This window comes from Neisseria perflava (genome assembly GCF_002863305.2).
Taxonomy (GTDB): Bacteria; Pseudomonadota; Gammaproteobacteria; order Burkholderiales; family Neisseriaceae; genus Neisseria; species Neisseria perflava_A.
Genome location: NZ_CP136962.1, coordinates 403,700 through 461,370, shown reverse-complemented (window position 1 = coordinate 461,370; position 57,671 = coordinate 403,700). Strand labels below are relative to the sequence as shown.

The following is a 57,671-nucleotide window of genomic DNA, read 5'->3' as shown; positions in this document are numbered from 1 at the left end:
CCAGAGCCAAGCATTGAGATTTCAAAGGCAGCTTTTCCCCATCAAACCAAGAGCTTAATCCCCACAAAGATTTAGGGTTGAACCCCGTCAAAATCAACCTGCCTTCAGGTTTTAATATCCTAAACGCCTCTTGCAACACCAAATCTGCAGATGAAACTTCCAAAAGATGAGGCATCAATAACACATCCACGGAATGCGTTTCAAATGCCAACATTTCAGCATTCATCCGCACATCGCGAGGCACCACAATCATATTTTCAGACGGCCTCTGCCATATACCGCCCAATTGAACCGCCACTTGCCTATTCAAATACTGCAAATGCCGTCTGAAAAAATCCGCCTCTTTTTGAGCAAGATATTGTCCCATTGGCGTTTGCATAAAAAAAGTTTCCATTAAAGGCTCCCCTATGCATCCCGACTTGTGTGACAGAATTTTAACACCACGGCCACATCACACAAACAAATTCCCTGCTCGACTTGACGTTTAAATGCTGAAACGATACTATCAAAAAGACGAAATTTTATTATATATTTGATAACTTTATTTACTATGGCAAAACTAAAAACCATCGCTCTGACCATTTCAAGCCTGTCGGCGGTTTCCGCCACAGCCTATGCGCAAAACGCTACGCCCAACCAAGTCGGCATGGCCATGATGCGCCTCAACTCCGCCCTGCTTGACCAAGCCAAAGCACAAACCTTCGGCTCCGGCAGCTTATGGGCATCGTTGCGTAAAGACTTCCGCATCAACGAAGTCAACACAGAACTGGTTCGCCGCCATGAAAACAAATTTGCTGCAAACAGTGCATATTTCGACCGCACCATCTCCCGCAGCAAACCTTATATGTACCATATTGCCAATGAAGTTAAAAAACGCAATATGCCCGCCGAAATTGCTTTGTTGCCTTTCATTGAAAGCGCATTCGTAACCAAAGCCAAATCACACGTCGGCGCATCCGGCCTGTGGCAATTTATGCCGGCTACCGGCCGCCACTTCGGCTTGGAAAAAACGCCTTTGTATGACGGCCGCCACGATATTTACGCCGCTACCGATGCCGCATTGAACTACCTGCAATACCTGCACGGTATGTTCGGCGACTGGTCTTTGGCGCTTGCCGCTTACAACTGGGGCGAAGGTAATGTCGGACGCGCTGTCAACCGCGCCCGCGCGCAAGGTTTGGAACCGACATACGAAAATCTGCGTATGCCGAACGAAACACGCAATTACGTTCCAAAACTCTTGGCCGTCCGTAATATCGTTGCCAATCCGCAAACTTTTGGCATGAATATCAGCGAAATCAGCAATCAGCCGTATTTCAAATCTGTCAGCATCGACAAACCTATTGATAACAGCACAATTGCTCGTTTTGCAAACATCAGCGAAAGCGAACTGTTGGCACTCAACCCAGGTTTCAATGCTCCGGTATTCATCCCTAAAAACAACCGTCGTCTGTTGTTGCCGGTTTCTGCGGTTTCTGCATTTGAGAAGAACTACCGCAATGCAAATCCAGATACCCTGATGTCTTGGGATATTTATACTTCTTTGGGTAACAAAAAGCTTAATGCCATCGCCAACGATACCGGCATGAGCGTAGCCGAACTCAAGCGCCTCAACGGCCTGAGCGGTAGCGCCATTTCTGAAGGCCGCAGCATTTTGGTGGCTAAAAACTCAGCTACCCAAAGTCAAGACATTATTAACTTTATCGACAAAGACAATACTCCGGATACTTACCAATCCAATATGCCGGCTATGTCTCCGATTATTGCTTCCAGCGTAGCAGAACCGGTTAAAGTTGCTCAAACTACTGTGACCAATATTGTTGCTCCTGTTGTTCCACAGTCCAGCAAACCGGTTGACTTTATTGCACGCAGCAAAACTGAAAACGTTACTTCCGTAGTGGTAACAGAAACCAAAGCCCAAACTCAAGTTGCAAATGCGGAAGTGCCTGCTCCAGTTGCAGCCATGACCCATGCGACTACCGAGACCATTGCTAAAAATGTTACAGAAGCGCCCAAATCAGCCATCCCTGCAGACTTGACCGCGCCGACTGTTGCCGCAAACGATGTAGCCCCTACTCCAGCAGTTGAATCTGTTGCTGTTGCTCCGGTTCAAGAAGAGCGTGATGACCTGATGGCTTTGGTACAAAGCCAACCTGCGGAGGAACCTGCAGCAACTGTTGCTGAAGCGACTTCTGAAGCCAAACAAGTTCAAACTGTTGTTACTGCTGAAAGCGCTCGTGCCGCACGTATCGCAGCCAATACCGCTAAACAACAACAACGCATCAATGCACGTCTTGCACGTGTAAATGGCCAACAAAACACACAAACCGCAGCACTTGCAGTGGATACCCACCGTGTGGCAGATGGCGATACATTGTTTAATATCTCCAAACGCTATAACCTGAGCGTAGCCGATTTGATTATTGCCAACAACATCAAAGGCAACAATATCAAAAAAGGCCAAATCCTCCGTGTTACAGCTGCTCCGGCAAAAGTCCGCAGCAACCCGGTTCAAAACGTTTCCTACACTGTACGTAAAGGCGATACCCTGAACACCATCGCCAGCCGTTTCAATGTTGATATTAACGATATCCGCCGTTGGAACCGCAATACCCGTACCGTATCTCCCGGTCAACGTTTGAAACTGATTGGTAGCTAATATTATCTTTAAAACAAAGGCCGTCTGAAAGATTCAGACGGCCTTTTTCTTGATGATAGATAATCAAGTTAATGTTTGATAACAAACAGAATAGTCTTTACTTAAAGATAAAAATATTTTTTGAAAATTACTGTATAAAAAAAGAGTGTGCAAAAACACACTCTCTTCTTCAAACGAATTGTCGTCAAACCCTATGCTAAATACCCTTATCCAAACATATGAATTCCGTAAAATATATTCCTATGCCGGTGAAAAAGCATCACAGAAGAAGGCATCTTCCGGTAAAGCGCAATTTTGAGTCAGCAAACTTTGCGCATTCTCCGTCATGGCTGGTGACCCGCAAGCATAAACTTCATATTGCCCCATATCAGGATAATTTTGTGCGGCAACATTTTGCACGTATCCATTCTCCCCTTTCCAATCGGAATTAGGCTTAGAAAGAACAGGCGAAAATTTTGCATTTTTCAGACGGCCTATTAATGCTTCTGCTTCTTCCAATGCGTACAAATCCTCCTGCTGACGTGCTCCCCAGTAAAAATGAACCGGACGTTCGCTATTCTGATGAATCAAATCAAGCAAGATACTGCGGATAGGTGCGTAACCTGTACCCGTTGCCAACAAAACAATCGGTTTATCGCTGCCTTTTTGCAAAGTAAACGTACCCAATGGACCTTTAACGCGGACAATGCCTTTTTCTTTGATTTTAGGCTCGGCACCAAAAATCATTTCTGAGCATACGCCGTTTTCACGTTTGCGGATATGCAGGTCCAAAACACCTTCTTGGTCAGGAGAATTGGCAATTGAATAGCTGCGACTGATATTGCCGGGAAGCAGCAAATCAATATATTGTCCGGCATAAAATGCAAATGACGGCGCTTTAGGCAAAGCCAATCGCAACAAAGCAACATCATGTTTGATTTCAATCGTTTCAATGCGTACAGGCAAAGTGCGCACCGGCAAAGCATTTTGATTAAAACCTGGCACATTGATTTTGAGGTCGCTCTTCGCAGTGGTACAACACAATAACACTTTGCCCTGTGCTTTTTCTTCTTCACTGATGGCTTTATCAATATGCTTGCCCATTTCAAATTCGCCACTAATCAACTCGGCCTTACATTGTCTGCAGGCGCCATTTTTACAAGAATGGGGCAGATTTAAATTCTGACGGGTCGCAGCGGCAAGAACGGTCTCATCCTCGTTTGCCGTAAATGTAGTTTGATCTGGTAAAGTAATAGTATGTGTCATGGTATTTAGAATAATTTTAGAATCAAAATAAAGGCCGTCTGAAAAATAAGACCTATTTTTCAGACGGCCTGTCCTATCTATCAAGCTAATTTAGCTTTAATCAGCTCTTGAACCTGAGCCGGATTGGCCTTGCCTTTACTTGCTTTCATCACTTGACCGACAATCGCATTCAAGGCTTTCTCATTACCGGAACGGAATTGCTCAACGGCTTTCGCATTGTTTGCCAGCACTTCATCCACCATAGCTTCAATTGCGCCAGTATCGGTAATCTGTTGCAAACCATGTTTTTCGATGATTTCAGCAATACCTGCTTCAGGCTCAGCCCACATTGCTTCAAAAGCTTTTTTCGCCAGTTTGCTGCTTAATGTTCCATCTGCAACTTTAGCAACCAACTCGGCAAGACGTGAAGCTGTAATCGGGCTTTCAGCCAATTCCAAACCTTCTTTGTTCAAGGTAGCGGCAAGCTCACCGTTCATCCAGTTCGCCGTCAATTTACCTTGGCCGCAGGCTTTGGCTGCTTCTTCAAAATAGGCAGCTTGAACGCGGCTGGCAGTCAACAGGCGCGCATCATAGTCAGACACGCCGTAATCGGCAACAAAACGCGCTGCCATTTCATGTGGCAATTCAGGCATTTGCTCTTTGGCTTTTTGCAATTGGCCGTCTGAAATAATGACCGGCAGCAAATCCGGGTCAGGGAAATAGCGGTAATCGTGCGCATCTTCTTTCAAACGCATCACACGGGTTTCACCTTTTTCAGGGTCAAACAACATGGTTGCCTGCTGTACTTTACCACCATCTTCCAAAATTTCGATTTGCGCTTCCACTTCATAATTGATGGCTTGTTCCAAGAAGCGGAAAGAGTTGAGGTTTTTGATTTCACGGCGTGTACCGAACTCGGCCTGACCTTTTGGACGTACAGAAACGTTGGCATCAACACGGAACGAACCTTCCGCCATATTACCGTCGCAAATATCCAGCCAAGTCACTAAACCATGCAACGCTTTAGCATATGCCACAGCTTCGGCTGCGGAACGCATTTCAGGCTCGGAGACAACTTCCAACAAAGGCGTACCGGCACGGTTCAAGTCGATACCGGTAGCACCGTTCAAACCTTCATGTACGGATTTACCCGCATCTTCTTCCATGTGCGCACGGGTAACATTGATGGTTTTAACCTCATCGCCCACTACGATTTCCAGTTTGCCGTGTTCAACAATCGGCAAATCCAACTGGCTGATTTGATAGCCTTTTGGTAAATCAGGATAAAAATAGTTTTTACGGTCGAACACGTTTTTCTGATTGATTTTCGCATCCAAAGCCAACCCGAGTTTGATGGCTTTTTCGACGACTTCGCGGTTCATTACCGGCAATACGCCCGGCAACGCACACTCAACCACGCTGGCGTGGGCATTAGGTTCAGCACCGAATGCAGTGGATGCGCCGCTGAAGATTTTGGATTGGGTGTTGAGTTGGACGTGGATTTCCAGTCCGATTACGGTTTCCCAAGTCATAAGGGTCTTTCTGTCGAAAAAAAGTTAATCGGTTAAATGAGTGATTCGTTTTTCAGACGGCCTAAATAAGAAACCATAACAGGCCGTCTGTAAGATAAGTTTATTTCCTGCGACGTTGGAAACCAGGCAGTTGCCAATGGAAACGGTATGCAGTCAGGCGAAACAACAATCCGCCGGCAAAAAGCAGGTTTAACGTAAAAATATTAATCCAGCCCAAATGTCCGAACAGATAAATCAGCCCACCAATCAAAATGGCTACGCTGCCGTAAAGGTCGGTGCGCAAAATCATCGGCACATCATTGACCAAAATATCGCGCGCAATACCGCCGCCAACGGCAGTCACAAAAGCCAAAGAAATAACGCCGAACAAATTAAGCTGCAAAGCCATACCGATTTGTGCACCGGTAATACTGAACGCTGCCAAACCGATGGCATCGGCAATAATAAAAGCAGCGGCCAAATAGGTGCTGCGATAACGTTGCACCCTTATCAACCATGCAATGGCAAGCGTGGCAAACACGACTATCAGCGCATCGGTTTGCAAAAACACTTGCGGAATCCGGCCGACCAAACCATCGCGTATCATGCCGCCGCCAACAGCCGTCAGTAACGCAGTAATGACGACACCGAGTACATCCAACCGCTTGTTGTAGCCGACCAAATAGCCGGAAATGGCAAACGCAGCTGTCCCAATGATTTGAATGAAGTCGGTGGCTGTCATGATTTTTAAATATCTACAATATGCAGCACCTCAATACATTCAGGCACTTTTATATGGTTTATTTTCAGACGGCCTTGAATCATCAAGGCCCTAAAACATTATTCCGGCGCTTTAGTGTGCCAATCGCTATTCAGTTGAACTTGATGTGCGGCACCCAAAATTTTGGCTTCGGAGAAATAGTTGCCGATAAATTGCACACCAATCGGCAGGCCGTTTGCGCTGAAACCGGCAGGCAGAGTCAGTGCAGGCAAACCGGCAAGGTTCACGGCGATGGTGTAAATATCGGACAAGTACATTTGGACAGGGTCGTGAATGTCGCTGCCGAGTTTTGGCGCGGCAGTCGGCGCAGTCGGCGCAAGAATGAAATCACATTGACCAAAGGCCGTCTGAAAATCATTGGCAACCAGACGACGCAGTTTTTGCGCTTTCAGATAATAAGCATCGTAGTAACCATGGCTCAATACATAAGTACCGATCATGATACGGCGTTTGACCTCGCTGCCGAAACCTTCGGCACGAGTATTGCTGTACATTTCTTCCAAATCGCCGAATTGCGCCGCACGATGGCCATAACGTACGCCGTCGAAGCGGGATAAGTTAGTACTTGCTTCAGCAGAGGCGAGAACGTAATAAGCAGGAATCGACAATGATGTTTGCGGCAGGGAAACTTCAACAGTCTCCGCGCCTTGGACTTTGAGCAAATCGATAACGCTTTGTAAGGCCGTCTGAACATCGGCATCTGCGCCTTCGCCGAAATATTCTTTAGGCAAACCGATTTTCAAACCTTTGAGCGGCTTGTCCAAATCACGGGTGTAATCTTCTTTGTCGCGCTCCAAACTGGTGGAATCGCGCTCGTCAAAGCTGGCCATGGCGTTCAACAAAATCGCACAGTCTTCGGCCGTTTGCGCCATAGGGCCGGCTTGGTCGAAGCTGGAAGCATAAGCAACCATACCGAAACGTGAAACCGTACCGTAAGTCGGCTTGATACCGGTAATACCGCAATGCGATGCAGGCTGACGGATAGAACCGCCGGTATCCGAACCCAACGCAGCAGGTGCCAAACGCGCCGCAATCACGGCAGCCGAACCTCCTGACGAACCGCCGGGAACATGTTCAAGATTCCATGGGTTTTTGGTTGCGCCGTAGAACGAAGTCTCATTGGTCGAACCCATGGCAAATTCGTCCATATTGGTACGGCCAAGAGTAACCATGCCGGCATCCAACAAGTTTTGCACCACAGTGGCAGTATAAGGAGAAACAAAGTTATCCAACATTTTGGAGCTGCATGCACTGCGCCAACCTGTTTGGCAGAAAATATCTTTGTAAGCAACCGGCACACCGGTCAAAGCCGTTGCATTGCCGGCTGCGATACGCGCATCGGCTGCTTTGGCTTCAGCAAGGGTCTTATCTTGATCGATGGTAACGTAGCCGTTGATGGCAGGGTTTTTCGCAGCAATAGCGGTCAAATATTCGGTCGCCAATTCGACTGCGGAAATTTGTTTGGATTGCAGCAGGCTGCTGGCTTGTTTGAGCGTGTAAGCGGTCATTGTGCCGTACTTTCTATAAAACAGTTTTTGCTTTCAAAACAGATATTGAAAACATCCGTTTAAATCAATAAATCGGGCCGTCTGAACAAAGTATCCTTTCAGACGGCCTTGCAATAGGGGCTTGCCGATAAGCAAAGGCCGTCTGAAACCTTATTCTTCAATCACTTGAGGAACGATATACAGGCGGTTGCGCACTTCTGGGGCAACAGCCTGATATTCTGCAGCGTGGTCAGTTTCAGTCACTTTATCTTCGCGCAGACGCAAAGCGGCTTCGTGCGGATGCGCCATGGGTTCGATGCAGTCGGTATTGACGCTTTGCATGTTTTCAACCATGGCAAAAATGTCGTTCAACTCGGCAAGCGTTTTGTTTTTTTCTTCGTCCGTTAAAGTGAGGCGCGAGAGTTTTGCGATTTTTTCCACATCATTTAAGCTTAAAGCCATAAAAAATCCTTGTCTGATAGCAATGCACCTTGGGTTTGGGGTATCATTGCATTTCGTCTTCTATGAAGCGAAGAATTATAACCGAAAACCAAACAGGTTGGCATGGTGTTTTAATTCAGACGGCCTTTAAAGGGTGCATTTATCCGTCTAAAACCGTGTACCTGTTTTTCTTATTTTAAATAATGCTAAACACATCCGGGCTGGGCCGGAATTTCAGGAATCCTAATGTTTCGTCTTTTATCTCGTTTCCTCTCCAATGATATTGCCATCGACTTGGGCACGGCCAACACGCTGATTTTTGTACGCGGCAAAGGGATTGTTTTGGATGAGCCGTCCATGGTTGCGATTCAATCCGGCACAGGCAATAAAAGTAAAATTATGGCAGTGGGCACGGAAGCCAAAAAAATGCAGGGCCGCGCGCCGCGCAATATCGAAATCGTCCGCCCGATGAGAGACGGTGTAATTGCCGATTTTGTGATTACCGAGCGTATGCTGGGTATGTTGATTAAAAAAGCCACTGAAGGACGGTCTTTGGTTCCGCCCCGTGTGGTTATCTGTGTTCCGGGCGGCTCTACCCAAGTAGAACGTAAAGCGATTTTGGATTCGGCGTTTGCCGCCGGCGCGGCAAGCGTGCATTTGATTGAAGAACCGATGGCCGCCGCTTTGGGCGCAGGCTTGCCGATTGAAGATGCGGCAGGTTCGATGATTGTCGATATTGGTGGCGGTACGACTGAAATCGGCATTCTTTCACTGGGCGGTATGGCCTATTCTGCTTCTGTCCGCGCAGCCGGCGATGAATTCGATAAAAGCATCATCCATTACCTGCGTCGCCATCGCGGTGTCTTGATTGGCGAAGCTACAGCCGAAGAATTGAAGAAACAAATCGGCTCTGCCTCGGGCTTTGAAACCGAAACAGCCATGCGCATTAAAGGCCGTGATCTGGCTGAAGGCACGCCTAAATCCTTGGCAGTTACTTCAGATGAAATCCGTGAAGCATTGAGTGAAACGGTGAATCAAATCATCCGTGCCGTCCGTCTGGCTTTGGAACAGGCTCCGCCCGAACTGGCCGGCGACATCGCCGACCGCGGTATTATGCTGACCGGCGGCGGCGCGCTTCTGCACGGTATCGATACCGTCTTGGCCGACGCAACCGGCCTGCCCGTCGGTATTGCCGACCAGCCTCTGAACTGCGTCGCCTATGGTGCCGGTAAGGCTTTGGACTATATTGGCAAATGGGATACCGTGTTTACGGAAAACCCATAAGGTAGATGGTTATGGAACGCTCTTCTTTGCGCTTTGACGAGGCAAAAGGCTCTAAGCTGTTGCCTCGTTTTGTCGTTTATATCGCTCTGGCTGCCGGCCTGATGGTGGCAGATTACCGCTTTTCATTGATGCAGCCTGTACGTGCTGCAGTAATGCCCATGCTCTATCCTGTTCAATGGCTGGCAAATCAACCTGTTCAACTTTATCAATATTTTGCCGACCTCTCCCAGTCCAAATCCGAGCTCTTGGAACAAAATCGCCAACTTCTGGAAGAAAATGGCCGTCTGAAAATCGATTTGCAGCGGGATAAAGTCAATACCGATGAATTGCGCGAATTAAAAAAACTGTACGGTTTGCAACAAAAAGGTATTCACAACGTTATCGGTGCGGAAGTCATTTCCAATGGCAAAGATCCGCTTTCCGAAAGACTGATTATCGGCAAGGGCAGTCAAGACGGCTTGAAAGTTGGCGATGCGGTCATCGATCAAAGCGGTTTGATCGGCCTGTTGACACAAGTTCACACACAAAGTGCAGAAATTGGGCTGATTTCAGGCGGACAAAGCATTGTCCCCATAGCCGTCAGCCGCACCGGCGAACGCAACTTGGCATACGGCAATGGCAACGGTTTGGATTTGCGCTATTTCCCAACCGGCTCAGACTTGAAACCCGGCGATATTCTGCTGACTTCCGGTTTGGACGGTACTTATCCGGCGGGGATTCCCGTTGCAACCGTCAGCAAGGTTGTCCGCGCATCGGGAACACCTTATTACGATACGCAACTGACGCCTTTGGCCGCTTTACGCAGCAGCCGTTTTGTCTTGGTACTTTCTTCCGGCCCTTCTTCCCCACGCTGATTTCATGAACGATTTTGACGATTCTTACCGTGCAGTACCGCTGCACATCATGGCGGCCAGTCTCATTGTGATGATGATACTGGACTTTATGCCATTTTCCTTTGACGGATTCTTTTGGCTGCCTGAAATGACGGCACTGATGTTGCTGTATTGGACATTGCACCAACCGCAACGTGCAGGCATGGGACTGGCTTTTGCCATCGGTCTGATTGTCGATGCCGCAACCGCCGCAACTTTGGGCTTGCACGCCCTGTCTTACGTCGTGATGACTTATTTCATTTTAAACCGCCGCCGCCAAATCATGCTTTACGGCCACATTATGCAATTAGCCGCTGTATTGGCTGCCCTGCTTCTCAATCAGGCCGTCTTAACTGTTGCCCGTTTGTTCCTTAATCATCAGGTCATCACTTTGCAAGGCTTTGTTGCTCCATTTGTCGGCGCCCTGCTTTGGCCGATACTCAGCCAGTTGATGCTGATTGTGACCCGTATTTACCGCTCCCACTGAAAAGATGAAACCGATTCTTCCACGCCGTCTTTCCGGTGGTCAACATACCAAAAAACCTTCTGCTCAGGCAGCACAAGCCGATGCTTTGTTGCGCCTGCTCGTTGCCTTTATCCTGATTGTCATCTTCTTTTCCATCTTACTGGCGCGGTTCTTCTACCTGCAAGTAACTCAACACAATGAGTTTTCCGGTCAAGCATCAAGCAACCGTATCACCCTGATTCCAACGCCGCCCGTACGCGGCGAAATCGTCGATATCAACGGCGTTCCTTTGGCCAAAAACTATCCCGTCTTTTCGCTTGAAGTTATTCCTAGCCGCATCGAAGGCAAGATGGAAGATGTCATTGAAGCATTGAAAAAATACGTCGATATTACGCCGACAGATTTAAAACGCTTCAAAAAATACCGCGAAAGCTATCGAAAATTTGAAAATATCCCGCTCAAGCTCAGGCTGACCGATGAAGAGACTGCACGCTTGTCCGTACATCTGCGCGAATTCAAAGGCGTAGAGGTCAACTCACGCACATTCCGCGAATATCCTTACGGCAAGCTGACTTCCCATTTCTTAGGCTATATCGGCCGTATTAGCGATAAAGACAAAGAAATGCTGGAAGAAGAAGGCCTGACTGCCCTCTATCGCGGCAGTACACATATCGGTAAATCCGGCTTGGAAAAATATTACGAACACCAGCTTCATGGTATTCCAGGCTATCAGGAAGTCGAAAAAGACGCTTACGGCAACATCGTCCGTGTATTGAAAAATGTCCCGTCCAAAATGGGGCAAACCTTGCGCCTAGGCATGGATATCCGTATGCAGCAGGAAGCCGACCGAATTTTGGGCGACCGCCGTGGCGCATTGGTGGCCATCAATCCGCAAGACGGTACTGTCTTGGCATTTGTTTCCAAGCCTTCTTTCGATCCCAACCTCTTTATTGACGGCATCGACAGCGACACTTGGAAAATGCTGAATAACGATTGGAAAAAGCCTTTGATCAACCGCGTTACCCAAGGCCTTTATCCGCCAGGTTCTACATTCAAACCCTTTATGGGCATGGCCTTGTTGGAAAGCGGCAAAATCACTCAGAACACCATCGTCCCAGCCCCCGGCGCATGGAGCATACCCGGCAGCCGCCATATTTTCCGCGACTCCGTCCGCAGCGGTCACGGCTCGGCCAACTTGAGCAAAGCCATTCAAGTATCCTCAGATACTTTCTTCTACCGTTTGGGTTACGAAATGGGTATCGATAAAGCCTCTCCGTATCTGGCGCAATTCGGTTTCGGCCAGAAAACCGGCATTGATCTGCCCAGCGAATACACAGGCGTTTTGCCCAGCCGCGAATGGAAATCCAAACGCTTTGCCAAATCTTCCGACCCGACTGCCAAAGAATGGCGCGCCGGAGAAATGGTTTCCGTCAGTATCGGCCAAGGCTACAATGCCTACACGCCTTTGCAAATGGCACATGCGACAGCATCTCTGGCCAATAACGGTGTTGTCCATCAGCCGCATTTGGTCAAAGAAATATTGGATTTCGGCGCGCGCAAAATTACCCGTATCAATCCTAATCCTGAGCGTCAAATTCCGTTCAAAGCCGATAACTTCGAATACGTCAAACACGCAATGGAAAAGGTATTGAAACCGGGCGGTACGGCGCACCGTATCGGTGGCGGACTCGCTTACACAATGGGCGGTAAAACCGGTACGGCCCAAGTCGTACAAATTAAACAGGGCGGCCGCTACAATGCCGCAGCCCTGCGTGAACAACACCGCGACCACGCATGGTTTATCTCGTTTGCGCCATTGGAAAAACCTGAAATCGCTATTGCCGTTATTTTGGAAAACGGCGGTTGGGGTGCGTATGCCGCGCCATTGGCTCGTGAAATGACTGATTTTTATATGCTTCACGTCAAGCCGCAACAGTTTTCAGACGGCCTTGAGTCAGATTCGGCCAAAACTGAAACAACGGACAAGCATCAGCCTATTACCAGCATTTTCCAATCTGCCTACGGACTGACTCCGACAAGCCCTGCCTCACAGCCGGAGGTTCATCATGAATAACACATCAGCGTGGAAAAATTTCAAATCCACCATTGCAGCCCCGATTGACCCTTGGCTGTTTTTTGCCATGCTTGCCATCTACATCATGAGCCTATTCCTGCTCTATTCTGCAGACGGGCAAGAGTTCGGCCAATTGGAAAACAAAACCATCCATACCGTTTTGGGCTTTGCCCTGTTATGGATTATCGCCGTATTCAAGCCGCAAACGGCTGCCAAAGTTGCCCTGCCTGTTTACATTGTCGGCGTATTACTGCTGATTGGCGTTGAAGTCGCTGGCGTTACCGTCAACGGCTCAACCCGTTGGCTGAGTCTCGGCTTTACCCGTATCCAACCTTCCGAAATCATGAAAATCGGCATTCCCATGACTGTCGCGTGGTATTTCCAACGCTATGAAGGCCGTCTGAAATGGATACATTATATTGTCGCCCTCGTGCTGATTCTTGTTCCTGTCGCCCTGATTTTGAAACAGCCCGACCTCGGTACGGCAGCACTGATTATGGCTTCGGGTATTTTTGTCATCTTCTTTGCCGGACTGCCTTGGAAGGCCATTTTTGCTGCTATTATTGCCTTTGTGGCCGCTTTGCCGCTCTTGTGGAACTACGGCATGCACGACTATCAGAAAACCCGCGTCCTCACCCTGCTCGACCCAACCAAAGACCCGTTGGGCGCAGGCTACCACATTATCCAATCCATGATTGCCATCGGCTCGGGTGGCGTATGGGGTAAAGGCTGGCTCAACGGCACGCAAACCCACTTGGACTATATTCCCGAATCAACGACTGACTTTATTTTTGCGGTATTCGGCGAAGAGTTCGGCCTGATCGGCAATATCCTTTTGCTGCTGGTTTACCTTATCATTTTGGCACGCGGATTGTGGATTGCCGCGCAAGCTCAATCCCTTTACAGCCGTACTCTGGCAGGCGCGTTGACCATGACCTTTTTCTGCTATGCCTTTGTAAACATGGGCATGGTCAGCGGTATTTTGCCCGTTGTCGGCGTCCCCCTCCCCTTGGTCAGCTACGGCGGTACGGCTACGCTTTCCATCATGGTGGTGCTCGCCCTGTTGATGGGTATTGCCAACGAACACAAAAACCTCCGCCGTCGTAATATGGACAACGACGACCTGACTGCAAGCAAGGAATAATATGGAATTAGGTGTAGAAATCGGCAAACTTCTCGTTGCACTTCTTGTACTGATCAACCCCTTCAGCGCACTCTCGATTTATCTTGACCTGACGCAAGACCACAGCACCAAAGAAAAACGCAGAATTGCGCGTACTGCCGCACTAGCCGTTTTCATCGTGATTGTCGTCTTTGCGCTGGGCGGCGGTATCTTGTTGAAAGTACTCGGTATCAGCGTGGGCTCTTTCCAAGTCGGCGGCGGTATTCTGGTTTTGCTGATTGCCATCTCCTTAATGAACGGCAACGATAATCCTGCTAAACCCAAAATTGATCCCCATTCAGAAGAACATCAAAGTGCGCAACAAGTCCGCCGCAATGAAAAAGCCATTGCCGTCGTACCCATTGCCATTCCGATTACCATCGGCCCCGGCGGTATCTCTACCGTCATCATTTACTCCTCTGCCGCCAAAAATTACAGCGATATTGCCCTAATTATCATCTCCGGCTTTCTGGTCAGCCTGATTTGCTATCTCATCCTGATCGTTGCCGGACGCATCAGCAAACGCTTGGGCACGACCGGTCTGACCATCCTCAACCGCATCATGGGCATGATGCTTGCCGCCATTTCCGTAGAGATTATTGTTGCCGGCTTAAAATCTATTTTTCCCCAACTGGTCGCTTGAAGTACAATTATCACAATAAAAGGCCGTCTGAAACATTTTCAGACGGCCTCATAAAAACATAAAAACAAAGGAGCCAACTATGTTTCACAGCACCCACGTTTTCACCGGAGAAACCATTTACTGCCGACCGGCGCAAAGCTATACCGAGTTCACCGACGAATTAAACCGCCTCCAAACCCTTCAGCAAACCTTCGCGCAATCAAGCATTACCGAGCGCACCGCCCTCTTACAGCAATTTGCCGACAGCCTTACCCAAAACCAAGAACGCCTTGCCGAAATGGTTTGCGAAGAAGTCGGACGCTGCCTGCACGAATGCCGTGCCGAAATCAGCAAATCCATCGAGCTTATCCGCTACTACGTCCGCCTTGCCCCCGAACTGCTTGCCCATAAAACCATCGCCACCCAAGCCAGTCTCAGCCAAGTCCGTTTCGAGCCTTTGGGCGTTGTTTTGGCGGTCATGCCGTGGAATTATCCTATTTGGCAGATTTTACGATTTGCCATCCCTGCCCTGTGCGCCGGCAATGCCTGCGCGGTCAAACCTGCGCCCAGTGTCGCCCGCGTCAGCGAAACCCTCTTCAGCCTCGTCCCCAAAGGTTTGCCGCTTATCGGCGCATGGTTAAGTCATGAAGACACGCTTAAAGCCATTGAAGATACCGATGCCATGGCATTTACCGGTTCAACCCATACCGGCCGCCTGCTGGCCGCCCATGCAGGCAAACATCTGAAAAAAACCGTCCTTGAACTGGGCGGCAGCAATCCGTTTATCATCCTGCCCGACGCCGATCTGCAACGTGCAGCCATCGATGCCTGCTATTCGCGTTTCCGTGATGCCGGACAATCCTGCAATGCCGCCAAACGCATCATTGTTACCCAAGATATTGCCGATCAATTTATCCCGCTCTTCCTTGCCGAGTGCGCCAAACTGCAAACTGGCAATCCCAAAGACTCGAACACCACCCTTGCCCCACTTCACCGCCAAGACCTGCGTCAAACCGTACACGAGCAGGTTCAAGATGCGGTTGCACACGGTGCGCAATGCTTGAGCGGCGGCTATATCCCTGAGGGAGAAAGCTGGTTTTACCCTGCCACGGTATTGGATCAAGTCAATCCAAACTGCCGCGTTTGGCACGAAGAAGTCTTCGGCCCGGTTGCCATGATCTTACGCGCCGACAATCCGGATCACGCCGTTGCGCTTGCCAATGACACACCTTTCGGCCTCGGCGCCTGCATCTACACAGCCGACACGGCAAATGCATGGAAATACGCCGAAAAAATCCAAGCAGGCTCTGTCTTTATCAACCGCCATACCAGCAGCGACTTGCGCCTCCCCTTTGGCGGCGTCAAAGCTTCAGGCTACGGACGGGAGCTATCCGAATTCGGACTGTACGAATTCGTCAACGTCAAAACCTATTGGCAAAAATAAACCGTTTCATTCACTCAGGCCGTCTGAAAACCCAATTTCAGACGGCCTGATGTTGTTTAAAAAAGCTGGCAAAAATATTGTATTTAATCCCGTACAAACCCTGCAAAATCAAAGCCGCTCAAAAATAGAAACCTATCTTAAAAAGCAATCCATATTCCCACGTCTCCGTTGAATCAGCAGCTTATCGTGTTTTTCATTCCAATTACTGCATTAAGCTATTTCTAAAATACCCAATAAACAAAAATGCCGTCTGAAATACAACTTTCAGACGGCATTTTCAATCAAATACTACTTACCGGATTACAATTTCAAACCGGCCAGTTTAGCAGCATACGCATCCAAATCAGCGATTGGACGGGTAGCCACGCCGCTTTCCATAGCTGCTTTAGCGGTAGCAGAAGCAACACGAGGCAACAGGCGGGAATCGAATGGGGTAGGAATCAGGTATTCCGCACCGAATTCAAATTTCTTACCGTAAGCGGCAACTACTTCTTCAGTTACCTCTTCCATCGCCAAATCAGCCAAAGCATACACGCAGGCGCGTTTCATTTCTTCGTTGATGGTGGTCGCGCCGACATCCAATGCGCCACGGAAGATGAATGGGAAGCACAATACGTTATTCACTTGGTTCGGGAAGTCTGAGCGGCCGGTACCGATCACCACATCCGGACGGGTTTCTTTTGCCAAAGGAGGCAGAATTTCCGGATTTGGGTTTGCCATAGCAAACACAATTGGTTTTTCGTTCATGGTTTTCAGCATTTCAGGCGTCAGCAGGTTTGCGCCGGACAGACCCAAGAAGATGTCTTTACCTTTAACGGCATCGGCCAATACGCGTTGGCCGTTATCTTCAATGGCGTAGAACTGTTTGGACTCGTCCATACGGTCTTTGTCTTCGCGGGTTTTGTAAATCACGCCCTTGGAGTCGCAAACGGTCACGTTTTCGCGTTTCAAACCCAAATCCAGCAATTGGTTCAAGCAGGCAATCGCGGCCGCACCTGCGCCGGAGCACACCAAAGTCGCTTCTTCAATTTTGCGACCGGTATAACGCAAAGCGTTCAGTACAGCGGCAGCGGTAATGATGGCGGTACCGTGTTGGTCGTCGTGGAATACAGGGATTTTGCAACGTTTGCGCAATTCGCGTTCGATATAGAAGCACTCAGGCGCTTTGATGTCTTCGAGGTTGATACCGCCGAAAGTCGGTTCCAAAGAAGCGATGATATCCACCAATTTTTGTGGGTCTTTTTCATCGATTTCGATATCGAATACGTCAACGCCGGCGAATTTTTTGAACAATACGCCTTTGCCTTCCATTACAGGTTTACCGGCCAATGCGCCGATGTTGCCCAAACCCAACACTGCGGTACCGTTGGAAATCACGGCAACCAAATTGCCTTTGGCAGTGTATTTGTAGGCAGTTTGCGGATCGGCATGGATTTCCATACAAGGAGCGGCTACGCCCGGAGAGTACGCCAGCGCCAAATCTTTAGAAGTGGCCAGAGATTTGGTTGGGGTAACGGAGATTTTGCCCGGCACGGGGAATTCGTGGAACTGCAGGGCGGCTTCTTTTAATGAATTTTCCATTTATCGATCCTGTTTGCGAGAGAGATTTTACAGCGAACAAGTCTGAAACAGGCTGCTTCAGACGTTTAAAATTTCTAAAGTCGGGTTGTTAACAGACCGGCTTTGTAAGGGACCGTAATTTTATCATGTTCTTTTGGTGGCGCATACCGATATTTATTACATTTGTTTTGATATTTCGTTTTATTTGGTTTTATGTCTAAAAACTTCTGTAATAATATTTCTTCGCCACACTACCCTTCTTTCAGACGGCATTTTATTTAAACTTAAACATTCAATCCAAAATGACTGTCCAGCGCGGTTTCAATCTGATTTTTTACCGCGTCCAGACTTTGGCTGCTGTCGATGACGGCATAGCGTTCCGGCTGTTCGTTAGCACGTTGCAGATACACTTCGCGCACCCGATTGAAAAACTCGGCTTCTTCTTGCTCGAAGCGGTCTTTCTCGCGCGTTTGGTTGATGCGTGCCATTGACACTTCCAAAGGCACGTCCAACAGCAAGGTTAAATCTGGGCGGAAATCGCCCTGTACCCAATGCTCAAGCGTGGCAATATCTTGCAAGGGAACGCCTCGTCCACCGCCTTGATAGGCAAACGTTGCATCGGTAAAGCGGTCGGAAACGACATGCGTGTCGTTTTTCAGGGCAGGCAGAATGACTGTTTCCAAGTGTTGCTGTCTGGCTGCAAACATCAGCAGGGTTTCGGTACGCAGGCTGACTTGGGTGGCAGGGTTGAGCAGGATTTCACGCAATGCTTCTCCGGCCGGAGTACCTCCCGGTTCGCGCGTAAACAATACGGGCAATTGGTGTTTCTCAAACCATGCTTTCATTACGGCGAGGTTGGTGGACTTACCTGCACCGTCTATACCGTCAAGGGTAATAAATCTGGGTTTCATATAGATATCGTCAATTTAAAGGCCGTCTGAAACTGGGATTATAAATGTTTCAGACGGCCTATTCGGTTTATTTCTTCAAAATATATTTGCGTACGGCAGCGTTGTGTTCAGAAAGATTGTGGCTGAACTCGCTCAAGCCCGTACCATCCATTTTTGAGACGAAATACAGATATTTTTCATCAGACGGATGACCCGCCGCTTCAAGCGCGGCCTTGCCGGGAAGCGCAATCGGCGTCGGCGTCAAACCGCTGCGCGTATAAGTATTGTAAGGCGTATCGCGTTGCAGGTCGGCTTTGCGGATTCTGCCTTTATACGCATCGCCCATGCCATAAATAACGGTCGGGTCGGTTTGCAGGCGCATGCCGATATTCAGGCGGTTGACGAATACGGCGGCCACATGGGCGCGGTCGTCTTCGTGCGCGGTTTCTTTTTCAATCAGACTCGCCATAATCAGCATTTCGTACGGATTTTTATAAGGCAGGCCGCTTTGACGGTCGTCCCATGCTTCTTGCAGGTTTTCCCGCATTTTACGGTAGGCGATTTTGTAAATTTGAAGATCGCTGCCGCCGGCATCAATTTCGTAACTATCCGGGAAAAACTGTCCTTCGGGATTGCTGCTCAAGGCGTCGGGTGCCACTTCGGCCATCAGTTTTTCATCGCTCCAACCACGTGTGTCATGGGCAATGTCGGCAGTATTGTCGATAATACGGCGCATTTGGGCAAAACGCGCGCCTTCCAAAATTTGCACGCTGACCGAATCAGGACGGCCTTTCTTAATGCGTTTTAAAATGTCCCAAGCCGATACTTTGGCAGACAGGCGGTAAGAACCGGCATTAAGTTGGTTGTGTACGCCCATCACATATGAGGTGGCTACTAAAACATAACGGTTATAAACGATGCCGTCTTGAGCCAGCTTACGGCTGACGGAAGAGATACCTTGGTTTTTGGTAATGGTAATACGGTATGGTTTGCCGTTGTCTTTCGGAACAAACAACAATGCGGCAACCACGGCGGCAAATGCCGTCAAAAATACGGCCAGCCATTTCAACAATTTTTTCAGCATGGTAGGATTCTTGGTTTGTGAACGTGTCGGGCGACAGTATAACCGAAAACAAGTCCACCAAGCCTGCCACCTTCCCCAACGTATGTTTTCCTACCCCGAAAGGCCGTCTGAAACCATGAATTCCCCTTCAAAAAACACTTGGCAAAACGGCCGTTGGCTGAATGCACGTCAAACTCATTCGCCCAATTTCAGCCCGCGAGAACCGGATGAAGACATCTCATTGGTTGTCCTCCATAATATTTCCCTCCCTCCTTTTGAGTACAACACGGGAGCAGTGGAAAAATTGTTTACCAACCAAATCAACCCTGACGAGCATCCTTTCTTCAGCATCATCCACACCCTGCGCGTCTCCAGCCATTTTTTCATCAGCCGTAAAGGCGAAACTGTCCAATTCGTTTCCTGCGACGACATGGCCTATCATGCCGGCGTATCATCGTTTCAAGGCAGAGAAAAATGCAATGCCTTTTCCATCGGTATCGAATTGGAAGGCTGCGATTTCGAGCCTTTTACCGAAGCACAATACACCAGCCTGCAAGCCTTGCTGACCGCTATTTCCGAGCATTACCCGATTCAGGCCGTTACCGGCCATCAGGACATCGCGCCGGACAGGAAAACCGATCCCGGACATTTCTTCGATTGGCCTCGCCTTCAAAAAGCAGGTTTCCCCATCCGGCGCGGATAACTTTCAGACGGCCTGAACAATGATTGGCAGACATAATGCTGTCACAACCGTTTATTTTCGTTATAATTCAGCTATTCATTCGGACGCATAAAGTCCGGCTCCAACGAACTTCCCACGCAGCAAGATTCCGCACCCTGAAAAAGACGGAATGCTGCCTTTTTAAAAAGTGATTACTCCATGATTTTCATCGTCTTAGCCCTCGCCGCTCTTTTGGCGGTCATCGGTTACAACATGTACCAGGAAAACCAATACCGCAAACAAGTGCGCGAACAATTCGGCCATTCCGATAAAGATGCACTTTTGACCAGCAAAACCAAGCACGTCCGCGACAGCAAAGAAACCGGCGGCCAAGGTTTGTTTATCAAGAAAAATAAAAAAACCGAAGAGGCATTGCGCAACCTGCAGGAACAAGATGAAATCTACGCGGCAAAAGCCAAACTGGCTCACCCTGCCCAGCTTAAAACCGATGTCGAGCTGACTGTGGAAGACGACTTTTCCGCAGAAGAAAAAGTCCAACACACCGTTATCGGTTTAAACAACGAAATTACCATAAATCCTTCCGAAGCCGCTTCTGCTCCGGTTGAAACCGTAGCCGAGCCTGTGGCACAAGTACCATTGATCAGCTTGGATGAATTGTCTCAAGTCGAGTTACCTTGGTTTGACCCGCGCTTCGACTACATGGCCTACATATCCCTGAAACAAGCCCAAGAATTGCACGCCCTGCCGCGCCTTTCCGTTACACACCGCTTCCAAATCATCGGTTGCACTATGGACGACCATTTCCGCGTTGCCGAGCCGATTCCGGGCGTTTACTACCAAGGCTTCGTTATGGGCCTTCAGGCTGTCAGCCGCAACGGTTTGGCCGCGCGTGAAGAGCTGCAACACTTTGACCAACAGGTTGATGCTTTTGCCCAGCTGATGGACGGCAAAGTTTTGCATACCGACTTGGACGCGTTCACCGAAGTCGCGCAAGCCCTCGACCAATTCTGTGCGCGTGTTGACCAAACCATCGCCATTCACTTGGTTTCCCATTCCAATATCAGCGGCGTAGAGTTGCGTGCCGCCGTGGAAGATACAGGCTTCAAACTCGGTGAAGACGGCGCGTTCCACTTCGGCGACAACAACAACCCTCAATTGTTCTCCATCCATACTTTGGACAACAAACCGTTTACCAATCCTCTGTTGGATAACCAAGCCTACCGCGGTTTCAGTATGCTTTTGGATATTCCGCATGTTCCGGCCGGCGAAAAAACTTTCGACAAATTTATGGACTTGGCAGTCAAACTCTCCGGCCAACTCAGCTTGGATTTGGTTAACGACCAAATGGAAGAAGTTTCCACCCAATGGCTCAAAGACGTACGCAACTACGTTTTGGCCCGTCAGGAAGAAATGCTTAAAGTCGGCATCAAACCCGGCAGCAAACAAGCCCTGCGCCTGTTCTCTTAAAATTCCCCAATTAAAAAGCGGATATGCAATGACGGCATATCCGCTTTTTTTCAGGTAAAATCCCTTCATCTTCAATATTCATCGATTTTCAGACGGCCTCTCTATCATCAGGCCGTCTGAAAACTCTATTTCGATTACTCATGAATCCGACCGCACAACGTATCAAATACCTGACCGACCTCCTCAACCGCTACGCCTACGAATACTACACCCTAGATGCGCCCAGCGTACCCGACGCCGAATACGACAAATTGTTCCGCGAGCTCGAGGCATTGGAGCGAAACTACCCCGAGTTCAAACTGCCCGACAGCCCGACCCAACGTGTCGGTGGCAAACCTTTGGCAGGCTTTGCCGAAGTGCGCCACGAAGTACCGATGCTGTCACTGACCAACGCCTTTTCGCCACAAGACGAAAACGGCATGTTTGACCATGCCGAAATGTACGCTTTTGATGAACGCGTTCGTGGCGGATTAAACGGAGAAAAACCAGAATACGTTATCGAACCTAAATTTGACGGTCTGGCCATCAGCCTGCTGTACCGCGACGGCGTATTGACTCAAGCAGCAACCCGTGGCGACGGCACCACAGGCGAAGACGTTACCCAAAACGTCAAAACCGTATCCAACATCCCCCTGCGTCTGCATGGAGAAAACATTCCCGAGCTTATCGAGATACGTGGCGAAGTACTGATGCTTAAAGCCGATTTTGCCGCCTTAAACGCACGACAGGCTGAAAACGGACAAAAACCTTTCGCCAATCCGCGCAATGCCGCCGCCGGCAGTCTGCGTCAACTCGATTCACGCATTACGGCACAGCGCAAACTGCATTTCTTCCCCTATTCCATCGCCCGACAACAAGGCGGTTTTATCGCGGAAGAACACCTGCAAGAGTTGAGCTACTGTAAAGAGCTTGGCTTCAGCCTGCCCGATGGTAATTTCGGCTGTTTCCCAAATATCAATGAAGTATTAGCGTTTTACGAGAAAATGCAGCAAAAACGCCCTACTTTGCCTTATGAAATCGACGGCATGGTGGTCAAAGTCAACAGCTTGGCACAACAAGAAAAACTGGGTTTCATCTCCCGTGCGCCGCGCTGGGCCATTGCCCACAAATTCCCTGCCGAAGAAGCATTGACCATTGTCGAAGCCATTGATGTACAAATCGGGCGCACCGGCGCCGTTACCCCCGTCGCCCGCCTGCAACCTGTATTCGTCGGCGGCGTTACCGTTACCAACGCCACCCTGCACAATCAGGACGAAGTATCGCGCAAAGACGTGCGCGTTGGCGACACAGTTGTCGTACGCCGCGCCGGAGACGTGATTCCCGAAGTGGTGCGCGTGATTTTTGAACGCCGCCCAATGCGGGAGACCAACATTGCTGTTTCAGACGGCCTGCAAGATGATTTATTTACCGAAACACCTTCTGAAACCCGATCCGAACCGCTTCACAAACCTTACCGCCTGCCCACCCATTGCCCTATCTGCCACAGCGAAATCGAACGTGAAGAAGGTGAAGCGGTTGCCCGATGCAGCGGCGGTATGCTTTGCCAAGCACAACGCGCGCAAGGTTTGATCCACTTCGCCTCACGCAAAGCCATGGACATCGACGGACTTGGTCAAAAACAAATCGAGCAGCTGGTAGCGCAAGATTTGGTTCGTCATTTCGCCGACCTCTACCGCCTCGATATCCCAACCCTGCAAAAAATGAAGGAAACGGCGGATAAAGCGTCAGCTAGTGAAGAAGAACCATCAAACAGTGAAATTGGAGACTTTGAAAGCGAGAGCGGCAATGCCCTGCTTAGCAAGACCAGTAAAAAACAGCCAACCAAATGGGCGGAAAACATCCTCGCAGGCATAGAAGCCAGCAAAACGCCTGAACTTGCGCGCTTCCTTTTTGCCCTCGGCATCCGTCACGTCGGCGAACGCACCGCCAAAACGTTGGCGCAGGCATTCGGTACGCTCGAACATGTCCGCCATGCACCCGAACCCATCCTCGCCTGCCTGCCCGATATCGGCACGGTGGTTGCCCGCTCCATTGCCCACTTTTTTGACCAAGAAGCACAACAGGCGATGATAGACGAGCTGCTGGCTGTAGGTGTTTCCCCGCAAAACCAGGTTGTCACTACCCCGCCGTTGCGTCATGCTGAGCCGCAACGCTGGATTGCCCGCCTGCCCGATTTTAAAATCAGCGAAACCAAAGCACTGGCATTGTGGGAGCTTGCCGGACAAAGCATAGAAGGTTTGCAAACTGACAAAGCGTTGCCTGCCGATTGGCAGACATGGCGCAGTAAACCGCAAAACGCAGCCCTGCTTGAAAATATGAAAACTTTCTTTGCTCAAACGCTGTCTAAGCTTCAAGATGAAACTATTTCGGACGGCATTAACGAGGCCATAGCAGGTAAAACCTTTGTATTAACAGGGACTTTACCCACACTCAAACGCGACCAAGCCCAAGCCATGATTGAGGCTGCAGGCGGTAAAGTTTCCGGCAGCGTATCCAAAAAAACCGACTACGTTGTCGCCGGAGAAGCCGCAGGCAATAAATTGGAAAAAGCCCAAGCTTTGGGCGTGGCCATATTAACCGAAGAAGAATTACTGGCGTTGCTGGGATAAGACAGTATCTATGACCAATTCTCCTTTTCAAACCGCCTGATACTTTATCATGTGGTATTATTGTTACATACGACTACATCTTTACACTTTTTGGGGTATAAACCCATAGTTAAAATAGGATAATAATATGAAACCCATTAAAAAATGCGTCTTCCCCGTTGCCGGTATGGGCACCCGTTTCTTGCCTGCAACCAAAGCCAGCCCCAAAGAAATGCTGCCTATTGTGGACAAACCTCTGATTCAATATGCAGTTGAAGAAGCGGTTGAAGCCGGCTGTACCGAAATGGTGTTTATCACCGGCCGTAACAAACGCAGCATCGAAGATCACTTCGACAAAGCATACGAGTTGGAAACCGAATTGGAATTGCGTCAAAAAGACAAACTGTTGGCGCACGTTCGCGATATCCTGCCTTCCAACATTACCTGCATGTACATCCGTCAAACCGAAGCATTGGGTTTGGGTCATGCCGTATTGTGCGCGCAGGCTGCCGTTGGTAACGAGCCTTTCGCCGTTATTTTGGCAGACGATTTGATTGATGCGCCTAAAGGTGCATTGAAACAGATGGTTGATGTGTACAACCAAAGCGGTAACAGTGTTTTGGGCGTTGAAACCGTTGATCCTTCCCAAACAGGCTCTTACGGTATCGTTGAAGTTGAAAAGCTGAAAAGCTATCAACGTGTAGTCAATATTGTTGAAAAACCAAAACCGGAAGAAGCGCCTTCCAACCTCGCTGTTGTCGGCCGCTACATCCTGACCCCGCGTATTTTTGACTTGTTGACCAACCTGCCCCGCGGCGCCGGTAACGAAATCCAACTGACAGACGGTATCGCCCGCCTGCTCGACCATGAGTTTGTGTTGGCTCATGCGTTTGATGGCAAACGCTACGACTGCGGCAGCAAATTGGGTTACCTTGAAGCAACCGTGGCTTACGGTTTGAAACACCATGAAACCGGCGAACAATTCAAAGAATTGATCAAACAATACGCTTAAGCCCAGCCATTATGAAAAGGCCGTCTGAAATTTCAGACGGCCTTTTTCTCAAACTTATTTCTTCCAATATGCCGGAGTAAGCAAAATCAGAACGGTAAAAATCTCCAAGCGTCCCAACAACATCACCGCTGTACACAGCCATTTCTGCACATCGCTCAACGCAGCATAATTATGCGACGGACCAACTGCCCCCAAACCCGGTCCTGCATTGGTAATACAGGCAATGACTGCCGTAAAGGCGGATAAAAAGTCCAAGCCTGCCGCCATCAGCAAAAAGCTGAATACGATAACCGTCATAAAGTAAATAAAGATGAACGACATGACAGTCAGCGCCATGCGATCCGGAATGGAGCGGTTGTTGACCTTTACCGTACGAACCGCACGCGGATGCAGCAAAATCAACATTTCGCGCAAGCTGAATTTGAACAATACCAACGCACGCACGTTTTTAATACCGCCCCCCATAGAGCCTGAACTTGCCAATACGTTCGACAGAAAAAACATCCACAACGACACAATCAGCGGCCATTGGGCAAAGTCTGCATTAGAGAAACCGCTGGCCAATCCGATGGACACAAAGTTGAAGCTGACAAAGCGCAAAGCTTCGCCAAGGCTTTGGTACACGTCCTGCTGCCACAGATACAATGCCGAAATCAAAATACTGCCCGACAAAACCAGCAGCATGGTGCGGCATTCTTCATCTTTCCAATACACCCACCAAGAGCGGTTGCCCAGCGCAGTAAAGTGGCTGGCAAAATTGATACCGCCCCAGACAGTAAAAAACATCAACGTCCATTCGACTGCCACAGAATCAAAATAGGCAACGCTATCATCATGTGTTGAAAAACCGCCCAAGGCCACTGCCGACATCGCATGGCACAAGGCATCAAACCAACCCATACCGGCAATATGTAAGGATACAAAAGCCGCAGCAGTTGTCAGCGCATAGGCAAACCACAGCCGTTTGGCCACTTGCGAAATACGGGGAGCCATCTTGCTTTCCTTATCCATACCCGGAATTTCTGCTTTGAAGAGCTGCGTCCCCCCCACGCCCAACATCGGCAAAATCGCCACAGCCAGCACGATAATACCCATACCGCCAAGCCAGTTGAGCATGTGCCGCCAAAAATTCACCGACGGATCCAGCGTATCCAAACCGGAAATCACTGTTGCCCCCGTTGTCGTCAGCCCCGACATCGCTTCAAAAAACGCATCGGTGAAACTCATGGACGGCATATAGAAATAAATCGGCATCGCCGCCACGACGGCAAAGGCCAGCCACAGCATCAATACCAAGGTAAATCCGTCACGCGGCCGCAATTCACGGTTGAAACGCAAAGTCAGCACCCAAGTAACGCACGACACCAACAATACCGTCAAAGCCGTATAGGCAAACACGATAAACGCGCTGTCGTGATAAAAATACGACATCAGTGTCGGCACTGCCAACAGCAGTGAAAACAACAGCCCCAGCTTGGACAATACATGGATAATCGGCATAACCTTGCTTACCGCACCGCCCAATCTGAAACCCTTATACAAATACATCATATCCCTATCATCAGAAAACAAAATATTCAGACGGCCTCATGAAAAAAAGCCGTCTGAAACAGCATATTTTATCAAAATGCCGCAACCCCGTGATAAAGAAAAACCAAAAAACACTTGCCTGCTCATTTTCTAAGAGTATAATGTTATACCATAACATTTACTGGAGAAAGAAATGAAACCTGATATCCACCCAGACAACTATCGTACCGTCCTGTTTTACGACAGCGGCGCAGACCAAGGATGGCTCATCCGTTCATGTGCCAATACCCACGGAAAAACCATGGTTTGGAAAGACGGAGTAGAGTATCCCCTCTTCTCTCTTGATACCTCTTCCGCGTCCCACCCCGTATACACAGGCAAACAACGCAACGTCAATATCGAAGGCCGCGCCAGCAAGTTCAACCAACGTTACCAATCCATGATGTCTTCTTTCAGAAAGGATAAATAATGCAAGTCCTCTCATCCCTGAAAACTGCAAAAAAACGACACCGCGACTGCCAAATTGTCCGCCGAAAAGGCAAAGTGTACGTCATTTGCAAGAGCAACCCCCGCTTTAAAGCACGCCAGCGTTAAGCGGCCCAACCTATATTTCAATGTAACTCTCTGAATTTTCCGCACTTTCGTTTACCTCTAGCGCAAGTGCGGCTTTTTTTCAAACGGCATTAATCATTCATATCAAAACTACAAAGAATCCTGCCATACTCCCAAAAACAGGAAGAAAAAGTAAATAATGGTTATCCCTATTGTGAAGCCATAAAGATATTTATAACATGCCGCTACATTCTTCCTTCAACACTGACCATAGGAGTCAAAAATGAAAGTAAAAGCCCTGCTTGCAATTGCCGCCGCCATGAGCCTCGCTGCCTGTGCCGCACCTGAAGCCCATCGCCATGACCATGGTCAACGTCATGAGCACAATCATGCACACGAACATGGCCACCAACATCATGACATGCACAACCATGGCCGTGTTCAATCATTCAACTGCGAAAACGGCCTGTCTGTACAAGTCCGCAACCTGAGCACCAACCAAGTTGAACTGCGTCTGGATGACAAAGTTGCTACCCTGTCTTCTGCCGTTGCAGGTTCAGGCGAACGCTATGTTGCCAACCAAGGTCTGTTCGGCAAAGGCGCTGAATGGCATCAAAAAGGCAGCGAAGCATTCTTCGGCTTCACTGACCCATACGGCAACAAAGTAGAAACTTCTTGCTCTGCCCGCTAATTTTTACTTAGCAATAGAATAGCTGAAGGCCGTCTGAAAACTTGTTTCAGACGGCCTTTTATATTGGATAAAACGAAAGAGAAATATAGTTTCCGTTTAATGAGAAAATGCAAATATGAGGCTATTTGAAGGTTCAAAATACGTCCATACTCCACGGATAAGTAAGACCCTTTGAAAAGTGCTTTCTACGAGAATATATTTCTCAATATACGTCAAATCCACTATACCTATACTGACTATCTCTATTTATCAAAACTACAAATCCCAATTACCCTTCAAAATCTATTCGCTATACGAAAACAAAGGCCGTCTGAAAACCTATTTTCAAAGTTTTCAGACGGCCTTTATCTTAGACCAAACAATTAAGCGTAATGCCTGTCTTCGCCTTTACCGTCAACGTTATCGGCACAACGTTTACAGATGGTTTCATGGCCTGCAACTGTGCCCACATCGTGGGTGTAGTGCCAGCAGCGTTCGCATTTTTCACCATCGCTGGCTTTGGCGGTTACAGCAAGTTCATCACCTACTTTCACTTCTGCTTTAGACACCAGCAAAGCAAAACGCAATTCTTCGCCCAAAGTGTTCAGATAATCGGCAATTTCTTCCGGAGCCGTAATTTCGGTTTCGGCTTGCAATGAAGAACCGACGGTTTTATCCGTACGCAGAGGCTCGATGGCGGCGGTTACTGCTTCGCGGGCTTCTCGGATTGCCGTCCATTTTTTCACCAATTCGGCTTCGGCTTTTTCATTGATAGATGGAAACTCATGCCATGTGTGGAAGAGGACGCTGTCTTCTTCGCCGCCGCCGATAATGTCCCATGCTTCCTCGCCGGTAAAGCACAAAATCGGAGCAATCAGCAGAACCAAACTGCGTGTGATGTGATACAGGGCAGTTTGCGCGCTGCGGCGAGCATGGCTGTCTGCTTTGGTGGTGTAGAGGCGATCTTTCAGGATATCGAGGTAGAACGCGCCCAAGTCTTCCGAGCAGAAAGAAACAATGTCTTTTACGGCAAAGTGGAAGGCATAACGCGGATAGTAATCTCCTGCCAGACGCTCTTGCAGCTGACGTGCCAATACCACGGCGTAGCGGTCAATTTCCACCATGTCTGCCTGTTGCACGGCATCTTCAATAGGATTGAAGTCGCTGAGGTTGGCAAACAGGAAGCTCAGGGTATTGCGGATACGGCGGTAGCTTTCAGTTACGCGCTTAAGAATTTCTTTAGAAATCGCCAATTCGCCGCTGTAATCGGTGGATGCTGCCCACAGACGCAGGATGTCTGCGCCGAACTCGTTATAGACTTCTTGCGGTGCGACGACGTTGCCGATGGATTTCGACATTTTGCGGCCGTTTTGGTCAACCACAAAACCGTGGGTCAGCAGCTGTTTGTATGGTGCACGACCCATTGATGAGGCGCAACCGGTCAGCATGGACGATTGGAACCAGCCGCGGTGTTGGTCGCTGCCTTCGAGGTACAAGTCAGCCGGCCATTCCAATTCTTCGCGTTGTTTCAAGACGGAATAATGGGTCGAGCCGGAGTCGAACCATACGTCCATGGTATCGGAAAGTTTGTCGTAATTTTCGCAATCTTCCGCGCTCAAGAGTTCGCTCTTATCCAAAGAGAACCATGCTTCGATGCCTTTTTCTTCGATTTTTTGGGCAACTTTTTCCAACAACTCAGCAGAGTTTGGATGCAGCTCACCGGTTTCTTTGTGAACAAAGAAAGTCATCGGCGTGCCCCAATAGCGTTGGCGTGAAACCACCCAGTCAGGACGGCCTTCAATCATGGCTTCCAAACGCGCACGACCCCATGACGGGAAGAATTCGGTGTCATCAACGGCTTTGATGGCTTTGTCGCGCAAGGTTTTACCGTCTGTACCGGCTTTGTCCATACCGACAAACCATTGGCCGGTCGCACGGTAAATCAACGGCGTTTTGTGACGCCAGCAGTGTGCGTAGCTGTGTTCGATTTTGCTGCTTGCCAAGAGGTTTCCGGTTTCTTCCAACCATTGCAGGATGACGGGATTCGCTTCCCAAACGCGCATACCAGCAACACGAGGTATTTCGCTGATGTATTTGCCTTCGGCGTTGACAGGGTTGTAAAGCTCGATGCCGTATTTATTGCAGACAGCGTAGTCTTCCAAACCGTGTGCGGGGGCGGTGTGTACCAAACCCGTACCGGCATCGGTGGTCACATGGTCGCCGTTGAGCATGGGAATATCGCGTTCGAGGAACGGATGATTCATGTGCAGGTTTTCCAGCTTGTCGCCTGTGGTTTCTGCCAATACTTTCAGGTCGTCTGAAGCAAAGCCGTAACGTTTGAGCGCATCTTCTGCCAAATCTTTAGCCAATACCAATTTGCCTTTAGGCGTATCAATCAGTTGATACACCACGTCTGCGCCAGCTGAAACAGCTTGGCTCGCAGGCAAAGTCCAAGGCGTGGTTGTCCAGATGACGGCAAACGCTTTGCCTTCGATGCCGGACAAACTAAATGCGGCGGCAAGCGCGGCGGTGTCTTTAAACGGATAGGCAACGTCAATCGCAGGTGATACTTTGTCTTTATATTCCACTTCCGCTTCGGCCAATGAAGAGCCGCAGTCCAAGCAGAATTGAACAGGTTTCGCGCCACGGTAGAGATAGCCGGATTTGTAGATTTCGCCGAGCATACGCACGGTATCGGCTTCGGTTTTGAAATCCATGGTCAGGTAAGGATTGTCCCAGTCGCCCAGCACGCCCAAGCGAATAAAGTCTTTTTTCTGACGGGCAATCTGTTCGGCGGCGTATTCGCGGCACAATTCGCGGAAACGGGCTTTAGGCATGTCTTTGCCGTGCAGTTTTTCTACCATCACTTCGATAGGCAAACCGTGGCAGTCCCAACCCGGTACATAAGGCGCATCAAAACCGGCTTGGGTTTTGCTGCGGATAATGATGTCTTTGAGAATTTTATTGACGGCATGACCAATGTGGATGTCGCCGTTGGCATACGGAGGACCGTCGTGCAGAATGAATTTCGGACGGCCTTTGGCGATTTCGCGCAGTTTTTGGTAGCGTTTTTGCTCGTACCAGCTTTTCAGCCATGCAGGCTCGCGCTTGGCAAGATTGCCACGCATTGGAAACGGGCTCTCGAGCAGGTTTACGGTTTTACTGTAATCGGTCATTTTTTGATCTCTATTGTTGCGGTATTTCGGTTTCAGACGGCCTGATTGCTCATTTTGAAAAGAACAGGCCGTCTGAAAAAATTCAAAGGACTTATTGTAGCCCAATTGTCTTGATTTTATAAGCTTCTAGAAGCGTTTCTATGCTTCCCAAACCCTCGCATCTTCCATATCTTGCAAAATTTGGGTTTTCAATGCCTCGATACTCTCAAATTTTTTCTCATCACGCAGTTTGTGCAGGAAGCGGACGAAGATGCGTTGTCCGTACAAATCGCCGTTGAAATCGAACAGGTGGACTTCCAACTTTTGCGAACGATTGTTGCTGACAGTGGGGTTAAAACCAAAGCTGGCCACGCCTCGGCGCGAGCCGAATGTGCCGTCTGCTTCAACGACAAATACGCCGCTTAGCGCATAATGATACGGAGGAAGCTGGACATTGGCGGTAGGCGCGTTGATGGTGCGGCCGAGTTTTTGTCCGTGTTTGACCTTGCCGCTTAAAACGTAATCATGGCCCAACAGTCTTTTGGCGTATTCCAACTTGCCGTCTGAAAGGGCTTGGCGGACGGCAGTACTGCTGGTGCGGATGTCTTCAACGATAACGGACGGCGTGCGCTCGGTTTGCATATCGGGCTGTTGTGCCAAGAGTTCAAAACAACCTTCACGGCCGGCACCGAAACGGAAATCGTCGCCAATCAACAAATAACGCGTGTTGAGCGTTTGGCGCAAAAGCTGGTCAATAAACGCTTGTGCGCTCATATCGGAGAAAGCTTGGTTAAAACGCAAGACCCAAACGGCATCCACGCAGCCGGTTTCACGCAAAAGGCGCAATTTGGTACGCAGCGGACTGATGCGGTAAGGCAGCTTTTTCCCGGCTTTGCGCGCAAAAAATTCTTTGGGCTGAGGCTCAAAAACAACAACGACAACAGGCAGACCGCGCTGGTCTGCCTCTCGTTTGAGTTTTTGCAGGATATGTTTGTGCCCGAGGTGTACGCCGTCGAAGTTGCCGATGGTTACGGCGGCTCCTTGCGGAAATTGGGGCGGATGTCGCTGTCCAAGCCAGATGTTCATGGGTGGTGGGTAGTGTGTTTGAATAGGCGGCTATTGTAAACGTTATTGCCGTTTCAATAAACCTTAGGCCGTCTGAAACCAATAAATATATGCTTTCAGACGGCCCTAAAGTTTGTTAATGCTTTACCACCACCAAGGATAACGGCCAAACGGATAGCCCCAATCATCGTAATAGCGATAGTAGCGGGCTTCGCGCAGCTGCTCTTGGGAAATATAGTTTTGCCATGCCATTTTGTAGCAGGCTTGGAACATCGGATCGGAAACTTTGTCGATATATTTGAGGCGGAAGACTTTTTGCTCCGCAGTTACAGCACCGGGTTTGCCTTCTTCGTCAAATTTGCGGCGGATCAGCGCGGCAGTTTCCTGATCGCATTGGCCGGCAAGATGTACTTGAAGATCTTGCTCATAGCGTTTCTGCGCTTGGGCGCGTGCGGCTTTTTGCTCGGGCGTGGTGGCGCAGGCGGCCAGCAATGCAACGGCGCCAAACAATAAGGTCAGATGGAGAGGATTCATCGGATGTTTCCTTATGTTTATATCTTTCTATTAATGTACGCCCTCATTGTGTAATGGGCAAGTGTGGCAACTTGGGAACACTTTAGATTATTTGTTCTTATCGGCAGACAGTTGCATATAAAATACACCCTGTATGAATGTTTAACTCCAAACCCACTCAATGAACGCTGACAAACCGCCCCACTCCTACCGATTGCGCCACCATAGGCAACACACGCCGCCGTTTTGGCAGGCTGACCGCCCGTACCTGCACGAACACAATATTTCCGATGCCCGTTTCAGACGGCTGGGCTACATCATGGCCTTTCTTGCCGGAGCGATTAATGCCGGCGGTTACTTCGCATTCTCACGTTATACCTCCCACGTTACCGGCTCAATGTCGCTGTTGGCAGATGTTTTGTATCTTCAAGAGTGGAGTGTGGCCATTATTGCCACAATCAGCGTGTTGTGTTTTGTTGCCGGTGCCGCGCATTCGGGCTGGGTGATTTTATGGACGCAGCAGATGCGTTTCCGTGGCAGCTTTGGATTTTCCATGTGGCTGGAAGCAGTTTATCTGTTGATATTCGGTTGGTTCGGTATTGCCGCGATGGAATGGGATTTTGGCGGCTCTGATTTTATTATGCCGTCTTTGGCATTGTTTTTATTGTGTTTTATTATGGGCATGCACAATACGGTTATCACGCTTCTTTCCGGCGGCGCCATCCGCTCCACCCACATGACCGGTACGGCGACCGACTTGGGCATTGAAATTTCACGCGCGCTTTATTACTCCAAACAACATCATCCGCGCCTGCCGCACGTCCGCGTCAACAAACCGAAAATGTGGCTTTTAAGTGGTTTGATGCTGTCGTTTTTACTGGGCGGCGTGGTTGGCGCATGGGGTTATCATCTAGTCGGCCATCATTTCGCCCTGCCCGTTTCCGCCGTTTTGCTCATACTGGGTGCAGGTTCAGTGGGATACGATGTCAAGGTCAGATTGAAATGGGCATTCGTCAACTGGTACCGCCGTAAAAAGAAAAAACGGAAGAAATCGTAAAGAAACCTGCTTTTTATCGGGCGGCAAAACGGCTAAATAGTCAGAAAAATGCAGAAATGTTTCAGTATTATGTTAACTGGCAAATATTTGCGTAATATCGGGTTAAACCCGTTCTTTTGCGTTTCAGATATTGGGTATCATAAATCCGTAATGACCCACGCGGTTTTTATTCATTTTTTCAGACGGCCCGTGCCGTCATCTAAAAAGAGGATACGACATGAAATTCTTGAAACCCCTGACCGTTATTGCCACTGCAATTCCTTTGGCGCTCACCGGCTGTGTAACTGATCCTGTTACCGGCCAACAATCCGCCAGCAAAACCGCTATGTACGGTTTGGGCGGTGCGGCTGTTTGCGGCATTGTTGGTGCGCTGACCCACGGCGGTAAAGGCGCGCGTAACTCCGCATTGGCTTGTGGTGCAGTAGGTGCCGGTATCGGCGGTTACATGGACTACCAAGAGAAAAAACTGCGTCAAAGCTTGGCCAATACCAACATCGAAGTTGAACGTCAAGGCAACCAAATTAAACTGGTTATGCCTGAAAACGTAACCTTCGCTACCGGCAGCGCTGCCTTGAGCGGCCAAGCTCAAAGCGCCCTGTCTGCCGCTGCGCAAACTTTGGTTCAATATCCTGACACCACTTTGACCATCAATGGCCACACCGACAATACCGGTAACGACGCCATCAACGAACCATTGTCTCGCAACCGCGCCGAATCTGTTGCCACCTTCCTGCAATCACGTGGCGTAAGCAGCACCCGTTTGAGCACTTTCGGTTACGGCTCCCGTCAACCAATCGCCTCCAACGCTACTGTTGAAGGCCGTGCACAAAACCGCCGCGTTGAAATCTTGATCAACCCTGACCAACGCGCCATTGATGCCGCTAAAAAACAAATGTAATCCGACATCTGTCTGATTCCCATACTTAAGGCCGTCTGAAATTTCAGACGGCCTTTTTCTTTGTAGATTTTGTTTGCAATTTTCCCCCTCAATCCAACCCATCATAAAATTTATTCCTTTATTAACAAGACTTTTCAATTTTTCCTTCAAAAAAACTGTATTAATACTCTAATTTTTACACTAACTTAGAGTATAATTCCTAAAATTTTAAAAACACGCCTCATGCCGTCTGAAAAACGGTGGCGAAAAACACACTTATTGATATACACATCAGTCCGTTATCCAATCCATTTCATAGGATTTCAGACGGCACCATCCAGAATCTATGAAGGAGCATCCATGCAAAACAACTTTGACCCATTGATTATCCGTGGCAAATCACTGATTCCCGTTGTACAAGGCGGTATGGGTGTAGGCGTTTCCGCATCAAAACTCTCCAGCGCGGTTGCGCGCGAAAACGGCGTAGGTACCATCGCCAGCGTCGATTTGCGCCACTTGCACGAAGATTTGCTGGCCGAATCAAAAATCGATTCCAGCGAAGAAAAATACACCCGCCTGAACTGCATCGCGCTTGACCGTGAAATCAAAAAAGCCAAAGCCGATTCAGAAGGCAAAGGCATGATTGCCGTCAACGTCATGAAAGCCGTAAAAGACCATGCCGCCTACGTCCGTCAGGCCTGTGAATCCGGCGCAGACGCGATTGTGATGGGTGCAGGTTTGCCTTTGGATCTGCCTGAAATGGCCGAGGGCTACCACAAAGATGTTGCCCTTTTCCCTATTTTGTCAGAGTCACGCGGTATCAATATCGTTTTGAAACGTTGGATGAAAAAAGGCGTTTTGCCCGATGCCATCGTTATCGAACACCCAGCCCACGCAGCCGGCCACTTGGGTGCGGCAACCGTTGACGGCGTGAACGATGCCAAATTCGAGTTCAAACGCGTTATTGAAGAAACATTTGAAGTATTCAAAAACTTGGGCTTGGAAAGCGAAAAAATCCCGTTGGTACTCGCCGGCGGCATGGCAAACTTTGAAAAAGTCAAAACAGCCTTGAAAAACTGGGGCGCGTCCGCCGTTCAAATCGGTACCGCGTTTGCCGTGACCGAAGAAGGCGATGCCCACATCAACTTCAAGAAAACGCTGGCCGGTGCGGAAACCGAAAAAGTGGTTGAATTCATGTCTGTTGCCGGTTTGCCTGCTCGCGGCGTGCGCACCAAATTCCTCGACAACTACATCAAACGCGAAGCCAAATTGCAAGCCAATGCCAAAAACGATCCGCGCCGTTGCACACAAGGCCTGAACTGCCTGACCAGCTGCGGTTTGCGTGACGGTTTGGCCAAAGCCGGTCAATTCTGTATCGACATCCAACTTTCCGCGGCATTCCGCGGTGAAGTCGATAAAGGCCTGTTTTTCCGCGGCAAAGACCCATTGCCGTTTGGCAACGCCATCCGTACGGTTCAAGAAACCATTCATTATCTCTTGAACGGTTCCCTGCCCGTCATCCCTGCCAAATAAACGCATCAATATTCAAAAGGCCGTCTGAAAAACATTTAAACCCTGTTTTCAGACGGCCTTTTTGTCCCAATCCATCTAAAAAATGCTAAGATTATTGCCTGAATTTATCGGCAGAAACATCATGAACCCATTATTGAACCATCTCAAACCCTATCCTTTCGCCCGCCTGCGTGAAGCCATGCAAGGCATTGATGCACCCGAAGGCGTAACGCCCATTCATCTGCAAATCGGCGAGCCGAAACATCCGACACCCAAAGTCATCACCGACGCGCTGACCGCCTCCCTGCACGAACTGGAAAAATATCCGCTGACCGCAGGCCTGCCCGAACTGCGCCAAGCCTGCGCCGAATGGGTGGCCCGCCGTTATGATGGTTTGAGCCTCAATCCCGACAATGAAATCCTGCCCGTATTGGGCAGCCGGGAAGCTTTGTTCTCTTTTATCCAAACCGTTTTAAATCCAGCTTCAGACGCCCCAAAACCGGTCGTTATCAGCCCCAATCCGTTCTATCAAATTTACGAAGGCGCAACTATTTTGGGCGGCGGCGAAATCCATTTTGCCAACTGTCCTGCGCCCAGTTTCAACCCCGATTGGAGCAGCCTGCCCGAAGACGTATGGCAGCGCACCAAAGTCCTGATCGTCTGCTCGCCAAATAATCCGAGCGGCAGCGTCCTGCAATTAGAAGACTGGAAAGAAATTTTTGATTTGCAAGACAAATACGGCTTCGTTATTGCCTCTGACGAATGCTATTCCGAAATCTATTTTGACGGCAACAAGCCGATCGGCGGCCTGCAGGCTGCGGCCCAATTAGGTCGCGGCACGCACAACATCGTGATGTTTACCAGCCTGTCCAAACGCTCCAACGTCCCCGGTTTGCGTTCCGGCTTTGTCGCAGGCGATGCCGAGTTGCTCAAAAACTTCCTGCTCTACCGCACCTACCACGGCAGCGCGATGAGCATTCCCGTCCAACGCGCCAGCATTGCCGCTTGGAACGATGAAGAACACGTCATTGCCAACCGCCGCCTCTACCAAGAAAAATTCGACCGCGTCATTCCGATTTTGCAACAGGCATTCGATGTCAAACTGCCAGACGCATCGTTCTACATTTGGCTGAAAGTTCCCGACGGCGACGACTTGGCATTTACGCGCAACCTGTGGCAGAAAGCCGCTATCCAAGTGTTGCCCGGCCGCTTCCTCGCCCGCGATACCGAACAAGGTAATCCGGGAGAAGGCTACGTCCGCATCGCTTTGGTTGCCGACGTGGAAAGCTGTGTCAAAGCGGCTGAAACCATTGTTTCGCTCTACTGCTGACGATTAAGCAAACAAAGGCCGCCTGAAACTTCAGACGGCCTTTTTATTAAATAATCGGATAATTTATATGGTGAAGTCCAGAAGGTAGAAATCTTCTTTACCTACGCCGCATTCAGGGCATTTCCAGTCGTCGGGGATGTCTTCGAACTTGGTACCTGCCGGCAGGCCGTGTTCGGGGTCGCCGACATCTTCATCGTAAATCCAGCCGCAAGGGCCGCACATATATTGAGCCATTTGGTGTTCCTTCCATTTTGAAAGGCCATCTGAAACCGTATTTCAGACGGCCTTTCGTGTGTCTTATTGTTGATATTTTGAATTTATTGCGCTGCTTCCAAAGCGGCGATTTCTTTACGCAGGTGTTTGATGGCCGGTGTTACGATGGCGACAAACATGGCCTCGCGGACGCGGCGTTGCGCCGGACTGCGCATCAGATAGCCTTTCGCGCCTGCATGCAATGCGGCAGATTGAGTGGCGTTCAGTGCCAATACGGCAGCCGCTTCACGCAGTTTCAAGGTTGCCAGCGTATCGGGTTTATTGTTCCACGCATCATCGGCAAGACGTTCGGTTTCCGCCCATGCGCCGTCCAAAGCGGCTTTCAATTCATCGTAGCTGTGGTCGAGGTATGAGTTTACTTCTGCGTTCACCACATTGGCCATGCGGATAATGCCGAGCGCACCGTCAATTACACCGGCGCCGATACCCATTTGCAGCAGAATGAAACCGGCTTTAATGGTCGGGATATAAGACTGGAACTGCCCAGGCGTAGCAATCACATCCTCATCGGGAATAAACACGTCTTTAAAATTCAGGCTGTAAGTGCGCGTACCTTCCAAACCGCAGAACTCAGGACAGTTTTGCAGGGTAACGCCTTCCCATTGGCCGCCGGTGATAAACATCACATAGCTGTCGCCGATTTGGGCGGTATTTGCCCAAATATGGTCTTCGCCGATATTGGATACCCAAGGCAAAGCGCCGTTGATTTTGTAGCCGCCTTCGACACGCTCGGCTTGCAGGTTGTGTTTTTCGATACCGGCAAGGTGTTTGACGGTATTGGACATGCCCGTACCGGCCAAAACTTTGCCCTGCAGAATATCGGCCAAATATTTGTCTTTAACCGCTTGGTTGGGGGATTGGTGCAGATACCACGCGCAAGCCGCCTGACACCATGCACTGAACGAAGTCGCGCCGCATTCTTTACCGATTTCGCGCAATACGGCGATTTGCGTTGCCAAACCCAAACCGTTGCCGCCTTCTTCAACCGTACCGGTCGCGGCAAAACCGCCGATTTTGCCCAATTCCAGCATAAATTCTTTCGGGTACAGGCCTTTGCGGTCGATGTCGTCCACCAATGGTTTTAATTTGCTTTTAACGAGTTCGGCAACATTGTTCAGTAAAGCTTCGCGTGTCATTTTTTTTCCTCTGGATATTTTGGCGATATTGAGTTCTTTTAAGAAAGGCCGTCTGAATTTTCAGACGGCCTTTGATGGGATTAGGCAAATGCCTGCAATTCAGGGTTGATTTCGGTTTTGGCAAGGTTGTTGACGTAGTTGCACAAGGTTGCCAAAGCAACGCCCATAACGACTTCAACGGCTTGCTGTTGGTTGTAACCGGCATCAAAGAATGCTTTCAGCTCGTCGTCGGATACCGCGCCTTTTTTCGCCATAACGGCTTGGGTGAATGTCGCCAAAGCACTCAGTTTGGCATCGTCAAACTCACCTGCAGCCAACGCGCGCGCAGCTTTAATGGATTGTTCGGAAAGCAGTTTTTTCAAGGTTGCCAGTTTGGTGTGGCCGGCAACGCAGAAGCCGCATTCATTGGTGCGCGCGGCAATGATTTGAATAACTTCGACTTCGCCGGCAGTCAGGCTGTTGGCACCATTCATTTTGCCGACTTCTTGATAAAACGCCAAAGCCTCCGGCGCATTGGCCAAAACGCCGATCAGGTTAGGAATAAAGCCGTTGTTTTTCAATACAGCTTCAACGCGTGGTTTGGCGGCTTCAGGAGCGGTTTCGACTGTGTGTATGGTTAAACGTGACATCTTTATGACCTTTTTTGTAATAAAACGAAGTGGGCATGATAAGCCATTCGTTTTTGTTAGAAAAAGATTAATTGGTTATTTACCGTAAACCAAAAGTTATAAGGCCGTCCGAACGGATTCAGACGGCCTTATCATAACAATTCAACTCATTATTTTATAAAGTTTTTCAGCAGCATAGAAGCGATGTCGTCCAATCCGAAGCCATCCGCATCTTGAGCCGTGCCGTTAGGTGTGGCTTTATCGACCAAGTCAGGCAATACTTTTGCCAACAAATCGCCTGCTTGGCCGGCATCCACGCCGAATTTTTGCGCGATTTGGTTTACCGTATCGCTACCCAAAGCATTTTGCAGGTCGCTGCCGGACACAGGCAGGTTGCTGGATTGGTTGGAAATCCAGCTGCTCAGGGCATCGCCCAAACCGCCTTGTTGCAGTTGGTTGATCAGGTTGCCCACGCCGCCTTGCTGTTTCACCAAATCCATCGCCATATCGGTCAGAGAACCTTGTGCGCCGTTTTCGCTGTTGCCACCCAACATTTGAGTAGCCGCATTCAAAAGATTGTCCATGAGTGCCATAACTTTTTCCTTGTATTTGTGTCTAAAAAAGAAAACGGAGTGTAGCAAAATTTGTGCTGAAAAAATTAGGCTTAACCAAACTAAACCTCTTTTATCCCAAAGCCGTAACAAAACAAAGGCCGTCTGAAACCCATTTTCAGACGGCCTTTATGATAAATAACGCTATTCTTCGCGGCCATTGAAAAACTCGGCCGCGCCACCTTCAAAAAAGCCTTGCAAAATCGCCTGTGCGGCTACTTGGTCAAGCACGGATTTTTGTTTTCGACCAAAAACTCGGGCTTCAGCAAGCAGGCTTTCCGCGTATAGGGAAGACATCCTTTCGTCCACCCAATAAACCGGCAAATTAAAACGTCCGTGCAAACGGCGGCCAAACTTGCGGCTCAAACGGGTCAGCTCATGCTCCGTGCCGTCGGTATGCGTCGGCAGGCCGACCACAAAATACTTGGGTTGCCATTCTTTGACCAGCTTGGCAATGGCCTCGAATTTTTCATCATTGCTGTTGCCGGTTACCGTTGCCAGCGGATGGGTCATACCCAACTCGGCATCGCCCTGCGCCACGCCGATACGCGCCTCGCCGAAGTCAAAGGCCAAAACCGTACCTTTTGGTGCATCAGGCATGGCCGACTCCTGAAACCAAGGCGTTCGGATTAACGCCCAATTTTTCAAAAGCGGCGGCATAACGAAGTTCGTATGGCACATCAAAAAGAATATGCTCGTCCGCAGGGACGGTCAACCAAACATTTTCTGCCAGCTCGCGCTCCAACTGCCCTTTGCCCCATTTTGAATAACCAATACTGATCAAAGCCTTGTCCACCGCACCTTCTTTAGACAAGTTTTCAATTACATCGCGCGAAGAAGTCAACGCCACATTATCAGTTACCACCATGCTGTTTTGCCAGCGACCGATCGGCGTATGCACGACATAGCCACGCTCAATCTGAACCGGCCCGCCCATCATCACGTTTTCATGTTGCAGACGCAACGGGATATTGCGGTCGGCGGCGGCAAAAATCATGTCCATGGTAATCGGCGAAGGCTTGTTGATGATGATGCCCAGCGCACCTTCTTCATCGTGTTCGCACACATAAATGACCGTATCCGTAAAAAACGGATCGTCCATATTAGGCATGGCAATCAGGAAATGGTTGGCTAAATTCATATTCTTTTAATCTATAAGCTGATTTTATTATTTTTGTCCGTCATTAACCGGCGCGTCCACCACGCATGCACCGTAAACCGCGCCGCCTGCCGGTACCGGCGTATCGGTTTTCGCATGGGCAAAACACGATACCGCGCTCAAAGAGTTTTTAGGCGAGCCTTGAACGATTTTATCGCTGTACACCAAATAAGCGAAAGACTTACGTTTCGGATCGTAGTAGCGGATAATCTGTTGGCTCTTAAATGCTATGCTGGCACTGCGTTTGAACACTTGTCGCGGTTTCAAAACCGCAGCCTCGTTATAACGGATGACTTCCGCACTTTGCACGCAGGAAACTGATGCGTCGCTGGCATCTTCTTCCAGATTGACCGTTTCTTTCAAACCACCTTTTTTCGCGTACGAAATATAACAGGCAACCCCTTGCACATCAGGATCGTCAAAACCTTCCACTTCGATACGGTCGTTTTTACCCAGCATATGAAACACCGTACTGGCGCGTCCGATTTTATCGGTATCGTTACCGCAAGCCGCCAAAACCATGGCGCCCAACACTACTAATAAATATTTTTTCATAATATCCCGTCGATGCAGACTGTCAGTTTCCAGGCAAGCAGAATCATATCCGCCTACTCCATCATTACTATATAAGACCGTTCGTCCATATTGCAACCCAATATTATTTTCAGACGGCCTGACAGACAGTATAATCCGTCCTATTGTTCCTACTTTGATAGCAAGATCGAACCATGCGTTACAAACCCCTCATTCTCGCCCTGTTGCTCAGCTTCTCCCTGCCAACCTATGCCGCCAAAGACGCGCCGAAAGAAAAAGCGGCCGCCGTCAGAAAAGCTGCGCCCGTGAAAAAAGAGAAAGAAGCCGCTAAGGCGGATGTCAAAAAAGAAACCCCAAAAAAACAAGCCGTAAAAGAAAAAGAGGAAGATAAAAAAGCGGTTAAAGCCAAAGCATCCAAAGAGAAGGAAACCGCCGACAAAAACGAACGCGCTTCAGCCAAAAACAAACCGGCTAAAGCCGCCGAATCCGCTGCCGACAATAAAAAGGCCAACCGTAAAGCCGAAGAGCCTAAAGAAACAGCAAAAGACAAAAAAGCCGCAGCTGCAAAATCCGGCAAAGCCAAAGAACAAGACAAAAAAACTGCTGAAGATAAAAAAGACAGCAAAGCCAAAGAACCCGTAAAAAAAGAAGAACCTAAGGAAACTAAAGCCAAAGAACCTGCTAAAAAAGTGGCCGAGGATAAAAAAGACGGCAAAAAAAACAAAGAGCCAGTAAAAAAAGCAGCCGAAGACAAAAAGGCCGAAGCTAAAGAGCCTGCAAAAAAAGCTGTTGACGACAAAAAAGACACAAAAGCCAAAGAGCAAAACAAAAAAGCCGAGCCTAAAGTTGAGCCTAAAGCCACTTCTTCAGCCGACAACGATTTCAAAGCAGCCGTAACTGCCGCCGCCAACGATATGGAAACCAAAAAATCCTTTGCCAAACGCAACGAGGGTTTCATTATCCATGTCAATGCCACGCTCAAACAGCTGCAACAAACACGCAACAACCTCTCCGGCATCAACCGCAAACAACGCGATGCATGGGAAAAATTCCAAAAACTCAATGCCGATGCCAACCAGTTAAAAGCCGAAGTTTCCAACACGCGCGCCCAAATTTCGCGCTTTGTGTCCGGCAACTATAAAAACAGCCAGCCCAACGCGGTTGCCCTCTTCCTGAAAAACGCCGATGCCGGTCAAAAAACCCGCTTCCTGCGTTACACGCGTTATATCAACAACGCCAACGACCAAGTCATGAGAGACTTGGAAAAACAACAAAAAGAGCTGGCAGCGCAAGAGCAAAAAATCAACAATGAATTGGCTTACCTGAAAAAACTGCAAGCCAATATCCAAGCTTCATTGCGCCAACAAGGCGTGACCAATACCGCCGAACAAGCCGAAAGCCGCCGTCAAAACGCGCAAATGGCCAAAGAAGCACAAAAGAAAATCAACCACAGAGAAAACGAGCAGCGCCTCAACAATCTCTTGAAAGATTTGGAAAAACGCAAAGCCGAGCAACGCAAAGCCGAAGCCGAAGCGCGTAAAAAAGCCGCCGAAGCGCGTTTGGCCGCCGCTGAAAAAGCCCGCAAAGAGCAGGCTGCCGCCCAACAAAAAGCCGAAGCCGAACGCGCCGCCATGTCCACGCTGACTGACGAAGACATGAAACTGCAAGCCCCAAATACCCAAGGCTTGACCGTCAGCAACGCCAACAGCTTCAGCCGTATGCAAGGCCGTCTGAAAAAACCGGTTAACGGCACACTGGCAGGCCTGTTTGGTCAAGACCGCGGCGATGGCGAAGTTTGGAAAGGCGTGTTCTACAATACCGTTCCGGCTCCGGTCAGCAGCATTGCCTCAGGCACAGTTACTTTTGCCGGCGAGCTTGAAGGCTACGGCAAAGTAGTCGTCCTCGACCACGGCGACGGCTATGTCAGCATTTACTCCGGTCTGAACGAAATCGACACCGCCCAAAACTACGCCGTCAATGCCGGCAGCAAGATTGGTACCAGCGGCACTTTGCCGTCGGGCGAAACCGGCCTTTACCTTGAAGTCCGCTACAACGGACAAGTCATGAATCCGCTTTCATGGATTAACTGATGTTTCAGACGGCCTGAGTGAGTTTTCCCCTTTTAGGCCGTCTGAATTTCATCATAAACTACAATAAAACACGATTTTCACGCCTGTTCAGCACATTAAACAACAAACTTTTACCTTAAACTTATTGTTCCAAGCGTTTAAATCACATAAAGTCAACGGGTTCAGAGAAAACAAAAACCACTTTGCTTACCGTACACAAAAAGAAAGTCAAACGAATGTCAACAAAATCTACTTTGAAAAAAGTTGCAATCTACACTCTCGGCGCATTTAGCGGCATCGCCCTCAGTCTGAGTGTACAAAGTTTTGCCGCCGAAAAAGACAAAAAAGACAACGAGGCCCTGCCCGTGCAAACCATCCGCACCATGGCAGAAGTGTACGGCCAAATCAAAGCCAACTATTACCAAGACAAACCCGACGCCGAGCTCTTTGAAGGCGCAATGAAAGGCATGGTGTCCGATCTCGATCCGCATTCCGAGTATATGGACAAAAAAGGCTATGCCGAAATGAAAGAGTCCACCAGCGGCGAATTCGGCGGCTTGGGCATGGAAATCGGACAAGAAGACGGCTTCGTCAAAGTCGTTGCCCCGATTGAAGACACTCCGGCAGAACGCGCAGGCGTGAAAAGCGGCGACTTCATCGTCAAAATCGACAATACCTCTACCCGCGGCCTGACCGTCAGCGAAGCCGTCAAAAAAATGCGCGGCAAACCGGGTACCAAAATCACCCTGACCCTTTCACGCAAAAATGCCGACAAACCCATCGTCGTCAACCTGACCCGCGCCATCATCAAAGTCAAAAGCGTGCGCCATCACCTGCTTGAAAAAGACTACGGCTACATCCGCGTTTCCCAATTCCAAGAGCGCACCGTTGCCGCGCTCAACGAAGCCGCACAAGCCCTCGTCAAAGAAAACAAAGGCCCGCTCAAAGGCATCATCCTCGACTTGCGCGATGACCCGGGCGGCCTGCTCAACGGTGCAGTCGGCGTATCCGCAGCCTTCCTGCAGCCTGACGTAACCGTTGTCAGCACCAAAGGCCGCAACAAAAAAGAAGGCATGGTTCTCAAAGCAACTGCCGAAGACTACATCACCACCAGCGGCAAAGACCCGTTGGCCGGATTGCCTGCCGAGCTGAAAACCATTCCTATGACCGTCCTGATTAACGCAGGCTCGGCCTCCGCTTCCGAAATCGTTGCCGGCGCATTGCAAGACCACAAACGTGCCGTCGTCGTCGGCACACAAAGTTTCGGCAAAGGCTCAGTGCAAACCCTGATTCCGCTTTCCGGCGGCAGCGCAGTCAAACTGACCACTGCCCTTTATTACACACCAAACGACCGCTCGATTCAGGCACAAGGCATTGTTCCTGACGTTGAAGTCAAAGATAAAGACCGTGCCTTTGAAAGCCGTGAAGCCGATTTGGTCGGCCATATCGGCAATCCGTTGGGTGGCCAAGACGTCAACAGCAGCAACGAGACGCCTGCCAACGCAGAAACCAAAGCCGATAAAGACAAGTCCAAAAAAGACAAAGACGAAGACATCTCCAGCCGCCGCATTCCAAATCCGGCCAAAGACGATCAACTCCGTAAAGCCTTGGACTTGGTGAAAAATCCAGCCGAATGGCAAAAATCTTTAGGCTTGGCAGCGAAAAAACCTGCGCCGAAAAAAGATGCAGATAAAGACAGCGAAAAATAAACCTGTTCTTTCTCAATAAAAAAGGCCGTCTGAAAACTTTCCTGTTTTCAGACGGCCTTTTCTATGTTATTTCACTCCCCAATACACCAGTCCCTTATATGGCAACTTAATATTAGGCAACCAAAAATTTTCGCCCTGCCAACCTTTATCTTTATTTCCTACTACTTGATAAAGTGTAAGGAATAAATCATTGGGATATCTTTCTCCTAATTTGCGGTCTTCTTCCGAGAGCATTGTGCCTGTTGATCGAGAAAGATTACGTCCTGTTTTAACCAAAACATAGATTTTAAAAGTTGGACGTTGCGTTTTTAATGCTTCTATGCCGGCAATAAATTTTTCCTTATCCCAGTCATCAGGTACATAATTACCAAGCTTATCTAAAATCAAGAATAGATCTTCTATGTCTATTTGATACAAATCAGATTGCACCTTATCTATCAAAACAGATGGAAGAATACCGTTTATAGCCAACAAGTTATTCTCATTCGGACGAAGTGGAAAGTAATTTACACCACCAACCATTTGATTGATACTATCAGCTTTTAATACATTCTTTCTGGTCGGATTGATGTTTTTCGGGTAAATAACCTGAATATTGCCATCTGATTTTTTTGCCTGCTCAATAATCAGATTGTTGGCCTGATTGAGTTGAACAAAGAAATGATAGACATCAGACGGAATATAAAGCCGTAACAATGATTTATCTCGGTCATATCCAAAAATGCGCGAATGCTGCCAAAAAGTATCTGCATTAGGTTTTTTAGCTGTACGACTGTAATAAACTGTTTGCAGTTTTGGAATAGTCAAGCCACGACCAATCACATTACCACCAATAATGATGTTGAAACCTTTTTCCAAGTCAAAATCTGCTTCTGTCTGCGAATTAACGACAAGGGTACAGATTTGCCTTTTCTCCAAAAGTGTAGTCAATTTTTCGTATATTTCATCAAAGTGATGAATATCGGGCTTGGTCTTTTGCAAATCCAAATAACTTTCTTTAAAGCTGCCTGAAAGATCTTCCCCGTTATTAATTGCTTGCACCAAATCATTCAAAAAGGCTCTGATTTTCTGTGAAAAAGCTTGATGGTCTTGAATTTTATAGCTTGGATGTAGTGCAAAATTGCAGTTAGTTTTATCACATAGCGCGAATTCTGCACAGGTTATTAGAAAACTAAGCAATGCCTGTTTTACCCCTTCAGCAATTTCACCACTCTTGTCTTTCATATCATCCAATTCACTATCAATAAAACGAACGATATAGCTAGGTGGGTCAGAAAAGACAAAGTTGCCACCGATGTATTTTTCGCCTGCTTCAAAGAAGTGGATAAATTCAGGTTGCCAATCGGATGCTTCGTGTTGCAACAAAAGCGATTGAGGTGTGGCAGTCAACTGGATAAACAGGCTTTGACAGCAGGAATTTTTGATGTCATTTAATAGTTTATTGATGGTGCTAGCATCTTTATCGGGCTTATCTGCATTGGTATTTAAACTAGCTGCGTCTGCTTCATCATCCACAATGACCAAAGGATAGCCTTTCAGGCTACTTTGACTGGCAAACAGATTGCGCCAACGTCTCAATACACGGGCATTCTTTTTAATAACGACCAAGATGGGATTTTTTGCTTTCATTACTTCCATAAAACTTCGGTCGTCAACTTCAGACAATACGATAAAGTTTTTCAGATTGGCTTTGGCTCGTTTGACTGTTTGATCCTGTAAATCTACGCTATCGGTGGTGAGGTACAGAAAAACTTTATGATCGCCATCGTCAGCCAACGCGCTTAATACGCCCAAAACCTGCGCCGTTTTGCCACTTTGAACATTGCCTAACAATAAAACATTTTGGGCGATTTTCCGCTCAGTTTGTTTAAATTTTTCCATAAAACCATCAACGGTTTTTCTTACGGAATCAGCCAATTCAGGCGGGGTTAATTGATTCAAGTAGGTTTTTAGCATTTAGTATTTTCCCTTAAATGAGAGTAGCCAGACATTAGGGTTGTCAGTTGAACGAAATTCAAAATGATCGTTGCCGTATTGGTGTAAGGTTTCATGCGTAATTTTCTCGTTATTTTGCAGGCAGCCACGACTTTCCAAGCGACCTTTAATCCATTTGCCAAGTGTCTTCAAATCATTTTCTGAGCGAAAATTTTTAGAATAGTCACCCGATGTCCTACATTGAAATTGCCAACCATCATCGGTAATAACTGTAAAAGACTTCAGAATCGGATAACCTTCTTTTGAAGTGATGTTTTTGGATACAATCAACTCTACTTCATACCAAGGTCTTGGTTTAATAAAACCCCGTTTATCTCGCCTCCCCTCTCCAAAAAATACATTCAAATTACTTTTTTCTTCGGTTTTAGCTGGAATAGAGAAATTATATTTTGACGTTTGGGCAAATAATTGCCGAATCTTTTCTGGTGCAATTTTTTGCACACCCAAACAATTTTCTAAATGGCTGTTATGTTCAATAAATTTACTCGGTCTCTCAACTTCTTGGATATTTTTGCCTAGCTTATGAATGGTGCTTTGAATATTTGCCTGCAAAATCTGTGCAGGCTCACCGTTCAAATGTAACATAGTTTCATAAGTACGTTCCGTGCTATCCCAAAAACACGTTAAGTTCGCAGAGCCAATTAATCCATTAATTTGTTGTTGATTTTTGAAGGCATACATTTTGCCGTGAAATTTTACAAAGGGAGAAATATAGACCGCTCCTCTGTTTTCATGCAGCAAAAATTGGTTCAGTCTACACAAGCTGTCGTATTGCAAACGGCTAAAACCTTCCAAATAATGCATTCCGACCAATAAATCTATTTTTTGAATATGATCATTTAGCTCCAAGATTTTATGTAACTCAACCACTGCGTCATTAGATACATAACCAGTCGCCATCAACACTTCATCCGCTGATTTAAATAAATCCATCCAAACCGCATTAAGTGATTTTTCAGTGATTTTGGCATTGGCGATATTGGAAAAAACTGTATTCATTGTTTTCCCCCTCGAATTTTGCTTAATCGGTCATGAAACAAAATTTCTTTTTCTGCGACCAATTTCTCATGCAAATCTACTTTCTCATAGTTGCCTGAAAAAATCGGTAAAATGCTTTTTGCCAGTTCAACCACTCCTTGAGGCGGGACAGCATTACCAATCTGACGGCGTACTTCGGTTGTTGAGCCGACAAATTCAAAATCATCAGGAAAGCTTTGCAACCTTGCGCGTTCACGGTTAGTAAAGGCACGCGGTTCAGGAAAATGGTAGCCCCAAGTGCCACCACCACCTGCTGCAATAATTGTTTTTGACGGCTCGTCTCGATGCATACGACGATAAACGTGGCTAATCATACCTTTTACATATAAAGGATGATCTTTGGGAATATCGGTAAAATTGCCACCTTCAGGAATTAAGTCCAACATACGGCGTGTTTTATCGCTGATTTTCAGCAATTCATTATTACTGGCATTCTGTGGAATATTAGATATCGCTTGACCAGCAGTTACATATGGTTTTAAACCATTTTCGCCAGTTTCATTATGCGTTGGTTCTGGATGGCGAAAATCAAATCCTGTATCTAAACGTACTCCTACAATCAGCACACGTTCACGAAATTGAGGTACGCCAAATTCTGCAAAGTTATATAGCTTCGCCTGAACGTAATAACCGCAATTTTCAAAATCGGTAATAATTTGCTGGATGGCTTTTTTCTTGTTGGCAGTCAACAAACCTTTTACGTTCTCAGCAACAAAGACTTTTGGTTTTTTTGCATTTACAAAACGTAAAAAGCTTTTATAAAGATTGCCACGCTCACCCTCTAGGCCCGGCTGTTTCCAAATCATGGAAAAATCTTGGCAAGGGAATCCGCCTAAAATGATGTCGCAATCGGGAATAGTTGGATCGTTAGGATCTATTTGTTCAATATCGCCTTCTACAATGACATCGCCAATATTTTTACGGAAACTTTCGCAAGCCCAATGGGAAAAATCGTTCGCCCAAACAGTTTCATAACCAGCTTGGTGAAAACCCAAATCTAAACCTCCACATCCTGAAAATAGAGATAGAATTCTGGGTTTCTTGTCAGATGAATTAAACTTTGAGATTTTTTTAGATGACATAGGATTTCACTCCTATGTATACATTTGATAAAAACCCTTGAAGGGATTTTAATAGAGAACTAGGCAAGGCAAACTTACCATCGTTATTTTGAAATAAAATCATTTTTCTAAAACTTCCATGTAAATTTTTCCTATTATGCCGCAAAAAACAGCAAATGCCGCTGCATTAAACCAGTCATGAATACTTGAAATTATAAATAAAGTATTCATAATCCCAAGGTCGTCTGAAAACGATATCAGTTTTCAGACGACCTTTTCACACTTCAAAAATCCCATAGGGAAAACATCATGGCAAAAGCCCCCAAAACCATCTACCAATGTTCCGAATGCGGCGGCACTTCCCCGAAATGGCAAGGCAAATGCCCGCATTGCGGCGAGTGGAACACGCTTCAGGAAAGCCTTGCCGCGCCCGAGCCGAAAAACGCCCGTTTCCAATCTTGGGCGGCGGACACTTCAACCGTCCAATCCCTCTCCGCCGTTACCGCCACCGAAGTGCCGCGCAACCCGACCGGCATGGGCGAGCTTGACCGCGTATTGGGCGGCGGTTTGGTCGATGGTGCGGTCATCCTGCTTGGTGGCGACCCCGGCATCGGCAAATCCACATTACTGTTGCAAACCATCGCCAAAATGGCGCAAAGCCGCAAAGTGCTGTACGTTTCCGGTGAAGAATCCGCCCAACAAGTCGCCCTGCGCGCGCAGCGTTTGGAACTGCCCACCGAAGGCGTGAACCTGCTTGCCGAAATCCGCATGGAAGCGATTCAGACAGCCTTGAAACAACACCAGCCCGAAGTCGTCGTCATCGACTCCATCCAAACCATGTATTCCGACCAAATCACTTCCGCCCCCGGCTCCGTGTCGCAGGTACGCGAATGTGCCGCCCAACTGACGCGTATGGCGAAACAAATGGGCATCGCCATGATACTGGTCGGACACGTGACCAAAGACGGTGCGATTGCCGGCCCACGCGTGCTGGAACATATGGTCGATACCGTGCTGTATTTCGAGGGCGACCAGCATTCCAACTACCGTATGATACGCGCCATCAAAAACCGTTTCGGCGCGGCAAACGAATTGGGCGTGTTCGCCATGACCGAAAACGGTTTGAAAGGCGTATCCAACCCGTCCGCCATCTTCCTTGCCAGCTACCGCGACGACACACCCGGCTCATGTGTTTTGGTCACGCAGGAAGGCAGTCGCCCGCTTTTAGTCGAAATTCAGGCATTGGTCGATGACGCACACGGTTTTACCCCTAAACGCCTCACCGTCGGCCTCGAACAAAACCGCCTCTCCATGTTGCTCGCCGTCCTCAACCGCCACGGCGGCATTGCCTGCTTCGACCAAGACGTCTTCCTCAACGCCGTCGGCGGCGTCAAAATCGGCGAACCTGCTGCCGACCTCGCCGTTATCCTCGCCATGCTCTCCAGCTTCCGCAACCGCCCTATGCCCGAAAAAACCGTCGTATTCGGCGAAATCGGCTTAAGCGGCGAAGTCCGCCCTGTCGCACGCGGACAAGAGCGGCTCAAAGAAGCGGAAAAACTCGGCTTCAAACGCGCCATCGTTCCTAAAGCCAATATGCCACGCAATGCCAAAGAATTTCCAAACCTGAAAATCTACGGCGTCAGCAGTTTGCAGGAAGCGATTGACGTTTGTCGTGACGGGGATTAAACCGTTTCGATAATCTGATTCAAAAAAACAATCATCTAAAAGGCCGTCTGAAAACTTTCAGACGGCCTCTCTTTAAATTTAAATAATTTTGTTATATTATAACGAACCATTTTATTCTATCTTTTCTACACATCGAAAATCGGAGAGAAATCTTGAAAAAAACTGCTTTGCTTATCGCATCCGCCTTCCTGTTCAGCACTGCCGCACACGCCCATCGCGTTTGGGTTGAAACCGCCCACACACATGGCGGCGAATACCTTGAAGCCGAATTAGGCTATGGCGAATTCCCTGAGCTTGAGCCGATCGCCAAAGACCGCCTGCACATTTTCAGCAAACCCATGCAACTGGTGACTGAAAAAGGCAAAGAAAACATGATTCAAAAAGGCACATACAATTACCAATACCGCAGCAAACTGCCGGTCAAAGACGGCAGCTACTTGGTAACCGCCGAATACCAACCGACTTTCTGGTCAAAAAACAGCGCGGGCTGGAAGCAGGCAAGCATCAAAGAAATGCCTGATGCAAGCTATTGCGAACAAACAAGAATGTTTGGTAAAAACATCGTCAATGTCGGCCACGAAAGCGCAGATACCTCCATCATCACCAAACAAGTCGGCCAACATTTGGAAATCGTTCCTTTAGACAACCCTGCCAACGTCCACGTCGGCGAACGCTTCAAAGTCCGCGTCCTCTTCAATGGCGAGCCGCTGCCTAACGCCACCGTTACCGCCACATTTGACGGCTTCGACACCAGCGACCGCAGCAAAACCCATAAAACCGAAGCCCAAGCCTTCTCCGATACTACCGATGACAAAGGCGAAGTCAGCATCATTCCATTGCGCCAAGGTTTCTGGAAAGCCAGCGTAGAACACAAAGCCGATTTCCCCGATCAAAGCGTGTGCCAAAAACAGGCGAACTACACCACTTTGACTTTCCAAATCGGCCATTCACATCATTGATTTTTCCATAACAAAAGGCCGTCTGAATAGTTCAGACGGCCTTTATTCATCCTATTTAAGGACGATGCGGCGCAAACTGCCATTGTCCCAATTCCAAATTCAAATCAAACAGATTCAGACGGCCTATTGCCACACGGACCAAGCGTAAACACGGAAAGCCTGCTTTCGCCGTCATCCTTCGCACTTGGCGGTTTTTCCCTTCCGAAATTTTGATTTCCACCCAAAAATCAGGTACGGATTTGCGCATGCGAATCGGCGGCACGCGCGGCCATAAAACATCCGCTTCTCCTTCTTCCAATACCCTGACCTCGGCCGGACGGGTGACAAAATCGCCCAAATCTACGCCACGGCGCAACAAATCCAATTTGGCTTCATTAGGAGAACCCTCCACCTGCGCCCAATAAGTTTTAACCTGCTTGAATTTCGGGTCGGCAATCTGCGCCTGCAAACGGCCATTATTGGTCAGCAGCAGCAAACCCTCGCTGTCCGTATCCAAACGACCGGCCGGATAAAATCCCGGTTTCTCGACAAAATCCTTAAGGCACTGATGTTTTTCATGTGCAGAAAACTGGCAAATCACGCCATAAGGCTTGTTTAGGATAATCAAATCGTTCATTTCACACTTCAGACGGCCTTAGATTCCAAGAAATTCCGGATAATAAAAAAGACACCGTATAAACGGTGTCTTTCATATTTGGCGGAGTAAGAGGGATTCGAACCCTCGATGCAGGTTGACCCCACATGCTTCCTTAGCAGGGAAGTGCCTTCAGCCTCTCAGCCATTACTCCTAAGGAAGACCGCAATATACGCCCTCTGCCCTCCTTCGTCAAGCATTAGCGCCCCAAACTTTCTTAACACCATGAAATCATTTAAATAAAAATATAATATTTTTTGCATCATCCTATTTTTATACGGCTTTCATATATGTTAAAATGATTTTGTTTTCTGTAAACCTTTTTTCACACCCCTTATTATAAAGGAGTCCGTATGTTACGTTTTTCTGCTTTGGTTGCCGTATCCGCCCTGATGCTTGCCGCTTGCTCACAATCCGGCAATTCCCAACCATCTGCTTCCTCCTCTCAAACTTCTACTCAAAAAACAACTGCCGCCGGTTCTGCCTGCCGCAGCATGGGTGAAGGCCATAAAGTCAATGGCAAAGGTCAAAACGATATTTATATGTGTAAAGTCGATGTAGCCTTGAACTCTGCCGAAGCCAAATCCGCTTTGGATCCCAGCATCCGCGTTCACTACGGCAGCACATCCGGCGCGACTTTGACTTCCCGTCAAATCTCCAACTCAGTCGGCAAAACCCCTGATGAAACCTGCCAACGCGCATTCCTGAGCGCGGTTAAACGCTTCCAAAGCACTGCGCATCGCAAAAAAGCCAAATCCGTTCATCTGGTTAGCTACTTTGACAAAGTAACCAAAGGCGGTAACGAGTACGAATGCCACATCGCTACATTCAACAGCCGTGTGGTTTTGAAAGGCAGCTTCCACTAAGCAATGTCAAAAATGCCGGACTTCAAGATGAAGTTTGGCATTTTTCTATTTTATGGATACGACAACCCTTCACTGCCTGCTGGCCGATCCGTCTTTTGCCGCCTGCTACGACCATGCTTCTCTAAACGCAGCCGATTCACAACGTTTGGCCGCCACGCCGCAACTGGCGCAGCGTCAGGACTGGCAAGTCAGCCGAGCGTTAAAACAGCAAACCGATTTACCGACTGTATCACTGAGCCACAGCCAAGGCTTTGCCGCTTTATTGTGTGCGCCTCAGCCCTTAACAGCCGGTGTCGATATCGAATTTATCCGCCCGCGTGATTTCAAAGCGCTGTCAGCTTTGGTCTGCTCGCAGGAAGAACAAGACTTTTTGGAAACAGCAAACTGGCCGTCTGAAACGTTTTACCGATTGTGGTGTTTTAAAGAAGCCTTGATTAAAGCGGCGAATTTGGATTTCCCGTCAGACATGAAATTGGTCGGCTATGTTTTCGATTCAGGACAACCCGTCGGTTTACGCGCCGGAAAGCAAACCGATTGGCGTGGCACAAGCGCGATTTTGGCGGATACGATGGCACTTGCCTGCGTTTGGCAGGGAAAAGCCCCCGCTCTGCAATGGCAGTTTTTCGGTTCGCTCAAGCCCAATGATTTAACCAACTGGCAAACCATCTAATAACTGACAAAATAATAATAATCTGATTTAATTTACTGTACTTTTACTGATTCCACACACCAACAGCAGCATTTGCAAAAGGCCGTCTGAACGATGAATCTTCGCCTCCTAAACCGCCTCTATACTGCCCTTATCCTGTTTCTTACCCTGTTTTTGGTTTATGCCTTTGCTTCACAAGCGCGCATTCAAACCGATTTGACCGCGTTGTTGCCGAGCGAGCAGCAACCCGATGCCTTACTGACGGCTGCGGATAAAGCCGCAGAAACTCAGCTCAATTCGCAAGTTATTTTACTTGCCGGCAGTACCGATGCCGAAACTGCTTTTCAGACGGCCTCACAAATTGCCAACGCATGGCGCAAGAGCGGCGTATTTGAACAAGTCGACAGCAGCATGACGCCGAATTTGGACAAAGTGCGGGCGGATATGCAGAAACTGGGCTTGGCAGTTTTGCCGCAAGACGAAATCCGCCTGCTGTTTGAGCAGCCGCAAGCCTATTTTCAAGCGCGCGCAGAAGCCGCGGCCAATCCGTTTGCCGCCCCCTCCCCTTTGTCTTTAGAACAAGACTGGCTGGGCTTCGGACGCTTTGTTGCCGACAAAGCCAATCCGCAAAGCCGTTTGCAGTGGGACATGGACAATGGCATGCTGTTTGCCGAAGACCAAGGCAAAACTTGGGTATTTTTACGCGGACGGATCGCCGGCGGCGATCAATTTTCCGGCAACGATGCCCTCTTGCCGCTGATGGCGCAAAGCCGTCAAATCGCTTCGGAAAACGGCGCGGAAACCTTAAGCGCAGGCGGCGCATTGTTCGCCGCCGTATCCAAAGCAGCCGCAGAAAAAGAAAGCCGGCTGATGAGCATGGTCGGGCTTGGACTGACCTTTGCACTGCTGTTGTGGGTCTTCCGCAGCGGTCGCGTATTTTTGCTGTCCTTGCCGCTGGCAGCCGGTATGTTAACCGGCTTGGCAGTTGCGTTATTAACCTTCGGCGAAGTGCATATCCTGACTATCGTCATCGGCACCAGCTTGGTGGGTATGTTGGTGGATTTCCCGTTGCACTGGCTTGCTCCTTCGGTATTCGGGCCGTCTGAAAAGACCGTTTGGCAGGCCGAATCAGCAATAAAACATGTCTTGCCAAGCTTTGCCGTCAGCCTGACGATTACCGTCTTGGGCTACGCGCTGCTGTGGTTCACCCCTTTGCCTGTACTGCGCCAAACCGCCGTATTTTCAGGCTTTGCCTTATTTGGTGCGTTTGGTGCCACCGTTTTATGGCTGCCGCCGCTGTTTCGCCGCTATCGTGCCAAAACCGTGCCTTTTGCCGCATTAACCGAAAAGCTCTATTCCTTGTCAGGCCGTCTGAAAAACCGCCTGCACAAACGCGGCTGGTTAATCGTGGGCGGAATTTTGCTGGCAGTCGGACTGTGGCGCAGCGACTGGCGTGACGACATCCGTCAATGGGTCAATATGCCGACCGCGATGTTGACAGAAGTACAACAAATCGGCCGGTTGAGCGGCACGGATTTTGGCGGCAAATATTTGGTGGCCGAAGCGCAAAGCGAAGATGCCCTGTTGAAGAAAACCGCCGAACTCGGCCACGCCCTGCAGCCCTTAATCGCGCAAGGCAAACTTTCCGGCATCCAATCGCCCGACCAATTCATCCTGCCGACAACGGAGCAGCAAAAACTGCAAAACCGCCTGCGCGAATTGACCAAGTTGCCTGATAGCTGGAAACCGCTTACCGAAATCGGTATTCCGCGCAAAACTGTGCGCGATGCCCTGCTTCAAGCCGCCGATACGCAACCATTGTCGCTTTCGGACGGCCTGAATACCAATTTGGCAGAAGCTTGGCGTTCCTTGTATTTGGGCGAAGTGGAAGCAGGCCGTTTTGCTGCCGTCGTGCGTTTGAACGGCATGACCGATGAAGCCGCCGTACGCGCCGCAGTGCAACACGTCTCCGGCGTACATTGGGCAGACAAACGCGCCCACTTAAACGAGCTTTTCCACCACACGCGCAATCAGGCCGCATGGTTGAAACTGGCTTCCTATGCCTTGGCATGGCTGCTTTTATGGAAAATGTTCGGTTTCAAACGCGGCAGCAAAATCCTTGCCGTGCCGCTGGCCGCGGCCATCTGCACCGTTGCCGTACTCGGTTTGGCCGGCATTCCCGTCAGCCTGTTTGCCATGTTCGGCCTGCTTTTAGTATCCGCCATCGGCGTGGACTATGCCGTCTATGCCGCCACCGCACACCACAGCGCGCCGGCAAAATTAGGCGGCATGCTGCTTGCCGCCGCGACGACTGCCATTTCCTTTGCCCTGCTCGCCATCAGCAGCACGCCCGCCGTTGCCGCGTTCGGCATGACGGTTACCATCGGCGTAGCTTTCAATATTTGGCTGGCAGGCACATTGTTGAAAAATTAGACAAAAAATAAAGACGATTGAAATTGAAGCGATATTTTGTTTCAACTTCTATCGTCACGTTGTAAGAGGCCGTCTGAAAAACTTCAGACGCTGGTTTAAACATTATTTATCATTAAAATCAAAGGTATTTTCAAATGTCCGTAGAATTTGACGTTGCCGTTATCGGCGCAGGCCCTTCAGGTTCGGTTGCTTCTGCTTTGCTGAACAAACAAGGCTTTAAAGTTTGCGTATTGGAAAAACAACATTTCCCGCGCTTTGTCATCGGCGAAAGCCTGTTGCCGCATTGCATGGAAATGTTGGAAGAAGCCGGTTTTGCCGACGCAGTGCATGCCGAGCCCAGCTTTCAATTTAAAGACGGTGCTGCGTTTTCATGGGGCAGCCGTTACACAGATTTCAACTTTACTGAAAAATTTTCAGACGGCCCCGGCACTATTTATCAAGTGCGCCGCGGCATCTTCGACAAAATCCTGATTGATGAAGCGGCAAAACAAGGTGTCGATGTCCGCTTCGGACATGGCGTAACCGCGTTTGACAACAGTGGCGATATGGCACGTTTGAGCGTTGCAACCGATACAGGCGAAAACTATGAACTGACTGCCAAATTCGTTTTGGATGCCAGCGGTTACGGCCGTGTCCTGCCCCGCCTTTTAGATTTGGAAAGCCCGTCCGAGCTGCCTCCGCGCCAAGCCCACTTCACGCAT

Annotated in this window: 51 protein-coding genes and 1 tRNA gene (2 of these 52 running past the window's edge); 27 read left to right on the top strand and 25 right to left on the bottom strand. The window is 48.7% G+C overall.

Annotated features, from left to right (window positions below; genetic code table 11):
* Positions 1-394 carry the 5' portion of a class I SAM-dependent methyltransferase gene (locus CYJ98_RS02070; protein WP_101755085.1) on the bottom strand. It extends 266 nt beyond the left edge of the window, so 394 of the gene's 660 nt are visible here — the first part of the coding sequence; its start codon is at positions 392-394; its stop codon lies off the left edge, out of view.
* Positions 395-550: 156 nt separating this feature from the next.
* Between CYJ98_RS02070 and CYJ98_RS02065 the strand changes: the two genes are divergently transcribed.
* Complete coding sequence (locus CYJ98_RS02065; protein ID WP_101755084.1) at positions 551-2,659, top strand: LysM peptidoglycan-binding domain-containing protein; 2,109 nt, start codon at positions 551-553, stop codon at positions 2,657-2,659.
* Between the two features lie 240 nt (positions 2,660-2,899).
* Here CYJ98_RS02065 and CYJ98_RS02060 read toward each other — a convergent pair whose 3' ends face one another.
* The 5 genes from CYJ98_RS02060 to gatC form a co-directional block, all read right to left on the bottom strand.
* Positions 2,900-3,904 (bottom strand): FAD-binding oxidoreductase, encoded by a 1,005-nt coding sequence (locus tag CYJ98_RS02060; RefSeq protein WP_101755083.1) that lies wholly within the window; start codon positions 3,902-3,904, stop codon positions 2,900-2,902.
* 80 nt (positions 3,905-3,984) lie between these two features.
* Positions 3,985-5,415, bottom strand: coding sequence for an Asp-tRNA(Asn)/Glu-tRNA(Gln) amidotransferase subunit GatB (gene gatB, locus CYJ98_RS02055; protein ID WP_101755082.1), 1,431 nt, complete (start codon positions 5,413-5,415; stop codon positions 3,985-3,987).
* Positions 5,416-5,515: 100 nt separating this feature from the next.
* The gene (locus tag CYJ98_RS02050; protein WP_049331484.1) at positions 5,516-6,136 is read right to left on the bottom strand and encodes a trimeric intracellular cation channel family protein; all 621 of its coding nucleotides are present in this window, start codon (positions 6,134-6,136) and stop codon (positions 5,516-5,518) included.
* A 98-nt stretch (positions 6,137-6,234) separates the two neighbouring features.
* Positions 6,235-7,683: an Asp-tRNA(Asn)/Glu-tRNA(Gln) amidotransferase subunit GatA gene (gene gatA, locus CYJ98_RS02045; RefSeq protein WP_101755081.1), complete on the bottom strand. Its 1,449-nt coding sequence runs from the start codon at positions 7,681-7,683 to the stop codon at positions 6,235-6,237.
* A gap of 150 nt (positions 7,684-7,833) precedes the next feature.
* Positions 7,834-8,124: an Asp-tRNA(Asn)/Glu-tRNA(Gln) amidotransferase subunit GatC gene (gene gatC / locus CYJ98_RS02040; RefSeq protein WP_070608153.1), complete on the bottom strand. Its 291-nt coding sequence runs from the start codon at positions 8,122-8,124 to the stop codon at positions 7,834-7,836.
* Positions 8,125-8,349: 225 nt separating this feature from the next.
* Here gatC and CYJ98_RS02035 point away from each other — a divergent pair, with 225 nt between their 5' ends.
* The 7 genes from CYJ98_RS02035 (at position 8,350) to CYJ98_RS02005 (ending at position 16,027) form a co-directional block, all read left to right on the top strand.
* Positions 8,350-9,387 (top strand): rod shape-determining protein, encoded by a 1,038-nt coding sequence (locus CYJ98_RS02035; RefSeq protein WP_101755080.1) that lies wholly within the window; start codon positions 8,350-8,352, stop codon positions 9,385-9,387.
* A gap of 11 nt (positions 9,388-9,398) precedes the next feature.
* Positions 9,399-10,241: a rod shape-determining protein MreC gene (mreC, locus tag CYJ98_RS02030; protein WP_101755079.1), complete on the top strand. Its 843-nt coding sequence runs from the start codon at positions 9,399-9,401 to the stop codon at positions 10,239-10,241.
* Between the two features lie 4 nt (positions 10,242-10,245).
* Complete coding sequence (gene mreD / locus CYJ98_RS02025; RefSeq protein ID WP_063075403.1) at positions 10,246-10,746, top strand: rod shape-determining protein MreD; 501 nt, start codon at positions 10,246-10,248, stop codon at positions 10,744-10,746.
* A 4-nt stretch (positions 10,747-10,750) separates the two neighbouring features.
* The gene (gene mrdA / locus CYJ98_RS02020; protein WP_049331473.1) at positions 10,751-12,799 is read left to right on the top strand and encodes a penicillin-binding protein 2; all 2,049 of its coding nucleotides are present in this window, start codon (positions 10,751-10,753) and stop codon (positions 12,797-12,799) included.
* Complete coding sequence (gene rodA, locus CYJ98_RS02015) at positions 12,792-13,943, top strand: rod shape-determining protein RodA (protein WP_101755078.1); 1,152 nt, start codon at positions 12,792-12,794, stop codon at positions 13,941-13,943. The genes mrdA and rodA overlap by 8 nt, the downstream gene beginning before the upstream one ends.
* Position 13,944: 1 nt before the next feature.
* Complete coding sequence (locus CYJ98_RS02010) at positions 13,945-14,604, top strand: MarC family protein (RefSeq protein ID WP_101755077.1); 660 nt, start codon at positions 13,945-13,947, stop codon at positions 14,602-14,604.
* Between the two features lie 79 nt (positions 14,605-14,683).
* Positions 14,684-16,027 (top strand): aldehyde dehydrogenase family protein, encoded by a 1,344-nt coding sequence (locus tag CYJ98_RS02005; protein WP_101755076.1) that lies wholly within the window; start codon positions 14,684-14,686, stop codon positions 16,025-16,027.
* Positions 16,028-16,327: 300 nt separating this feature from the next.
* Here the strand turns inward: CYJ98_RS02005 and CYJ98_RS02000 are convergent, their stop codons facing one another.
* From CYJ98_RS02000 to mltG, 3 genes are all read right to left on the bottom strand, one after another.
* On the bottom strand, positions 16,328-17,608 hold the full coding sequence (locus CYJ98_RS02000) for a malic enzyme-like NAD(P)-binding protein (RefSeq protein ID WP_101755075.1): 1,281 nt from the start codon (positions 17,606-17,608) through the stop codon (positions 16,328-16,330).
* Positions 17,609-17,871: 263 nt separating this feature from the next.
* Positions 17,872-18,498 (bottom strand): dTMP kinase, encoded by a 627-nt coding sequence (tmk, locus tag CYJ98_RS01995; RefSeq protein ID WP_101755074.1) that lies wholly within the window; start codon positions 18,496-18,498, stop codon positions 17,872-17,874.
* A 67-nt stretch (positions 18,499-18,565) separates the two neighbouring features.
* Positions 18,566-19,561: an endolytic transglycosylase MltG gene (gene mltG, locus CYJ98_RS01990; RefSeq protein ID WP_101755073.1), complete on the bottom strand. Its 996-nt coding sequence runs from the start codon at positions 19,559-19,561 to the stop codon at positions 18,566-18,568.
* Positions 19,562-19,676: 115 nt separating this feature from the next.
* On the opposite strand from mltG, the gene ampD reads away from it, so the two are divergent.
* The 4 genes from ampD (at position 19,677) to galU (ending at position 25,289) form a co-directional block, all read left to right on the top strand.
* Complete coding sequence (gene ampD / locus CYJ98_RS01985) at positions 19,677-20,243, top strand: 1,6-anhydro-N-acetylmuramyl-L-alanine amidase AmpD (protein WP_101755072.1); 567 nt, start codon at positions 19,677-19,679, stop codon at positions 20,241-20,243.
* 177 nt (positions 20,244-20,420) lie between these two features.
* The gene (locus CYJ98_RS01980) at positions 20,421-21,689 is read left to right on the top strand and encodes a cell division protein ZipA C-terminal FtsZ-binding domain-containing protein (protein ID WP_101755071.1); all 1,269 of its coding nucleotides are present in this window, start codon (positions 20,421-20,423) and stop codon (positions 21,687-21,689) included.
* Positions 21,690-21,829: 140 nt separating this feature from the next.
* On the top strand, positions 21,830-24,298 hold the full coding sequence (gene ligA, locus CYJ98_RS01975; RefSeq protein ID WP_101755070.1) for an NAD-dependent DNA ligase LigA: 2,469 nt from the start codon (positions 21,830-21,832) through the stop codon (positions 24,296-24,298).
* 127 nt (positions 24,299-24,425) lie between these two features.
* Positions 24,426-25,289: a UTP--glucose-1-phosphate uridylyltransferase GalU gene (gene galU / locus CYJ98_RS01970; RefSeq protein WP_101755069.1), complete on the top strand. Its 864-nt coding sequence runs from the start codon at positions 24,426-24,428 to the stop codon at positions 25,287-25,289.
* 54 nt (positions 25,290-25,343) lie between these two features.
* On the opposite strand, the gene CYJ98_RS01965 is transcribed toward galU, so the two are convergent.
* Positions 25,344-26,840, bottom strand: a complete 1,497-nt coding sequence (locus tag CYJ98_RS01965) for a TrkH family potassium uptake protein (RefSeq protein ID WP_101755068.1) — start codon at positions 26,838-26,840, stop codon at positions 25,344-25,346.
* 172 nt (positions 26,841-27,012) lie between these two features.
* Here CYJ98_RS01965 and CYJ98_RS01960 point away from each other — a divergent pair, with 172 nt between their 5' ends.
* From CYJ98_RS01960 to CYJ98_RS01950, 3 genes are all read left to right on the top strand, one after another.
* On the top strand, positions 27,013-27,288 hold the full coding sequence (locus tag CYJ98_RS01960; RefSeq protein ID WP_049328620.1) for a type B 50S ribosomal protein L31: 276 nt from the start codon (positions 27,013-27,015) through the stop codon (positions 27,286-27,288).
* The gene (gene ykgO / locus CYJ98_RS01955) at positions 27,288-27,413 is read left to right on the top strand and encodes a type B 50S ribosomal protein L36 (protein ID WP_003685279.1); all 126 of its coding nucleotides are present in this window, start codon (positions 27,288-27,290) and stop codon (positions 27,411-27,413) included. The genes CYJ98_RS01960 and ykgO overlap by 1 nt, the downstream gene beginning before the upstream one ends.
* Before the next feature lie 241 nt (positions 27,414-27,654).
* On the top strand, positions 27,655-28,062 hold the full coding sequence (locus CYJ98_RS01950; protein WP_063068834.1) for an MliC family protein: 408 nt from the start codon (positions 27,655-27,657) through the stop codon (positions 28,060-28,062).
* Between the two features lie 362 nt (positions 28,063-28,424).
* Here the strand turns inward: CYJ98_RS01950 and ileS are convergent, their stop codons facing one another.
* The 3 genes from ileS to CYJ98_RS01935 all read right to left on the bottom strand — a co-directional run bounded on the left by ileS (position 28,425) and on the right by CYJ98_RS01935 (position 32,795).
* A complete protein-coding gene (gene ileS, locus CYJ98_RS01945) occupies positions 28,425-31,217 on the bottom strand; it encodes an isoleucine--tRNA ligase (RefSeq protein WP_101755243.1) in 2,793 nt (930 codons plus the stop codon).
* A gap of 138 nt (positions 31,218-31,355) precedes the next feature.
* Entirely contained in the window at positions 31,356-32,282 is a 927-nt protein-coding gene (gene ribF, locus CYJ98_RS01940; protein WP_101755067.1) for a bifunctional riboflavin kinase/FAD synthetase, read from the bottom strand.
* Between the two features lie 123 nt (positions 32,283-32,405).
* A complete protein-coding gene (locus CYJ98_RS01935) occupies positions 32,406-32,795 on the bottom strand; it encodes a hypothetical protein (RefSeq protein ID WP_101755066.1) in 390 nt (129 codons plus the stop codon).
* Positions 32,796-32,955: 160 nt separating this feature from the next.
* Between CYJ98_RS01935 and CYJ98_RS01930 the strand changes: the two genes are divergently transcribed.
* The 4 genes from CYJ98_RS01930 (at position 32,956) to dapC (ending at position 37,550) form a co-directional block, all read left to right on the top strand.
* On the top strand, positions 32,956-33,831 hold the full coding sequence (locus CYJ98_RS01930; protein ID WP_101755065.1) for a YoaK family protein: 876 nt from the start codon (positions 32,956-32,958) through the stop codon (positions 33,829-33,831).
* A 217-nt stretch (positions 33,832-34,048) separates the two neighbouring features.
* Positions 34,049-34,729 (top strand): OmpA family protein, encoded by a 681-nt coding sequence (locus CYJ98_RS01925; protein ID WP_003747310.1) that lies wholly within the window; start codon positions 34,049-34,051, stop codon positions 34,727-34,729.
* 339 nt (positions 34,730-35,068) lie between these two features.
* Positions 35,069-36,241 (top strand): NAD(P)H-dependent flavin oxidoreductase, encoded by a 1,173-nt coding sequence (locus CYJ98_RS01920; protein ID WP_101755064.1) that lies wholly within the window; start codon positions 35,069-35,071, stop codon positions 36,239-36,241.
* Positions 36,242-36,362: 121 nt separating this feature from the next.
* A complete protein-coding gene (dapC, locus tag CYJ98_RS01915) occupies positions 36,363-37,550 on the top strand; it encodes a succinyldiaminopimelate transaminase (protein ID WP_101755063.1) in 1,188 nt (395 codons plus the stop codon).
* 63 nt (positions 37,551-37,613) lie between these two features.
* On the opposite strand, the gene CYJ98_RS01910 is transcribed toward dapC, so the two are convergent.
* The 7 genes from CYJ98_RS01910 to CYJ98_RS01880 form a co-directional block, all read right to left on the bottom strand.
* The gene (locus CYJ98_RS01910; protein ID WP_003747315.1) at positions 37,614-37,784 is read right to left on the bottom strand and encodes a rubredoxin; all 171 of its coding nucleotides are present in this window, start codon (positions 37,782-37,784) and stop codon (positions 37,614-37,616) included.
* Positions 37,785-37,867: 83 nt separating this feature from the next.
* Entirely contained in the window at positions 37,868-38,959 is a 1,092-nt protein-coding gene (locus CYJ98_RS01905; protein WP_101755062.1) for an acyl-CoA dehydrogenase family protein, read from the bottom strand.
* Between the two features lie 80 nt (positions 38,960-39,039).
* Complete coding sequence (locus CYJ98_RS01900) at positions 39,040-39,588, bottom strand: carboxymuconolactone decarboxylase family protein (RefSeq protein ID WP_003747319.1); 549 nt, start codon at positions 39,586-39,588, stop codon at positions 39,040-39,042.
* A 149-nt stretch (positions 39,589-39,737) separates the two neighbouring features.
* A complete protein-coding gene (locus tag CYJ98_RS01895) occupies positions 39,738-40,160 on the bottom strand; it encodes a YidB family protein (protein ID WP_101755061.1) in 423 nt (140 codons plus the stop codon).
* A 162-nt stretch (positions 40,161-40,322) separates the two neighbouring features.
* Positions 40,323-40,778: a Holliday junction resolvase RuvX gene (gene ruvX, locus CYJ98_RS01890; protein ID WP_101755060.1), complete on the bottom strand. Its 456-nt coding sequence runs from the start codon at positions 40,776-40,778 to the stop codon at positions 40,323-40,325.
* Positions 40,771-41,319, bottom strand: a complete 549-nt coding sequence (locus tag CYJ98_RS01885; RefSeq protein WP_101755059.1) for a YqgE/AlgH family protein — start codon at positions 41,317-41,319, stop codon at positions 40,771-40,773. The genes ruvX and CYJ98_RS01885 overlap by 8 nt, the downstream gene beginning before the upstream one ends.
* A 27-nt stretch (positions 41,320-41,346) precedes the next feature.
* Positions 41,347-41,892, bottom strand: coding sequence for a CreA family protein (locus CYJ98_RS01880; RefSeq protein WP_101755058.1), 546 nt, complete (start codon positions 41,890-41,892; stop codon positions 41,347-41,349).
* 173 nt (positions 41,893-42,065) lie between these two features.
* Here CYJ98_RS01880 and CYJ98_RS01875 point away from each other — a divergent pair, with 173 nt between their 5' ends.
* Positions 42,066-43,961 carry a murein hydrolase activator EnvC family protein gene (locus tag CYJ98_RS01875; protein WP_101755057.1) on the top strand — a complete coding sequence of 632 codons (1,896 nt, stop codon included), beginning with the start codon at positions 42,066-42,068 and terminating at the stop codon, positions 43,959-43,961.
* A gap of 215 nt (positions 43,962-44,176) precedes the next feature.
* Positions 44,177-45,649 (top strand): S41 family peptidase, encoded by a 1,473-nt coding sequence (locus CYJ98_RS01870; RefSeq protein WP_101755056.1) that lies wholly within the window; start codon positions 44,177-44,179, stop codon positions 45,647-45,649.
* Between the two features lie 66 nt (positions 45,650-45,715).
* Here CYJ98_RS01870 and CYJ98_RS01865 read toward each other — a convergent pair whose 3' ends face one another.
* Genes CYJ98_RS01865 through CYJ98_RS01855 form a run of 3 tightly spaced genes read right to left on the bottom strand, consistent with a single transcriptional unit; the run spans position 45,716 to position 49,764 of the window.
* Positions 45,716-47,605 carry a Z1 domain-containing protein gene (locus CYJ98_RS01865; RefSeq protein WP_101755055.1) on the bottom strand — a complete coding sequence of 630 codons (1,890 nt, stop codon included), beginning with the start codon at positions 47,603-47,605 and terminating at the stop codon, positions 45,716-45,718.
* Positions 47,606-48,643, bottom strand: a complete 1,038-nt coding sequence (locus CYJ98_RS01860; protein ID WP_101755054.1) for a restriction endonuclease PLD domain-containing protein — start codon at positions 48,641-48,643, stop codon at positions 47,606-47,608.
* A complete protein-coding gene (locus CYJ98_RS01855; protein WP_101755053.1) occupies positions 48,640-49,764 on the bottom strand; it encodes a DNA cytosine methyltransferase in 1,125 nt (374 codons plus the stop codon). The genes CYJ98_RS01860 and CYJ98_RS01855 overlap by 4 nt, the downstream gene beginning before the upstream one ends.
* 288 nt (positions 49,765-50,052) lie before the next feature.
* Here CYJ98_RS01855 and radA point away from each other — a divergent pair, with 288 nt between their 5' ends.
* Together radA and CYJ98_RS01845 are read left to right on the top strand one after the other, a co-directional pair.
* Positions 50,053-51,429 (top strand): DNA repair protein RadA, encoded by a 1,377-nt coding sequence (gene radA, locus CYJ98_RS01850; RefSeq protein WP_070765374.1) that lies wholly within the window; start codon positions 50,053-50,055, stop codon positions 51,427-51,429.
* A 152-nt stretch (positions 51,430-51,581) separates the two neighbouring features.
* Positions 51,582-52,388: a DUF4198 domain-containing protein gene (locus tag CYJ98_RS01845; protein ID WP_049348317.1), complete on the top strand. Its 807-nt coding sequence runs from the start codon at positions 51,582-51,584 to the stop codon at positions 52,386-52,388.
* A gap of 55 nt (positions 52,389-52,443) precedes the next feature.
* Here the strand turns inward: CYJ98_RS01845 and CYJ98_RS01840 are convergent, their stop codons facing one another.
* The gene (locus CYJ98_RS01840; RefSeq protein WP_036490370.1) at positions 52,444-53,004 is read right to left on the bottom strand and encodes a pseudouridine synthase; all 561 of its coding nucleotides are present in this window, start codon (positions 53,002-53,004) and stop codon (positions 52,444-52,446) included.
* Positions 53,005-53,083: 79 nt separating this feature from the next.
* Positions 53,084-53,176, bottom strand: a tRNA-Ser gene (locus CYJ98_RS01835).
* 199 nt (positions 53,177-53,375) lie between these two features.
* On the opposite strand from CYJ98_RS01835, the gene CYJ98_RS01830 reads away from it, so the two are divergent.
* From CYJ98_RS01830 to CYJ98_RS01815, 4 genes are all read left to right on the top strand, one after another.
* The gene (locus CYJ98_RS01830; RefSeq protein WP_003747350.1) at positions 53,376-53,888 is read left to right on the top strand and encodes a hypothetical protein; all 513 of its coding nucleotides are present in this window, start codon (positions 53,376-53,378) and stop codon (positions 53,886-53,888) included.
* A 52-nt stretch (positions 53,889-53,940) separates the two neighbouring features.
* On the top strand, positions 53,941-54,558 hold the full coding sequence (locus CYJ98_RS01825; protein WP_036490366.1) for a 4'-phosphopantetheinyl transferase family protein: 618 nt from the start codon (positions 53,941-53,943) through the stop codon (positions 54,556-54,558).
* Positions 54,559-54,651: 93 nt separating this feature from the next.
* A complete protein-coding gene (locus tag CYJ98_RS01820) occupies positions 54,652-56,970 on the top strand; it encodes an MMPL family transporter (protein WP_036490364.1) in 2,319 nt (772 codons plus the stop codon).
* Positions 56,971-57,104: 134 nt separating this feature from the next.
* A protein-coding gene (locus CYJ98_RS01815) for an NAD(P)/FAD-dependent oxidoreductase (RefSeq protein WP_070461618.1) crosses the window boundary here: on the top strand, positions 57,105-57,671 show its start. The gene runs 672 nt beyond the window's last position; 567 of the gene's 1,239 nt are visible here — the first part of the coding sequence; it begins with the start codon at positions 57,105-57,107; its stop codon lies off the right edge, out of view.

Bases quoted from the DNA above. Each gene is read 5' to 3' on its own strand.
- CYJ98_RS02065 (WP_101755084.1), top strand. From the start codon at position 551: ATGGCAAAACTAAAAACCATCGCTCTGACCATTTCAAGCCTGTCGGCG.
- CYJ98_RS02060 (WP_101755083.1), bottom strand. From the start codon at position 3,904: ATGACACATACTATTACTTTACCAGATCAAACTACATTTACGGCAAAC.
- gatB (WP_101755082.1), bottom strand. From the start codon at position 5,415: ATGACTTGGGAAACCGTAATCGGACTGGAAATCCACGTCCAACTCAAC.
- CYJ98_RS02050 (WP_049331484.1), bottom strand. From the start codon at position 6,136: ATGACAGCCACCGACTTCATTCAAATCATTGGGACAGCTGCGTTTGCC.
- gatA (WP_101755081.1), bottom strand. From the start codon at position 7,683: ATGACCGCTTACACGCTCAAACAAGCCAGCAGCCTGCTGCAATCCAAA.
- gatC (WP_070608153.1), bottom strand. From the start codon at position 8,124: ATGGCTTTAAGCTTAAATGATGTGGAAAAAATCGCAAAACTCTCGCGC.
- CYJ98_RS02035 (WP_101755080.1), top strand. From the start codon at position 8,350: ATGTTTCGTCTTTTATCTCGTTTCCTCTCCAATGATATTGCCATCGAC.
- mreC (WP_101755079.1), top strand. From the start codon at position 9,399: ATGGAACGCTCTTCTTTGCGCTTTGACGAGGCAAAAGGCTCTAAGCTG.
- mreD (WP_063075403.1), top strand. From the start codon at position 10,246: ATGAACGATTTTGACGATTCTTACCGTGCAGTACCGCTGCACATCATG.
- mrdA (WP_049331473.1), top strand. From the start codon at position 10,751: ATGAAACCGATTCTTCCACGCCGTCTTTCCGGTGGTCAACATACCAAA.
- rodA (WP_101755078.1), top strand. From the start codon at position 12,792: ATGAATAACACATCAGCGTGGAAAAATTTCAAATCCACCATTGCAGCC.
- CYJ98_RS02010 (WP_101755077.1), top strand. From the start codon at position 13,945: ATGGAATTAGGTGTAGAAATCGGCAAACTTCTCGTTGCACTTCTTGTA.
- CYJ98_RS02005 (WP_101755076.1), top strand. From the start codon at position 14,684: ATGTTTCACAGCACCCACGTTTTCACCGGAGAAACCATTTACTGCCGA.
- CYJ98_RS02000 (WP_101755075.1), bottom strand. From the start codon at position 17,608: ATGGAAAATTCATTAAAAGAAGCCGCCCTGCAGTTCCACGAATTCCCC.
- tmk (WP_101755074.1), bottom strand. From the start codon at position 18,498: ATGAAACCCAGATTTATTACCCTTGACGGTATAGACGGTGCAGGTAAG.
- mltG (WP_101755073.1), bottom strand. From the start codon at position 19,561: ATGCTGAAAAAATTGTTGAAATGGCTGGCCGTATTTTTGACGGCATTT.
- ampD (WP_101755072.1), top strand. From the start codon at position 19,677: ATGAATTCCCCTTCAAAAAACACTTGGCAAAACGGCCGTTGGCTGAAT.
- CYJ98_RS01980 (WP_101755071.1), top strand. From the start codon at position 20,421: ATGATTTTCATCGTCTTAGCCCTCGCCGCTCTTTTGGCGGTCATCGGT.
- ligA (WP_101755070.1), top strand. From the start codon at position 21,830: ATGAATCCGACCGCACAACGTATCAAATACCTGACCGACCTCCTCAAC.
- galU (WP_101755069.1), top strand. From the start codon at position 24,426: ATGAAACCCATTAAAAAATGCGTCTTCCCCGTTGCCGGTATGGGCACC.
- CYJ98_RS01965 (WP_101755068.1), bottom strand. From the start codon at position 26,840: ATGATGTATTTGTATAAGGGTTTCAGATTGGGCGGTGCGGTAAGCAAG.
- CYJ98_RS01960 (WP_049328620.1), top strand. From the start codon at position 27,013: ATGAAACCTGATATCCACCCAGACAACTATCGTACCGTCCTGTTTTAC.
- ykgO (WP_003685279.1), top strand. From the start codon at position 27,288: ATGCAAGTCCTCTCATCCCTGAAAACTGCAAAAAAACGACACCGCGAC.
- CYJ98_RS01950 (WP_063068834.1), top strand. From the start codon at position 27,655: ATGAAAGTAAAAGCCCTGCTTGCAATTGCCGCCGCCATGAGCCTCGCT.
- ileS (WP_101755243.1), bottom strand. From the start codon at position 31,217: ATGACCGATTACAGTAAAACCGTAAACCTGCTCGAGAGCCCGTTTCCA.
- ribF (WP_101755067.1), bottom strand. From the start codon at position 32,282: ATGAACATCTGGCTTGGACAGCGACATCCGCCCCAATTTCCGCAAGGA.
- CYJ98_RS01935 (WP_101755066.1), bottom strand. From the start codon at position 32,795: ATGAATCCTCTCCATCTGACCTTATTGTTTGGCGCCGTTGCATTGCTG.
- CYJ98_RS01930 (WP_101755065.1), top strand. From the start codon at position 32,956: ATGAACGCTGACAAACCGCCCCACTCCTACCGATTGCGCCACCATAGG.
- CYJ98_RS01925 (WP_003747310.1), top strand. From the start codon at position 34,049: ATGAAATTCTTGAAACCCCTGACCGTTATTGCCACTGCAATTCCTTTG.
- CYJ98_RS01920 (WP_101755064.1), top strand. From the start codon at position 35,069: ATGCAAAACAACTTTGACCCATTGATTATCCGTGGCAAATCACTGATT.
- dapC (WP_101755063.1), top strand. From the start codon at position 36,363: ATGAACCCATTATTGAACCATCTCAAACCCTATCCTTTCGCCCGCCTG.
- CYJ98_RS01910 (WP_003747315.1), bottom strand. From the start codon at position 37,784: ATGGCTCAATATATGTGCGGCCCTTGCGGCTGGATTTACGATGAAGAT.
- CYJ98_RS01905 (WP_101755062.1), bottom strand. From the start codon at position 38,959: ATGACACGCGAAGCTTTACTGAACAATGTTGCCGAACTCGTTAAAAGC.
- CYJ98_RS01900 (WP_003747319.1), bottom strand. From the start codon at position 39,588: ATGTCACGTTTAACCATACACACAGTCGAAACCGCTCCTGAAGCCGCC.
- CYJ98_RS01895 (WP_101755061.1), bottom strand. From the start codon at position 40,160: ATGGCACTCATGGACAATCTTTTGAATGCGGCTACTCAAATGTTGGGT.
- ruvX (WP_101755060.1), bottom strand. From the start codon at position 40,778: ATGCCTGATGCACCAAAAGGTACGGTTTTGGCCTTTGACTTCGGCGAG.
- CYJ98_RS01885 (WP_101755059.1), bottom strand. From the start codon at position 41,319: ATGAATTTAGCCAACCATTTCCTGATTGCCATGCCTAATATGGACGAT.
- CYJ98_RS01880 (WP_101755058.1), bottom strand. From the start codon at position 41,892: ATGAAAAAATATTTATTAGTAGTGTTGGGCGCCATGGTTTTGGCGGCT.
- CYJ98_RS01875 (WP_101755057.1), top strand. From the start codon at position 42,066: ATGCGTTACAAACCCCTCATTCTCGCCCTGTTGCTCAGCTTCTCCCTG.
- CYJ98_RS01870 (WP_101755056.1), top strand. From the start codon at position 44,177: ATGTCAACAAAATCTACTTTGAAAAAAGTTGCAATCTACACTCTCGGC.
- CYJ98_RS01865 (WP_101755055.1), bottom strand. From the start codon at position 47,605: ATGCTAAAAACCTACTTGAATCAATTAACCCCGCCTGAATTGGCTGAT.
- CYJ98_RS01860 (WP_101755054.1), bottom strand. From the start codon at position 48,643: ATGAATACAGTTTTTTCCAATATCGCCAATGCCAAAATCACTGAAAAA.
- CYJ98_RS01855 (WP_101755053.1), bottom strand. From the start codon at position 49,764: ATGTCATCTAAAAAAATCTCAAAGTTTAATTCATCTGACAAGAAACCC.
- radA (WP_070765374.1), top strand. From the start codon at position 50,053: ATGGCAAAAGCCCCCAAAACCATCTACCAATGTTCCGAATGCGGCGGC.
- CYJ98_RS01840 (WP_036490370.1), bottom strand. From the start codon at position 53,004: ATGAACGATTTGATTATCCTAAACAAGCCTTATGGCGTGATTTGCCAG.
- CYJ98_RS01830 (WP_003747350.1), top strand. From the start codon at position 53,376: ATGTTACGTTTTTCTGCTTTGGTTGCCGTATCCGCCCTGATGCTTGCC.
- CYJ98_RS01825 (WP_036490366.1), top strand. From the start codon at position 53,941: ATGGATACGACAACCCTTCACTGCCTGCTGGCCGATCCGTCTTTTGCC.
- CYJ98_RS01820 (WP_036490364.1), top strand. From the start codon at position 54,652: ATGAATCTTCGCCTCCTAAACCGCCTCTATACTGCCCTTATCCTGTTT.